Origin of the sequence: Rhodococcus sp. AB351 (assembly GCF_049538275.1) — a bacterium.
Taxonomy (GTDB): domain Bacteria; phylum Actinomycetota; class Actinomycetes; order Mycobacteriales; family Mycobacteriaceae; genus Rhodococcus.
Genome location: NZ_JBMVFW010000008.1, coordinates 1 through 57671, shown reverse-complemented (window position 1 = coordinate 57671; position 57671 = coordinate 1). Strand labels below are relative to the sequence as shown.

Genomic DNA, 57671 nt, shown 5'->3' with positions numbered 1-57671 from the left:
GTTGTTCACCCTGCACGGCACGGTCATGTTGCTGATGTATGCCACCCCGATCGTCTTCGGTTTCGCCAATTACATCCTGCCGTTGCAGATCGGTGCGCCGGATGTGGCGTTCCCGCGACTGAACGCGTTCAGCTACTGGGCGTTCCTGTTCGGTGGGCTCGTCACCGTCGCCGGATTCGTCACCCCGGGCGGGGCGGCCGATGTCGGGTGGACGGCCTATGCGCCGCTCAGCGATGTGGCGCATTCCCCGGGGATGGGGGTGAACATGTGGATCGTGGGTCTGGCGTTGTCGGGTCTGGGCACCATCCTCGCGGCGGTCAACATGGTCACCACGGTGGTGTGCCTGCGCGCGCCGGGCATGACCATGTTCCGGATGCCGATCTTTACTTGGAACATCCTGATCACGAGCCTGCTGGTGTTGTTGGCTTTTCCGATTCTCACGGCTGCGCTGATGGGTCTGCTGGCGGACCGGCAGTTGGGGGCGCACATCTACGATCCGGGCACCGGGGGCGCGATCCTGTGGCAGCACCTGTTCTGGTTCTTCGGTCACCCCGAGGTGTACATCGTGGCGTTGCCGTTCTTCGGGATCATCACCGAGATCCTGCCGGTGTTCTCCCGCAAACCGGTGTTCGGTTATCAGGGGTTGGTCTTCGCGACGATCTCGATCGCGGCGCTGTCCATCGCGGTGTGGGCGCACCACATGTACGCCACCGGCGCGGTGCTGCTGCCGTTCTTCTCGTTCATGACCTTCCTGATCGCCGTCCCGACCGGTGTGAAGTTCTTCAACTGGATCGGCACGATGTGGAAGGGCCAGATCACCTTCGAATCGCCGATGCTCTTCGCCGTCGGCTTCATCGTGACCTTCCTCTTCGGTGGCCTGACCGGCGTCATCCTCGCGAGCCCGCCGCTGGACTTCCACCTGCACGACTCGTACTTCGTCGTCGCCCACTTCCACTACGTGCTCTTCGGTACCATCGTCTTCGCCACCTACGCCGGCATCTACTTCTGGTTCCCGAAGATGACCGGCAGATTGATGGACGAGCAACTCGGCCGCTGGCACTTCTGGCTGACCTTCATCGGTTTCCACACCACCTTCCTGGTGCAGCACTGGCTCGGTAACGAGGGCATGCCCCGTCGCTACGCCGACTACCTGCCCTCGGACGGGTTCACCACCCTGAACACGATCTCGACGATCGGTGCCTTCGTCGTGGGCGCCTCGACCCTGCCGTTCGTGTGGAACGTCTTCAAGAGCTACCGCTACGGCCAGGTCGTCACGGTCGACGACCCGTGGGGCTACGGCAACTCGCTCGAATGGGCGACGACCTGCCCGCCGCCGCGGCACAACTTCTACGAGCTGCCGCGGATCCGTTCGGAGCGTCCTGCCTTCGAGCTGCACTATCCCGACATGGTCGAGAAGATGCGGACCGAATCCCATGTCCTTCCGCTCGGCATCGGACGCGAATCGCATCTCGCCGAGGACACCGCGCACCGCGGCGAACATGCCGACCCCTCGAACGGCACCGACCCGCCGGCTGCATCGTCGGCCACGGAGGGCTCGTCCCGGTGAGCGACTACGAGGCGGTGGTGATCGGCGCCGGTCCGAACGGACTCGTCGCCGCCAATCTGCTCGCCGACGCCGGATGGAGTGTGCTCGTGGTCGAGGCCGCCGCCGAACCCGGCGGGGCCGTGCGCAGCGCCGAGATCACCGCCGAGGGCTTCGGCACCGATCTGTGCAGCGCCTTCTATCCGATGGGGGTGGCCTCCCCGGTGCTCGCCGGTCTGGACCTGCACCGTTACGGGCTGCGCTGGCGTCACGCGCGGGATGTGCTGGCCCACCTCTTTCCCGACGACGAGATCGCGGTGCTCTCCCGCAACGTCGAACGCACCGCCGCGTCGGTGGCCCGGTTCGCGCCCGACGACGCCCGGGCCTGGCGCGACGAGCTCGCGCTGTGGCAGCGCATCGGCGGCCCGCTCCTCGACACATTGCTGAGCCCGTTTCCCCCGATCCGCGGTACCGCCGCCCTGGCGCGGAGCACCACCGGCAGTGAGGCGATCCGGTTGCTGCGCCGGTTCCTGTTACCCGCCCGACGGTTCGGGCAGGAGACCTTCTCCGGTGACGGCGCTCGAATGTTGTTGGCGGGCAATGCTGTCCACAGTGATCTCGGTCCCGACGACGCCGCCGGCGCACTGTTCGGGTGGTTGCTGACCATGCTGGGGCAGACCGTCGGCTTCCCCGCACCCGCGGGCGGGGCGGCACGGATCACCGACGCGCTGGTCCGTCGGCTGACCGACCGCGGCGGCACGATCGAATGCGGTCGGGAGATCACCGGCATCCTCGTGCAGGACGGTCGCGGCGTCGGGGTCCGGGACGCCCACGGCGACCGGATCCGCGCCACCCGGGCAGTGCTCGCCGACGTGCCCGCCCCGACGCTGTACCGGCAGTTGCTCGGGGAGGAGCATCTGCCGGCCCGCCTGCTCCGCGATCTGCGGCACTTCCAGTGGGACGACGGCACCGTGAAGGTCGACTGGGCGCTGTCGGACCCGATCCCCTGGTCGAACCCGGCCGCCTCCGGGGCGGGCACCGTCCATCTCGGCGTCGACATGGGCGGGCTGGCGATCTATCACACCCAGTTGCGCAACGGGACACTGCCGGACCATCCGTTCGTGCTACTGGGCCAGATGACCACCACCGACCCGTCCCGGTCACCGCCGGGCACCGAGGCGGTCTGGGCGTACACCCATGTACCCCGGGATCTCGTATGGACCGCCGACCGGCGCGAACGGTTCGCCGATCGGATCCAGGCCGTCGTCGAACGGCACGCACCGGGGTTCACCGGTCGCATCCTCGGCCGTGCCGTCCAGAGCCCCGCCGAACTCGAACAGCACAATCCCGCTCTCGTCGGCGGGGCCATCAACCAGGGCACCCCCGCCCTGCATCAGCAGCTGATCTTCCGGCCCACCCCCGGCCTGGGCCGCGCCGACACCCCCGTGGACCGGGTGTTCTTGGCCGGCGCCTCGGCGCATCCCGGTGGCGCGGTCCACGGTGCGCCCGGCGCCAACGCCGCGCGGGCCGCGCTGGCCCGCGACGGCACCGGCGGCGGGATGTATCGCACGGTGATACGTTCGCTCCAGCACACCGTGCTGCGGTAGCCCCTTCCGCTGCGGTCGGGGCGGCTAGTCGACCGGGCCGAGCGCGGGAGCGGTCACGAAGCTCAGCGCGTCGTGGCCGGCGAGATGGTTGTCGAGGATGCGCTCGATGGTCTGCCGCCATTCCTCCCACACGGTCCCGGCGTCGTCGCCGGCATCGAGTCTCTGCAGGATGTTGTGCTGCGCAACGTGATAGGCCATGGGCGTGTCGATGTCGAAGGTCGGTAATGCCATGGCCGGCACCCTACGTCCGAACCACCCGTGACCCAAACCCCCGGTTCCGGCCGTGCACACGGGCCCGAACCGAACCCACCCCCGATCCATACCATCGGATAATCGACTATCCGATGGTATGGTCCGGGGATGGCATCGGTTGACGTCGAGTCCGGTTGGCCCGCGGTCACCTACGAACAGCACCCGTGGGTGAGCAGCGATGCCTACGGCTCGCGGCGGGAGAAACGCCTGACCACCGGCCCCTACCGCGCCGCGGTACCCCCGCTCATCGCCCACCGGCCCGTCCCGCTCGACGGCGAACTGCAGGCCCTCACCGAGGAAGCCGCGACGGAACTGACCCGCTTCGATGTCGAGGTCGGACACATCACCGCCCCGTTCGCCTCCATCCTGCTGCGCACCGAGAGCGCGTCGAGTTCGGAGATCGAGAACCTCTCCAGCGGGGCGCGGCAGATCGCGCTCGCCGAACTCGGCGAACACGCCTCCCGCAACGCCCGCCTGATCGTCGGCAACGTGCGGGCGATGCGCGCGGCGCTCGGGCTGTCCGATGCGATCGACGCCGACGCGATCCTGCGGATGCACCACGCGCTGCTCGAGCACGACGATCCGGCGATCGCCGGCCGCTGGCGCACCCAGCAGGTGTGGATCGGCGGGGGCAGCCTGGGTCCGCACACCGCACAGTTCGTGCCCCCGCACCACGCGCGGGTGCCCGAGCTGATCGACGATCTGGTGGTCTTCACCAACCGGGTGGATCTGCCGGTGGTCGCGCAGATCGCCGTCGCGCATGCCCAGTTCGAGACCATCCACCCGTTCCCGGACGGCAACGGCCGGGTGGGCCGCGCGCTGATCCAGGCGATGCTGCGCGGCGGGCAGCTCACCCGCAGTGTCGCCGTGCCGGTCTCGGCGGGCCTGTTGCACAACACCGGGGAGTACTTCGATGCGCTCGGCGCCTACCGCGCCGGGGACATCGGGCCGATCGTGCACTCGATCGTCGATGCGTCGTTCGCGGCGGTCGCCAACGGCCGCACGCTCGTCGCCGATCTCGAGGCGGTGCGTGAGCTGTGGCGGTCCCGGGTGACGGCGCGGCGGGATTCGGCGGTGCACCGGCTGGTGGACGTGCTGTTGCGCCAACCGGTGATCGACAACCGCTCGGCCGCCGCGACCTTGTCGGTGACCGGCGCCAACGCGCAGATCGCCATCGACCGGTTGGTGGACGCGGGGATCCTCACGCAGATCACCGAGGGGCGCCGCAATCGCATCTGGCAGGCCAAGGACGTGGTGCGGGTGCTCGACGAGTTCGCCGCGCGCGCCAAGCGCCGCCGCGGCTGACCTCCCCGGTGTCGCTCCGCCCGGTGTCGATCGGTTCGGTGTCGCTCGGTTCGGGGTCGATCAGCCCGGGATGTCGCGCGGGTCGTGACCGTAGGTGTTGCGTTCGCCGATGCTCCCGTCGAGGTTGTGGACGAGATGTTCGACCTTGCGGCGGCGCGCCTCATCGCGGCCGGCGGCGACGGCCTCCTCGCGGGTGGGATAGCTGCCGAGCAGGTCGTTCGAGCCCTCGATGCGGTTGTGCCAGGATCCGTCCTGGTGGAACGTCTCGACATCGCCGGCGGGCATGGGGTGCTCCTCTCCACGAAGGGTCTGTTGTCCACCGCGTACCCGGTGCCGGTGTCCCCGAATCCGGACGCGGTCTCTGCTGTCCCGTCGGTCCCTGCTGTCACACTGGACTCGCACATCTGTACGAGCGGATCTTCACGGGAGGGGCATCGTGGCGGGCAGCGCGACCGAGCCGGGATTGTCGGACTGGATCGGGTCGTATCTGGAGACCTTACAGACCGCGAAACGGTCCCCGCACACCATCAAGGCCTACCGGCTCGACCTGCACGCGGTGCGCGCCCATCTCGCCGCGACCTGCGCCGTGTCGGAGGAGACGCTCACACTCGGGGACGTGACGGTGCGCGGCTTGCGGTCGGCGTTCGCGGCGTTCGCCGCCGAACGGCAACCGGCGTCGGTGCGCCGCGCGTGGTCGGTGTGGAACAACTTCTGCAACTTCCTCGTCTCCGAAGGGGTGTCGGAAGGCAACCCGATGGCCTCGATCGCGCAGCCGAAGAAACCGCAGCACACCCCGAAGGCGTTCTCCCCCACCGCGATCAATCAACTCGTCGACACCATCACCGTGGAGGCGCAACGTCCCGCGGAGTCGGCGCGGGACTGGCCGCAGCGCGATCTGGCGCTCATCGCGACCCTGCTGCTCACCGGGATCCGCTCGGACGAGTTGATCCGGCTCGATGTGGGCAGCATCCTCGGCGGCCGCGAAGCGCCGGTGCTGCGGGTGCTCGGCAAGGGCGCGATCGAACGGGAGATCCCCCTCGAGGACAGCTGGACGGCGATCGTCGCCGCCTATCTCGAGGAACGCTACGCCCGTTTCCCCGCCGCGCGGCGCCGCACCCGCGACCGCGACGAACTGCCGGTGTGGGAGCGGCACGACCCGGCCGACCCGCTGTTCGTCGGCGCGGACGGCAAACGCATCACCCGCGGCACGCTGCAGTACCGGGTGCGGCGCATCTACCGCCGCGCCGGTATCGAGTCCGAACGCAAACGCGGTGCGCTCGCCCACGCGTTGCGGCACACCTTCGCGACGAGCCTGGCCGACAGCGGCGCGACGATGGTCGAGTTGCAGCAGCTGCTCGGGCACCGGTCGTTGCAGACCGTGCAGGTGTACACCTCGGCAACCAACGATGCGGTGCGGCACGCCGCGCGGCACAACCCCGTCTACGGGTTGCTCGGGTCGGGTCGTGAGCCGCTCGGCGACGGGCCGGGTTAGCTCGTCGGTTGCGCTGTGGGCGGGCGCGGCAACTGCAAGACTGGGGATCGATCCATCCGGCAACGTGAAGGAGCATCCATGAGCGTCGAGCAGACCGAACCCCGCCGTCATCGTGTGGTCGTGATCGGATCCGGTTTCGGTGGGCTGTTCGGGACCCAGGCCCTGGCTCGTGCCGATGTGGACGTCACGGTCGTGGCGCGCACCACCCATCACTTGTTCCAGCCGTTGCTGTACCAGGTGGCCACGGGCATCCTGTCGGTCGGCGACATCGCCCCGGCGACCCGCATGGTGCTGCGCAGACAGAAGAACGCGCAGGTGCTGCTCGGGGACGTCGAGAAGATCGACCTGGAGAACCGGACGGTGACCTCCCGGTTCCTCGAGCGGTACACCACCACCGAATTCGACAGCCTCATCGTCGCGGCGGGCGCCGGCCAGTCCTATTTCGGCAACGACCAGTTCGCCGAGTTCGCGCCGGGCATGAAGACCATCGACGACGCCCTCGAGCTGCGCGGCCGGATCCTCGGGGCGTTCGAGCAGGCCGAACTGTCCCACGATCACGAGGAACGCGCCCGGTTGCTGACCTTCGTGGTGGTCGGCGCGGGCCCGACCGGGGTGGAGCTGGCCGGGCAGATCGCCGAGCTCTCGCGCCGCACCCTCAAGGGCACCTTCCGCAACATCGATCCGACCGAGGCGCGGGTGGTGCTGCTCGACGGTGCCTCCGATGTGCTGCCGGTCTACGGCGGCAAACTCAGCCGCAAGGCCCGCAACACCCTCGAACGGCTCGGGGTGGAGATCCAGCTCGGCGCGATGGTCACCGACGTCGACGCCGACGGTCTAGTCGTCAAGGAGAAGGACGGCTCGCAGCGACGCATCGAATCGCAGTGCAAGGTGTGGTCGGCGGGCGTGGCGGCCAGCCCGCTCGGCAAGCAGCTCGCCGAACAGTCCGGCGCCGGGATCGACCGGGCGGGCCGGGTGGAGGTGCTGCCGGATCTGACACTGCCGGGGCATCCGAACGTGTTCGTCATCGGCGACATGATGTCGCTGAACAAGCTACCCGGGCTGGCGCAGGTGGCGATGCAGGGCGGCAAGTACGCGGCCCGGCAGATCATCGCCTCCCTCGACGGCGCCGACCCGACCCATCGGGAACCGTTCAAGTATTTCGACAAGGGCAGCATGGCGACCATCTCGCGGTTCAGTGCGGTCGCCAAGGTCGGCAAACTCGAGATCAGCGGGTTCCTCGGCTGGGTGGCGTGGTTGTTCATCCACCTGCTGTATCTGGTGGGGTTCTCGTCGAAGCTGTCCACGCTGTTGTCGTGGGCGCAGGCGTTCTTCTCCACCGGCCGCAACGAGATGGCCGCGACCGAGCAGCAGGTGTTCGCGCGGATCGCGCTCGAGCACATGCGCTCGGACGAACCCGGCGGCGACTCGCAGAACGGCGAGAGCGCGACGAAGGGCGGGGACCGTTCGGCGGAGGCTCCGGCCGGGCGGGGCCGCGGGGGGACGCAGGCCGCGGGCTGATCGTCGGCGCTCCGGCCGGGCACGGTGTCCCGGCCGGAGCCGCCCGGCTGCAGGGTCAGTGCCCGATGCGGTCCGCGTTCGTGATGTTCGCCAGGCGCACCTGCCCCTGCGCGACGAGACGGTCCTGCTCGTCGACGATCTCCACCCGCCACACCTGCTGGGTGCGTCCGCGGTGCACCGGGGTGCCGGTCGCGGTGAGGACCCCTTCGCGGGTCGCGCGGAGGAAGTCGGTGTTGTTGTTGACCCCGACGACGTTGCCCTTGTCCCCCAGCCAGTTGGCGCCGGCGACGCTGGCGACGGTCTCGATCACCGCGCAGTACACCCCGCCGTGCACGATGCCGTAGGGCTGGTGCTGCGTGGGGGTGATCGTCCACCGGGCCCGCGCGAGATCGGGTCCGAGTTCGACGAACTCGAGGCCGAGGGCGGTGTTGAAGCCTCGGTCGTTGACGGCGTTGATCGCCTGCACGTCGTGCTGGGCCGGGGCGGAGGTGGACTGGTCGCTCATACGGGCTTCCCTTGTTCGTGCGTGGGTCGACCGGCCGCCGGGACAGGTGGCCGTCGAACGATGGTAGGACATGGCGATTTTCGGACGCCTGACCTCCGAGCGTGGCACGCGGGGCTGGTCACTGCAGGGTCACCAGCAGCGCGTAGGCGACGATCGAGTAGCCGTCGGGGATCGGCCCGAACCGGTGCATGGTCCGCGCGCCCTCGTACTCGACGCCGTACCAGCCCGCGTCCGCGGTCGGGATCCTGATGGTCCGCTGGATCACCGGGTGACGTTCGGCGACCCGGGCGCGCCCGTGCGGTCGGGTGCGGTACAGCGTCCACAGATAGCGGTCCCACACCAGATGCCCGGTGAGCACGACGTCGCCGAGGGTGTCGAGTTGCGGTGGGAGCACGGTGGTGAAGCCGTGACCGAGATGGGCGAGCAGTTCGATCCGATCGTCGACGGTGATCTGCTCGACCCGGGCGGGTATGTGCCGGACGAGTTCGCGGATGCAGTCGCTCGCGCCGGGGGTGGTCCAGGAGGTGGTCGGTTCACACACCTGCCCGGGGACGGGTTGGTCGGGCCACGGTTCGAGGTCTTCGATCATCCACAGGGTGGTCATCTCTCGGTGCTTCCCAGGTCGCGGCGCGGATTCCTCCAGCATCCTCCGGGTTCGCCACCGCAGCGCCTGCGATCGGCCGGTTGCGCTGTGCGTCGACGGCGCAGGCTCCGGACACGCGACGGCGGGCCCCACATGGATGTGAGGCCCGCCGCGGGAAGGGACCGGGAGTCACTGCAGCCCTCAGGACTCCGCTGCGGTCCGGCAGTCGGAACGGATTCGATTATAGGGAAGGCTGTCCTAATCCGGCAAGGCCTCGGACGGGATAGCCGGCGGCGACGAAGGCGTCGAGCAACGCCTGACCGCGGCGCGCGGCGGTGCGGCGGGAGGCGCCGCCCAGCACGGGCAGCTGGGCGGCGCCGGTGACGACGGTGCGCCCGACGATCGCCCAGAAGCGGTTCCGGTCGAGCGGGGCGAGGGAGCGCAGCGCGAGATGGACGGCCTCGAGGGCTGTTGCGGCGCGGTGGGCGGTCCACACCGCCATCGCCCGCTTGCACGGCAGCACCACCACGTCGCGTTGCCCGACGGCACGGTCCTCGGGCAGCACCCGCAGGGTGTCGTCGGCGAGACCGGCCCAGTCGATGCAGCCGTCGCTGTCCTGGTGCAGCCACAGATTGTCCAGACCCGGATCCCAGACGCGGCCCTCGAGGGCGTAGGGAGCGAGGACGCGGCCGACCACGGCGTGGATGAGGGCGCCGGCGACCTGTTCGACGGCGATGCGCGGGTCCTCGGTGTCGAGCAGGGCGCGGTCGTAGAGCGCCTCGATGCGCTGTTGCCGTTCACCGCCGCCGAGGAACCACCAGCGGCGGCGGGGTTCTTCGTCGATACAGGCCACCGCATACACGCGGGGGGCTCCCGCGGCGAGTGCGCGCAGCCGGGCGCGCGTGTCCTCGAACGGGCGGACGGGTGCCGCCGTGGGCGGCAGCAGCAGCGTCGTCATCCGACACCTCCTGATCGACGGTGAATCCTGATTAGGTAAGCCTAACCATTGCATCCGGAGGTGGTGTGCGCAACCCCATCCCCTACTCCCGCCGACACATAGGATTCCGTAACCTAACTCCGAAGGCCTTCGCGTTCCCCACGATCCGCGACGACCCGAACCGCACCACCGCCTTCCCGAGGAGCACCCCGCGCCCGTGACCGTCACCCCCCACGCCCCACCGGACGCCGACCCGACCGCCCCGCCCCGCCCGGGCCGCCGGATCGCCGCCGTCCTGTGCGACCTCGCGCTCCTCGCCATCCCCCTGCTCGTCGGCGCCCTCGTCGTCGACACCCTCGCCGACGCCAACGGCGGCGGCCAGACCGACCGCATCGTCTTCGGCGGCGCCGCCCTGGCCGCCGCCGCCGGACTGCTGTGGTGGAACCACGGCTACCGCGCCGGCCGCACCGGCCAAAGCCTGGGCCTGCAATGGACCGGGCTCGTACTGCGCGACCGCACCACCACCGGACCGGCCGGCACCCGCCGCGCCCTGCTGCGCCGCGGCACCGAGATCGTCACCGAACGCCACGCCCGCCACGACGACTTCACCCCCCGCCCCACCGACAGCAGCGTCGCCGCGCTGCGCCGCCGGCGCCTGCTCGGCCTGGCCGCGCTGCTCGTGCTGCTCGCGCTCGGCGCGCTCGCCAGCATCGCCGTCGGCGCCCGCCCGATGACCTTCGCGGAGGTCTTCCACGCCCTCGTCGTCAACGACGGCTCCGAAACCGACGTGATCGTGCACTCGCTGCGCGTCCCCCGCACCCTGCTCGCGCTGCTGGTCGGCATCGCGCTCGGCGTCGCCGGGGCACTCATCCAGGGGCACACCCGCAACCCGCTCGCCGACGCCGGCCTGCTCGGCATCAACGCCGGCGCCGCCTTCCTCGTGGTGTTGTCGATCTACCTGTTCGGGCTCTCCACCCCGGCGCAGTACCTGTGGTTCGCCTTCGCCGGCTCCGCCCTCGCCAGCATCGTCGTGTTCGGGTTCGCGTCCATCGGCAACGGCGGCTCGAGTCCGCTCAGCCTCGCGTTGGCGGGCGCGGCGGTCGCGTTCTTCCTGCAGGCGATGATCCAGACCATCGTGCTGCTCGACCAGACCAGCCTCGACGGCTACCGCTTCTGGGTGGTCGGCTCCGTCGCCGGCCGCGGCATGGACGTCTTCTGGCAGGTGTTGCCGTTCATCGTCGTCGGACTGCTCGTCGCGCTCGCCTCCACCCCGGCCCTGAATCTGCTCAGCCTCGGCGAGGACGTCGCCCGCTCGCTCGGCACCAACGTCGTCACCACCCGGGTGATCGGCATCGCCGCGATCACCGTGCTCACCGGCGCCGCCACCGCCGCGTGCGGACCGATCGCGTTCGTCGGGCTGATCGTCCCGCACATCGCCCGCGCGGTCACCGGCCCCGACTACCGCTGGCTCGTGCCCTACGCCGGGCTGCTCGGCGGGGCGCTGCTCGTCCTCGCCGACGTCGTCGGCCGCATCGTGGTGCGCCCCGGCGAACTGCAGGTCGGCATCGTCCTCGCCCTCATCGGTGCCCCCTTCTTCATCGCCCTCGTCCGTCGCCGGAAGCTGGTGGCCCTGTGAACGACACCCCCACCCCCTCCCTCGACAAGGACGAACCGACGACGGGCAGGCGCCGCTCACCCGTGCAGGTCTCCACCCGCGTCCCGGGCCGGCCCGCCTTCCGGCTCGGCTCCCTCTCGGTGGTCTGGCGCGCCCGCATGGTCATCGTGTGCGCGCTGATCGTCGTCGCCACCGCGGTGCTGCTGTCGATCTCCCTCGGCCGCGGCGACTACCCGCTCAGCCCCCTGCAGGTCGTCGAGGTGCTCCTCGGCGGCGGCGAACGCCTCGACCGGTTCATCGTCTTCGACCTGCGCCTGCCGCGCGGGATCGCCGCCGTGGTCGTCGGCGCCGCCCTCGCCGTCTCCGGCGCCATCACCCAATCGGTGTCCCGCAACGCCCTGGCCAGCCCCGACATCCTCGGCATCACCGCCGGCGCCTCCGCCGCCGCCGTCGCCCTGATCGTCGTCACCAGCGGCGGCTCCATCGTCGGACTGCTCGCCACCCTCGGGTTGCCGATGTCGGCGCTGCTCGGCGCGCTGCTCACCGCCACCGTCATCTACCTGCTGGCCTGGCGGCGCGGCGCCGACGGCTTCCGGCTCGTGCTCATCGGCATCGGCGTCAACGCCATGCTCATCGCCGTAACCCAGTGGATGCTCGTCTCCGCCGACATCAACGACGTCAGCCGCGCCCAGGTGTGGCTGACCGGCTCCCTCAACGGCGTGTCCTGGAGTCAGGTGGTGCCCGCCGCGATCGCGCTGCTGCTCGTCGGCGGCTGGGCCGCGACCGCCTCCTTCACCGTCGGGGCGTTGCGCCTCGGCGACGACACCGCCCGCTCCCTCGGCGTGAAGCTGCAGACCCAGCAGGCGCTGCTGCTCATCGCGGCGTGCGCGCTCGCCGCCGTCGCCACCGCCGCCGCCGGACCCATCGGCTTCGTCGCCCTCGCCGCCCCGCAGATCGCCCTGCGCCTCGTCGGGTCGGCGGGCAGCCCGATCATCGCCTCCGCCCTGACCGGCGCGCTGTTCGTCGTCGCCGCCGACCTGATCGCCCGCACCATCCTGCCGGTGCCGCTGCCGGTCGGGCTGGTCACCTCCGCGCTCGGCGGTCCCTTCCTGCTGTACCTGCTGGTGCGTTCCAACCGAAAGGTCTCCCGATGACCGACACCCATCTGCCCCCCGCCCCGGCCCCCGGCCCGATCGAGCACGCGGCGCCGCGGCTGGTCGCCGAACACATCAGCCTCGGCTACGGCGAACGGCTCATCGTCGACGACCTGGACCTGTCCATCCCCACCGGCGTGGTCACCACCGTCATCGGCCCCAACGGCTGCGGCAAATCCACCCTGCTGCGCGCACTGAGCCGGCTGCTCAAACCCCGCACCGGCACCGTGCTGCTCGACGGCCACGACATCACCACCATGCGCACCCGCGAGGTCGCCCGGGTGCTCGGCATGTTGCCGCAGGCCCCCGTCGCCCCCGAAGGGCTCACCGTCGCCGACCTGGTCTCCCGCGGCCGGCACCCGCACCAATCGTGGTTCCGGCAGTGGTCCTCCGACGACGAGGACGAGGTCGCCATCGCCCTCGACCGCACCGGCATCGCCGACCTCGCCGACCGGCCCATCGACGAACTGTCCGGCGGGCAACGGCAACGCGCCTGGATCTCCATGGCACTCGCGCAGGGCACCGACATCCTGCTGCTCGACGAACCGACCACCTATCTCGACCTCGCGCACTCGGTGGAGGTCCTCGACCTCGTCGACCGATTGCACAGCGAACTCGGCCGCACCGTGGTGATGGTGCTGCACGACCTGAACCTCGCCGTGCGCTACAGCGACCACCTGGTGGTGATGAAGGACGGCCGCGTCGTCGCCTCCGGGGTGCCCTCGGAGGTGATCTCCGTCGAGTTGCTGCGCGAGGTGTTCGATCTCGACGCGTCGGTCATCGACGATCCGGTGTCCGACCGGCCGCTGATCGTGCCCATCGGCACCCGCCACGTCTACGGCGCCGCCGGAGGTCCCCACCGCCGGTGACGATGGTCCCACCGCAGGTCAGACCCTACGACTAGGGGTAGTACGCACATTCGTCGGAGAAATCCGTAGAATCGACCCATGGCAGCACTCGGCGAACTCGAACGCGCAGTGATGGACCACCTGTGGTCCACCCCCGAACCACAGACCGTCCGGCAGGTCCACGAAGCCCTCTCGGCTCGACGCAACCTCGCGTACACCACCGTCATGACGGTCCTGCAGCGCCTCGCCAAGAAGAACCTCGTCATCCAGCAACGCGACGACCGCGCCCACCGCTACCTGCCGGTGCACGGCCGCGACGAACTCGTCGCCAGCCTCATGGTCGACGCCCTCGACCAGGCCGACGAGACCGCCGGCCGCGCCGCCGCCCTCGTCCACTTCGTCGGCCGCGTCGGCGCCGACGAAGCCGCCGCCCTGCGCGCGGCGCTGGCGAAACTCGAAGCGCAACACGGCGACGACACCACCGGCCACGACACCGAGCGGGCCGGCTGACACACTCGATGTCATGAACGCGACCACGGCGCTGTTCTTCGGAACCACAGCGCTTCTCCTCGCCGGTCCGGTGCCGGGGCTGCTCGCCCGCGCCACCTGGCCGCACCGCAACCCCCGGGCCGCCCTCGTGCTGTGGCAGTCCGTGGCCCTGGCGGCGGTGCTCTCCGCGTTCTCCTGCGGCCTGGCCATCGCCGCCCGCCTCCTCGTACCCGGCGCCGACGGCCGACCCACCACCGGCCCCCTCGAAGAGATCGACGCCCTCGGTCTGCCCCTGTGGCTGACCTACGTCATCGTCTTCGCCCTGACCGTGTTCATCGGGGCCCGCCTGACCTTCTCCATGCTGCGCGTCGCGGTGCGCACCCGCCGCCGCCGCTCCCGCCACCGCATGCTCGTCGACCTGCTCGACCGCCGCGAGAGCGGCGCCGCCGTCCGCCACCACCCGCACGTGCGGATCCTCGACACCGCCGACCCCATCGCCTACTGCCTCCCCGGGCTGCGGCACCGGGTGGTGCTCAGCGAAGGCACCCTCGACAACCTCGGCGACGACGAACTACGCGCGATTCTGCGCCACGAACACTCCCACCTGCGCGCCCGCCACGACCTCATCCTCGAGGCGTTCACCGCCGTCTACGAAGCGTTCCCCCGCGTCGTGCGCTCCGGCTCGGCGCTCGGCTCGGTGAAACTGCTCGTCGAGCTGCTCGCCGACGACTCCGCCGTCCGCAAGACCGGCCCCGCCCCGCTGGCCCGCGCCCTCGTCGCCTGCGCCGGCGCCCACACCCCCACCGGCGCGCTCGCCGTCGGCGGTCCGAGCACCGTGCTGCGCGTGCAACGCCTCACCGGACCGGGCCCCAACCTCGGCATTTCCGCCGCCGCCTACACCGCCGCCGCCGCCATCCTCGTCGTGCCCACCATCGCCGTGGCGGTGCCCTGGCTCACCGAACTGTCCCTGCTGCTCGGCCTCTGAGCCGCGACACGCCGCACCGTTCGGCCCGCCCCGATTTCGATCGGCCCCCGTTTCGGGGGAAGCTGTAGACCATGACCGTCGAACGCACCGAAACACCGCAGGCCCAGATCGGCGTGACCGGACTGGCCGTGATGGGCTCGAACATCGCCCGCAACTTCGCCCGCAACGGCTACACCGTCGCCCTCCACAACCGCAGCATCGCCAAGACCGACGCGTTGCTCGCCGAGCACGGCAGCGACGGCACCTTCGTCCGCACCGAAACCATCGACGACTTCGTCGCCGCCCTCGAGAAGCCGCGCCGCGTCCTGATCATGGTCAAGGCCGGCGCCGCCACCGACGCGGTCATCGACGAGCTCGCCGACGCGATGGAACCCGGCGACATCATCATCGACGGCGGCAACGCCCTCTACACCGACACCATCCGCCGCGAAGCCGCCCTGCGCGCCCGCGGCCTGCACTTCGTCGGCGCCGGCATCTCCGGCGGCGAGGAAGGCGCCCTCAACGGCCCGTCCATCATGCCCGGCGGCCCCGCCGAATCGTACGAGGCGCTCGGCCCGCTGCTCGAGAAGATCGCCGCCCAGGTCGACGGCACCCCCTGCTGCACCCACATCGGCCCCGACGGCGCCGGCCACTTCGTGAAGATGGTGCACAACGGCATCGAATACGCCGACATGCAGCTCATCGGCGAGGCCTACCACCTGCTGCGCGACGCCCTCGGCTACGACGCCGGACAGATCGCCGACGTCTTCGCCGACTGGAACACCGGCACCCTCGAGTCCTATCTCATCGAGATCACCGCCGACGTGCTGCGCCAGACCGACGCCGCCACCGGCAAACCCCTCGTCGACGTCATCGTCGACGCCGCCGAACAGAAGGGCACCGGCCGCTGGACCGTCAAGGCCGCCCTCGACCTCGGCGTGCCGGTCACCGGCATCGCCGAAGCGGTCTTCGCCCGCGCCCTGTCCGGCTCCCGCGACCAGCGCGCCGCCGCCCGCGGCCTCGCCGCCGGCAACCTCGGCGCCGCCCCCACCGACGCCGCGCAGTTCACCGAGGACATCCGCGCCGCCCTGTACGCGTCGAAGATCGTCGCCTACGCGCAGGGCTTCGACCAGATCGCCGCCGGCAGCGCCGAATACGGCTGGAACGTCGACCGCGCCGCGCTCGCGACGATCTGGCGCGGCGGCTGCATCATCCGCGCCCAGTTCCTCAACCGCATCAAGGAGGCCTACGACGCCGACCCGACGCTGCCCAGCCTGATCCTCGCGCCGTACTTCCGCGACGCCATCGAGATCGGCATCGACAGCTGGCGCCGCGTCGTGGTCACCGCCACCCAGCTCGGCATCCCCGTCCCGGCGTTCGCGTCGTCGCTGTCCTACTACGACGGGCTGCGCGCCGACCGGCTGCCCGCCGCCCTCACCCAGGGCCAGCGCGACTTCTTCGGTGCCCACACCTACGAGCGCACCGACCGCCCCGGCAAGTTCCACACCCTGTGGAGCGGAGACCGCTCCGAAGTGCAGGCCTGACCCGATGACGGGCACGGCAGTCGCCGTCCTGTGCGCGCTCGCCGCCGCCGCGCTCATCGCGGTCGGCAGTGTCGCGCAACAGAGCTCGGCCGCTGCCGTGCCCGACACCGACTCGCTCGTCGGCTCGCTGCTGCGCAGCCCCCGCTGGTGGGCCGGGATCCTCGGCGACGGCGGCAGCTACATCCTGCAGGTCGTCGCGCTCACATTCGGGTCGGTGCTGCTCGTCCAGCCCCTGCTCGTCGCGTCGCTGCTGTTCGCGTTGCCGCTCGCCGCCGCCACCACCGGCCGCCGCGTCACCCGCACCACCTGGTTGCTCGCCGGCGCCTTGTGCGCGGCGCTGGCCATCTTCCTGCTCGTGGGCAACCCCACCGAAGGCACCGGCGACGCCGCCGCCGTCCGGTGGGCGCTGCCGCTCGGTCTGGTGCTCGCCGTCACCGCCGCCGCCGTCGTCGTCGCCCTGCTGTCACCGCGGCTGCGGGCGCTGGCGTTCGGCATCGCCGCCGGCATCCTCTACGGCGTGACCAGCGCGTTCACCAAACACGTCACCGACCTCGCCGAACACGGCATCGTCCCGCTGCTCGGCTCGTGGCAGACCTAGACGCTCGTCGCCGCCGGCGCCGCCGCGATCTACCTGCAGCAACGCGCCTTCCAGTCCGGATCGCTCACCGCCTCGCTGCCCGCCCTGACCGTCGGCGAACCGCTCGCCGCGATCGTGCTCGGCATGACCGTGCTCGGCGAACACCTGCGCACCGACGGGCCCGGGCGGATCCTCGTCGGCGCCGCCGTCATCGTGATGCTCGTGACCACCGTGGCGCTCTCCCGCGCCCAGGCCGCCGACACCCCCACCGACACCGCGGCTACGCCCGCCCCAGCACCGCCACCAGAAACTCCGCATCGTCGCTGAACGGCCGCAGATCCCAGGTCGAGAGCCGCACCTGCACCGACAACCCCGCCTGCTGCGCGTCCGCGAAGAACTCCTCGAACGGATACTCACGACCCGCCCCGAAACCGATCACCGCCCGGCCCTGCGGCGCCAGGTGCGCCGCGAAATTGCGCAACACCGCCACCCGCGTCGACGGCGCCACGAAGGTCATCACGTTGCCCGCGCACACGATCACATCGAAATCCGCGTCGACACCGCGGGCCGGCAGATCCAGCTCGGCCAGATCCCCGACCAGCCACCGCGGCCCCGGATGATCCTCCTCCGCCGCCGCGATCAGCACCGGATCGACATCCACCCCGACCACACGGTGCCCGGCCCGATGCAGATAACCGCCGAGCCGGCCCGGTCCGCACCCGGCGTCGAGGATCCGCGCCCCACGCGGCACCATCGCATCGATCAACCGGGCCTCCCCGACGGTGTCCTGCCCCCGGGCGACCATGGTGCGGAACCGTTCGACGTACCACGACGAATGCGCCGGATTCTCCGCCACGATCTCCTCCCACCGGCTCGGCACCCGCTCGCCGCCACCGTGTTCCGGACCCTCGCCGCTGCTCATCCACGCTCCTTCGCTCCACCGGGACACCTGCTCGATCCCCACCGTAGGCGCCGCGCCGTCACCGGCACCGCGACACACGGCAACCACCCTCAGTAGAATCGGTACCCGTCGAAACCACTTCCGGCAGGCGGACACCGTCCGCGACCGGACCCGACGAGAGGACACCGGTGCCCGCGGCACCCACCACCACCCCACCGCCCGACACCTCCTCCCCCTGCACGGAGTGCGACTCCGGGCCGGAAGGATCCTCTATCGGGCCGGGTCACCACCCCGGCCACCACCCCGCCCGGCAGGACCGCCCCTGATGTCCGTCCTGTTCGATATCGCCGCCCTCCTCGGCTTCGTCGCGCTCACCGCCGGCACCGCCCTGTTCGTCGCCGCCGAGTTCTCCCTGACCGCCCTCGAACGCAGCGCCGTCGACGCGCACGCCCACGACGGCGACCGCCGCGCCCGGCAGGTCCAGCACGCGCACCGCACCCTGTCGTTCCAGCTGTCCGGCGCCCAGCTCGGCATCACCATCACCACACTGATCACCGGCTATCTCGCCGAACCGATCCTCGCGCAGTTCTTCACCCCACTGTTCGACGCGCTCGGCCTGAGCACCTCCGTCGCCTCGACCGTCTCGCTGGTCCTCGCGCTGCTCATCGCCACGTCCTTCTCCATGGTCTTCGGCGAACTCGTCCCCAAGAACATCGCCATCGCCCGGCCCATGGGCACCGCCCGCGCCACCGCCGGCCTCCAGCTGGCGTTCTCGCTGCTGTTCCGCTGGGCGATCCTAGGACTCAACGGCGCCGCCAACCACATCGTGCGGCGCCTCGGCATCGAACCGGCCGAGGAACTGCGCTCGGCGCGTTCCCCGCAGGAACTCGGTTCGCTGGTGCGCGCCTCGGCCCGCAGCGGCACCCTCGACGAGCACACCGCCCGCCTTGTCTACCGCTCCCTGCAGTTCGGGGACCGCACCGCCGAGGACCTCATGACCCCACGCAGCACCGTCGAGAGCCTCGACCGCAACGCCACCGTCCTCGATCTGATCGAGCTGTCCGCCCGCACCGGCTACTCGCGCTTCCCGATCGTCGACGGCGACCTCGACGCCCCACTCGGCGTCGTGCATGTCAAGCACGCGTTCACCGTGCCCGGCCCGGCGCGCGGCACCACCGCCGTCGGCGCCCTCGCCCGCCGCGTGCCCACCGTGCCGTCCAGCCTCGACGGCGACACCGTCATGGAACGGGTGCGTTCGGACGGCATGCAGGTCGCGCTCGTCGTCGACGAATACGGCGGTACCGCCGGGCTGATCACGATGGAGGACCTCGTCGAGGAGATCGTCGGCGACGTCCGCGACGAACACGACGAGACCGAACTCGACGCCCACCGCGACGGGGAGGGCTGGTCGTGCACGGGTCTGCTGCGCACCGACGAGCTCGCCCAGCTCACCGGCTACCGCGCCCCCGACGGCGACTACGAGACCCTCGCCGGGCTGATCCTCACCGAACTCGGCCGTATCCCCGAGGTCGACGACGAGATCCAGCTGCCGCTGCGCCGCGACGAACGCGACCTCACCTGGTACGCGCGCATCCTTGAGATGGACGGGCACCGCATCGACCGGGTGCTGCTCGTCCCCGGCGCCGCCCCCGAGAACCCCGACGGCGACAGCGCCGGGGACGACAGTGACGAGACCCCGGCCGACGGCGAGGGTGGTGAGCAGCGATGAGCGACTGGTTCGGGATCGTCCTCGCCGTGCTGCTGCTCGCCGGCAACGCCTTCTTCGTCGGCGCCGAGTTCTCCCTCATCACCGTCCGCCGCGACCGCCTCGAGACGCTGCTCGCCCAGGGCAAGACCCGCGCCCGCACCGTCATCCACGCCGGCGAACACCTCTCGCTCATGCTCGCCGGCTCCCAGCTCGGCATCACGATCTGCTCGATCCTGCTCGGCCGCGTCGCCGAACCGGCCATCGCGCACCTGATCGAGGTGCCGCTGCATGCGGCCGGGGTGCCCGACGCGCTGCTGCACCCCATCGCGTTCACCATCGGGCTCACGATCGTGGTGGTGCTGCACATCCTGCTCGGCGAGATGGTGCCGAAGAACATCGCCATCGCCGGCCCGGAACGCGCCGCGATGCTGCTCGTGCCGATCCACCTGCTGTTCATGCGACCCGCCCGGCCGGTCATCGCGTTCTACAACCTGTGCGCCAACGCCACCCTGCGCGCGGCGCACATCGACCCGAAGGACGAACTCGACACCTCCGTCTCCGCCGTGGAGCTCACCGAGATGATCGGTGAATCCCGCTCCGAGGGACTGCTCGACGCAGAGGAACACAAGCGCCTCACCCGCGCCCTGGCCACCGGCAACCGCACCGTCGCCGACGTGATGATCCCGCTCGCCCGGGTACGCATCGTCCCGCACACCGGCGCGGGCCCGACCCTCGGCGACGTCGAGCACGCGGTCACCACCACCGGCTTCTCCCGGTATCCCACGCGCCGACCCGACGGCACGATCACCGGCTACGTGCACATCAAGGACGTGCTCGATCTGGTGCGGGAACAGTCCACCGGTCCCGAGACCGTCATCCCCGCCGCGGTGATCCGGAAGCTGCCGACCATCGGGATCGGCGACGGTCTCGACGAGGCGCTCGCCGCGCTGCGACGCAGCAACGCGCATCTGGCCGGGGTGACCGACACCACCGGAACACTGCGGGGCATCGTCGCGCTCGAGGACCTCGTGGAAGAGTTCGTCGGGACGGTCCGCGACGCCACCCACCGGGTCGCGGACCCGCTGGGCAACCGCCCCCGCACGACCGCACCCCGATCGACCGAACGAGAACCATGACCCGTTCCCCGTCCGTGACCGACCGCCCGGCGATCCTCACCGAGACCGAGTGGACCGCGCGGCGCGACGTTCACCACGCTGTGGTGGACGAGTTGCTCGCCGGGCATCTCGAGCGACGCGCCGCCGGCCGCGCCCATCCGGTGCACGACTTCCTGTTCACCTACTACAGCCTGCGGCCGAGTCAGCTGCGGCGCTGGCATCCCGGATTCGGCACCGTGCTGCTCGGCGCGGCCGCGGTGCGCGACTACCGCGACCATCCCGGCTACGAGCGGGTCACCGTCGACGGGCAGCCGGGCGTGCGGGTGGCCCGGGAGGTGCTCGACCGGCGCATCGACACCGTCGATTTCGTGGCGGGACTGCTCACCGCGACGGCCTCCCGCCCGCCGCAGCTCGGCTGCTTCGGATTGCACGAATGGGCGATGGTGTACCGGGCGGGGGCCGACGGGGTGCGGCATTCGTCGGTGCCGTTGCGGCTCGGCCACACCGGAACCGACGCGGTGGTGGAATCAATGCAGCTCCGATGCACCCATTACGACGCGTTCCGGTTCTTCACCCCCGACGCCGTCCCGCGCAACGCCACCGAACTGTCCCGCGACCAGCAGGTGCGCAGCGAACAACCCGGCTGCCTGCACGCCGGCATGGATCTGTACAAGTGGTCCTACAAGCTGCTGCCGTTGACAGATTCGAAGCTGACGGTGCGGTGCCTGCGACACGCGTCCGCAGCCCGTGAATTGGACATGCGGGCGAGCCCGTATGATCTCGAGGACTACGGCTACTCGCCCATCAGGATCGAGACTGCCGCCGGACGCGCACAGTACGTCCGCGAGCAGTCGGCGCTCACCCGTCGCGCCGCAGCTCTGAGAGAAGAGCTGGTGAATCGATGTACCGCCCTGCAGGCGCACAGAACCACTGCGCCCGTTACTACCGGCGGGTAACATAATCGACGATTCCGTGCGGCCGGGACGTTTCCGGCCGCACAGCAACCGGAAAGAGTGAGGGTGATGACAGAACGCGTGCAGGTCGGCGGACTTCAGATCGCGCAGGTTCTCTACGACTTCATCAACAACGAGGCCATCCCCGGCAGCGGAGTCGACGCGGACACCTTCTGGGCAGGTGCCGACAAGATCGTCCACGACCTCGCCCCCAAGAACCGGGCACTGCTCGCCAAGCGTGACGACCTCCAGGCCCGGATCGACGGCTGGCACCGCGACCGCGCCGGACAACCCCACGACCCGGTCGCCTACAAGGCCTTCCTCGAAGAGATCGGCTACCTCGTCCCGGCACCCGAGCCGTTCACCATCGGCACCGAGAACGTCGACACCGAGATCGCCGAGACCGCCGGCCCGCAGCTCGTCGTGCCCGTCCTCAACGCCCGCTTCGCGCTCAACGCCTCCAACGCGCGCTGGGGATCGCTCTACGACGCCCTCTACGGCACCGACGTCATCCCCGAAGAAGGCGGCGCCGAGAAGGGCACCGGCTACAACAAGGTCCGCGGCGACAAGGTCATCGCCTGGGCCCGCGACTTCCTCGACAAGGCCGCACCCCTCGCCCACGGCTCGCACACCGACTCCACCGGCTACAGCATCGACGGCACCGAACTGAAGGTCACCCTCGGCGACGGCACCGTCACCGGCCTCGCCCAGCCCGACAAGCTCGTCGGCTACCTCGGCGACAAGGCCACCCCCTCCTCGGTGCTGCTGCGCAACCACGGCCTGCACATCGACATCCAGATCGACCCCGAGTCCCCCATCGGCAGCACCGACGCCGCCGGCGTCAAGGACGTCGTCCTCGAATCCGCCGTCACCACCATCATGGACTTCGAGGACTCCGTCGCCGCCGTCGACGCCGACGACAAGGTCATCGGCTACCGCAACTGGCTCGGCCTCAACCGCGGCGACCTGTCCGAGTCCTTCGACAAGGGCGGCAAGACCCTCACCCGCACGCTCAACCCGAACCGCGTCTACACCGCCCTCGACGGCAGCGACCTCGAACTGCACGGCCGCTCCCTGCTGTTCGTCCGCAACGTCGGACACCTCATGACCAACCCCGCCGTCCTCGACCGCGACGGCAACGAGGTCCCCGAAGGCATCCTCGACGCACTCGTCACCAGCCTCTGCGCCATCCACGGCCTGCACATCGACGAGGACCACGGCCCGCTCGCCAACAGCCGCACCGGCTCGATCTACATCGTCAAGCCCAAGCAGCACGGCCCCGAGGAATCCGCCTTCACCACCGAACTGTTCGGCCGCGTCGAAGAGGTCCTCTCCCTGCCCACCAACACCCTCAAGGTCGGCATCATGGACGAGGAGCGACGCACCACCGTCAACCTCGCCGCCTGCATCAAGGCCGCCTCCGACCGCGTCGTGTTCATCAACACCGGCTTCCTCGACCGCACCGGCGACGAGATCCACACCTCCATGGAGGCCGGCCCCGTCGTCCGCAAGGCCGCCATGAAGCAGCAGCGCTGGATCGCCGCCTACGAGGACTGGAACGTCGACACCGGCCTCGCCTGCGGCCTGCAGGGCAAGGCCCAGATCGGCAAGGGCATGTGGGCCATGACCGACCTCATGCGCGACATGGTCGAGCAGAAGATCGGCCAGCCCAAGGCCGGCGCCAACACCGCCTGGGTGCCCTCACCCACCGGCGCCACCCTGCACGCCACCCACTACCACGAGGTCGACGTCTTCGCCGTCCAGAACGAACTCAAGGGCAAGGCCCGCGCCACCGTCGACGACATCCTCACCATCCCCCTCGCCGAGAACCCGAACTGGTCCGACGAGGAGAAGCGCGAAGAACTCGACAACAACTGCCAGTCCATCCTCGGCTACGTCGTGCGCTGGATCGACGCCGGCGTCGGCTGCTCCAAGGTCCCCGACATCCACGACGTCGCACTCATGGAGGACCGCGCCACCCTGCGCATCTCCAGCCAGCTCCTCGCCAACTGGATCCGCCACGACGTCGTCACCGCCGACGAGGTCATCGCCTCCCTCGAGCGCATGGCACCCGTCGTCGACCGGCAGAACGAAGGCGACCCCGGCTACCGGCCGCTCGCCCCGAACTTCGACGACAACATCGCCTTCCAGGCCGCCAAGGAACTCATCCTCGAAGGCACCACGCAGCCCAGCGGCTACACCGAGCCGATCCTGCACCGCCGTCGCCGCGAGAACAAGGCCAAGTTCGCCTGACCCGCACACCGACACCACAGGGCCCCGATCCACACCGGATCGGGGCCCTGCCCGTCCCCGCCCCGCGCGGCGGAGCCAGGTCACATCCCGCCGCTCACTAGACTCGACCATCGGATCGACGAACGAAACGAGGCGGACACGACGTGGGCGGGCGACATCGCGGCAGCGGACGACGAGGAATCAGCACGAGCGTCATCGTGGTCGCCGTAGGCGTAGTACTCGCCCTGCTCGCCGTCCTCGGCTGGTTCCGCCTGCGCGACAACATCGACAACCAGGCCACCGCCGCCGCCGAAACCTGCGTCGAAGGCGACACCGTCCTGCACATCGCCGCCGACCCCCTCATCGCCCCCGCCCTCACCGAACTCGCCGAACAGTGGACCGACGGCGGCGTCCGCGTCATCCGCGACCACTGCGTCACCGCCGAGATCACCGCCGTCGACAGCCTCGCCGCCGCCGACACCCTCGCCGCCGGCACCTGGGATCCGGCGCTCGGCCCCGAACCCGCCCTGTGGGTGCCCCTCGACACCCGCATGAGCGCCCGCGCCGCCGACGCCGTCGACGGCACCCCCCGACCCCTCGCCACCTCCCCGGTCGTGCTCGCCGTCCCCACCGACCTCGGCCGCGCCCTCACCACCGCCACCGTCCGCTGGCAGGACCTGCCCCGACTCCAGAACGACCCCGCCGCCATGCGCGAGAGCGGACTCGACATCTGGGGCACCCTCGGCCTCGCCCTGCCCACCGGCACCGAGACCCACGCCACCACCCTCGCCCTCGAAGCGGTCACCGCCGCCACCACCGGCATCGGCGCCGGACCGGTCACCCTCGAACAGGCCGCCACCCCCGCCGCCATCACCGCCGTGAGCACCCTCGCGCTCGGCGCCGACACCCTCGGCGCGGTCGGCACCACCGCCGACACCCTCGCGGCGCTCGGCGCCCACCCCGACACCGAGGCACCGATCCACGCCGTGCCGGTCGTCGAACAGCAACTGCACCGTGCCCTCGCCGACGGGCAGGTCCGCGGCCTCACCGGTCACCTGCCGATCGGCGTCGCACCCGTCGTCGACTTCCCCACCGCCGTCGTCGACGCCCCCTGGGTCGACGAGACCCTCGCTCGCGCCGCCGCGGAGTTCACCGACTACGCGCGTCGCCCCGAACAGGCCGGCGTCCTCACCTCCCACGGCTTCCGCACCGCCGACACCGTCCCGGAACCCGCCGGGGAACTGCCGCTGCCCCGCGTCGACACCGTCCTCGCCCCCGCCGACCCCACCGTCGACGACGTCCTCGTCGCACTGCGTCTCGCCCCGGTGTCCCCGCGCAAGGTCACCATGGTCGTCGACACCTCCACCTCCATGGGTGCCCCCGCCGGAGACGGCACCCGCCTCACCGCCACCGCAGGTGCTGTGCGCGAGGCCATGCGCCGCGCCTCCATCAACTCGGTGATGGGCATGTACGTCTTCGCCGACACCCCAGAGGGGCACCGCGTCGCCGTGATCCGTGACGGCCTCACCGAGTCCAAGCGCGCGGCGATGTCCTCGATCCTCGACGACATCGACCTCGTCGACCGCGAACCCGTCTACGCCACCCTCACCGCCGCCTACCGCGACGCCGTCGACAACTACGACCCGGGCCGACCCAACTCCGTGCTCGTCGTCGTCGACAGCGACGACCCCGACGAGGCGGCCGCCCGCGACCTGCGCGCCGCGATCGACGAACTCTCGTCCCCCGCCACCCCCGTGCGGATCGACGTGGTCGTCCTCGGCGACCGCACCGACCCCGTCCTCGAGCAGGCCGCCGAGGCCACCGACGGCAGCCTCACCGTCGTCGACACCACCGACCCGGCCGACCTCACCGACCTCCTCCGAAAGCTGACGTCCTGACCGTGCTTCGACTTCTCGTCGTGGGGGTCTTCCTCGCCCTCCTCACCTACCTGCTGCATCGACGACTCGTCCGGGCACCCGGCCTGCCGCGTCCTGCCGCCCTCGCCGCCGCCCTCGTCCTGGCGGCGATGTTCGTGCTCACGCTCGTTGCCTCCGGGGTGGGCACGGTGCTCGACCCCGCTTGGGCCCGTCCCTTCGGGTTCCTCGGCTGGAGCTGGCTCGCCGTGGTGCTGTACCTGATGCTCGGTCTCCTGCTCATCGGAGCGGGGTTGCTCGTCGCCCGCCTCGCCCGGCGCGGACGCCCCGGGCCGACCACCGACGAGACCCCGCGACGGGGGCTGCGCATCGCGACCGCCGTGCTCGTCGTCGCCGCGGTCGCCGCCGTCGGATACGGCACGGTCGAGGCCGACCGGCCGCGGATCGTCACCGTGCCCGTCGCCCTGCAGGACCTGCCCGCAGGCTTCGACGGCGCCCGCATCGCGCTCGTCACCGACCTGCACGTCGGACCCGCCCGCGGCGCCGACTTCGTGCAACGCGTCGTCGACCTCGTCGCCGAAGAGCAACCCGACCTGATCGTGCTCGGCGGCGACCTCGCCGACGGCACCGTCGAACTCGTCGGCTCCGACCTCGAGCCGCTCCGGCAGCTGCAGGCCCCGCTCGGGGTGTACGGCGTCAGCGGCAACCACGAGTACTACTCCGACGACGCCGAATCATGGCTCGACCGCTGGGAGACCCTCGGTGTACGCGCCCTGCGCAACGAGCACGTCGTCCTCGAACGCGACGGCGACGTCGTCGCGCTCGCCGGCGTCCACGACTACACCGCCACCGAACCCCACCACCCCGACATGCCCGCCGCCCTCGACGGCATCGCGGACGGTACCCCGGTGATCCTCGCAGCCCACCAGCCCCGGCACGTCGACGAGGCCCGCGAACTCGGAGTCGACCTGCAACTGTCCGGGCACACCCACGGCGGGCAGATGTGGCCGCTGCGACCGTTCGTCTCCCTCGCCAACCCCACCGTCACCGGACTCGACCGCTTCGGCGACACGCAGATCTACACGTCCCAGGGCACCGGCGCGTGGGGACCGCCCGTGCGGGTCGGCACCCCACCGGAGATCTCCATCCTCGAGCTTACCGCCGCGAACTGACGTCCCTTCGCTCTGGGACTTGGTGAGTTGTGTTGTTAACGGGGAGGCATTCTGTATTTCTATGGTTTCCGTCCGGTTCGGAGTTACCCAACCGATGAAGATGGCCGACGGACGGGTCCGTCGGCCATCCCCGGCGTCAGCCGCTGTACGCCTCCAAGGGCGGGCACGAGCACACCAGATTCCGGTCGCCGTGTGCGCCGTCGATACGCCGCACCGCCGGCCACACCTTGGCCCGGCTCTTCCCCATCGGGAACACCGCGATCTCCCGCGAGTACGGGTGGTCCCACTCGCCCACCAGGCATTCCGCGGTATGCGGAGCCCCACGCAGCGGGTTGTCGTCCACCGGCCACTCCCCTGCCCCGACCCGGTCGATCTCACCGCGGATCGAGATCATCGCCTCGATGAACGCGTCGAGTTCGGCGATGTCCTCGCTCTCGGTGGGCTCGACCATGAGGGTGCCGGCCACCGGGAAGCTCATCGTCGGCGCGTGGAAACCGTAGTCGGCCAGACGCTTCGCGACGTCGTCGACCGTCACCCCCGTCGCCTTCGTCAGCGGACGCAGATCGAGGATGCACTCATGGGCGACCATGCCGGTCTCCCCCGTGTACAGCACCGGGAAGTACTCGTCGAGACGACGGGCGATGTAGTTGGCCGACGCGATCGCCGTCAGCGACGCGCGACGCAGTCCCTCGGCACCCATCATCTTGATGTACGCCCAGGTGATCGGCAGGATCGACGCCGACCCGTAGGGCGCCGCCGAGACCGGTCCCGCTCCCCCGAGTCCGGGCTCCGCGGGGTGGCCCGGCAGGTACGGGGCCAGATGCGAGCGGACCCCGATCGGGCCGACACCCGGACCGCCACCACCGTGCGGGATGCAGAAGGTCTTGTGCAGGTTCAGGTGGCTCACATCGCCCCCGAACCTGCCCGGCCGCGCCAGACCCACCAGCGCGTTGAGGTTGGCGCCGTCGATGTACACCTGACCGCCGGCGTCGTGCACGGCACCGCAGATGTCGGCGATGTCGTGCTCGTAGACACCGTGGGTGGACGGGTAGGTGATCATGATCGCGGCCAGGCGCGCACCGTGGTCGGCGATCTTGGCGCGCAGGTCGTCGAGATCGACGTCGCCGTTCGGGCGGCACGCGACGACCTCGACACGCATGCCCGCCATCACGGCGGATGCGGCGTTGGTGCCGTGCGCGCTCGACGGGATCAGGCAGATGTCCCGATCGGTGTCGCCGCGGTCGAGGTGGTAGTGACGGATTGCGAGCAGACCCGCGTACTCGCCCTGGCTGCCGGCGTTGGGCTGCAGGCTCACGGCGTCGTACCCCGTCACCGCGGCGAGCCAGCCCTCCAGGTCGGCGATCAGACGGCGGATGCCGGCCGTCTGGTCCGCCGGAGCGAACGGATGCAGACCCGCGAACTCGGGCCAGGTGATGGCCTCCATCTCGGCGGCGGCGTTGAGCTTCATCGTGCACGAGCCCAGCGGGATCATCGTCCGGTCGAGGGCGAGGTCCTTGTCGGACAGGCGCCGCAGATACCGCATCATCGCGGTCTCGGTGCGGTAGCGGGTGAACGCCTCGTGCTGCAGGAACTCGCTGGTGCGGGCCAGGGCCTGCGGCAGCGCCGTTCCCCCGGCGGCCTCACCGGCGGTGACACCGAAGGCGCCCAGGATCGCGTCCACGTGCGCCGCGGTGGTGGCCTCGTCGCACGAGATCGACACGTGATCGTCGTCGACCCGGTACAGGTTGATGCCGGCCTCGAGGGCGGCGGCGAGCACGGCGTCGGCGCGCCCCGGCACGCGCACGAGGACGGTGTCGAAGAACTCGTCGTGGACGACCTCGACGCCACCGGCGCGCAGAGCGTCGGCGAGTCGACGGGCGTGCCCGGCCACGCGGCGGGCGATGCCGGTGAGGCCTTCGGCGCCGTGGTACGAGGCGTACATGGCCGCGAGCACGGCGAGGAGCACCTGGGCGGTACAGATGTTGCTGGTGGCCTTCTCACGGCGGATGTGCTGCTCACGGGTCTGCAACGCGAGGCGGTAGGCCGGGTTGCCGTCCGCGTCCACCGAGACACCGACGAGACGGCCGGGCAGGGTGCGGGTGTGGGCGCTGCCGACGGCGAGGTAGCCGGCGTGCGGCCCACCGAAGCCCATCGGCACACCGAACCGCTGGGTGGTGCCGAAGCACGCGTCGGCGCCCTGCTTCCCGGGCGGGGTGATCAGGGTCATGGCCAGCAGGTCGGCGCCGACGGCGACGAGCGCGCCGCGGTCGTGGGCGGACGCGATGATCGGAGCGGCGTCGATGATGCGTCCCGAGGCGCCGGGCACCTGGAGGACCACACCGAAGAACTCACCCTCGGGCAGTCCGTCGGCAGCGAGGTCGGCGGTGACGATCTCGATGCCGAGCGGTTCGGCGCGGGTCGCCAGCACCGCGGCGGTCTGCGCGAACAGGTCGGCGTCGACGACCAGGCGGGGACTCTTGGACTTGCGGTTCGCGCGGCGCAGCAGGGTCATCGCCTCGGCGGCGGCGGTGGCCTCGTCGAGCATCGACGAGTTCGCGATCTCCATGCCGGTCAGGTCGGCGACCATGGTCTGGAAGTTCAGCAGCGCCTCGAGGCGTCCCTGGCTGATCTCCGGCTGGTAGGGGGTGTAGGCCGTGTACCAGGCGGGATTCTCGATGATGTTGCGCAGCAGCACGGGCGGCGTGAGCGTGTCGTAGTAGCCGTGACCGATCATCGACGTCGCCACGGTGTTCTGCGACGCGAGTGCCTTCAGTTCGGCGAGTACGTCGTGCTCGGAGCGGGGCGCGTCGAGGACGTCGAGGCCGCTCGGCACGTTGTCTGCTCGGTCGTCGAGGATGGCGGCCGGCACCGCGGCGGTGGCGAGGGCGTCGAGCGAATCGACTCCGACGACGTCGAGGATCCGGTTCAGGCCGGCGGTGTCGGGGCCGATGTGGCGATCGGCGAAGTTCGAGGTGACGGCATCTGTCATCGCAGCTCCCGGGCTGGTCGGCGAGGTCCACGTGCGCGCGGTCGCGCGAGGTGGTTCCTCCCCCTCTGTCGTGAGCTCGCGGGGCGAGCGCCTGAGAGATTCGGCCGGCCAGAGCCTTTCCCCGTGGGCGGGCGGGTGCTCCCACCGCTTTCCAGAGACGTCGGAGCTCACGCGGTCCCGGTTGCCTGAGAGATTGACGGGGAGGTGCTGCTCCTTCGGCGCCCGGCTCGGTGTCCGGGTCTCTCCCGCGTGATGGCGACGCGTCTTCGAGTCTAGAACACGTCGCGGGGGTCGAAATACCGCAGGTGCGGAAAGTGCCGCAGGCGGTGGAGTGGAGCGGTCATGTCGTCGGCCGATGCGGCCTCGGTGGTGGGTCAGCCGATGCGGCGGTTGATGCGTTCACGGCGCCGCGACGCCAGTTCGTCCTCGGGGCGTTCCTCGACGCCGCCGCCGTCGGCGCGTTCGGCGGGGAAATCGGCGATGCTGCCGGTGAGCTCGCGCATCGCGCCGCTCACTGCGATCCCGAAGACGCCCTGGCCGCCCTGCAGCAGGTCGACGACCTCTTCGGGCGACGTGCATTCGTAGACGGTGGTGCCGTCGGAGAAGAGGGTGATCTTCGCGAGGTCGCCCACCCCGCGGCTGCGGAGATGGTCGACGGCGACGCGGATGTTCTGCAGCGAGACGCCGGTGTCGAGCAGGCGCTTGACGATCTTGAGGACGAGGATGTCCTTGAACGAGTACAGCCGTTGGCTACCGGAGCCGGCGGCCCCACGGATGGACGGTACGACCAGATTCGTGCGGGCCCAGTAGTCGAGCTGGCGGTAGCTGATACCCGCGATCTGGCAGGCGATGGGCACGCGGTAGCCGACGAGCTCGTCGGGTACCGAGTTGTCCGGAAACAGGCCCGGTTGGATCTCGTCGGTCTCGTTCGTCCGCGGCGCCGGATTCGAGCGATCGCCGGAATCGACGCCGAGTGGCTGTCCCTTCGTCCGATCTCGCACTACTGACTCCCTCTCGCGCGCCCAGTTCTGCCTCGCAACGATCGATTGGCGGATCCCCCCGACCACATCCGATCATCGAGCGCTCCCAGGCTCACCGAGTCATCCCTGGCGGATCAACTCAGCGTACGCTCCGGTGTTGGGCGCTGGGCTGCAACACGCCGACCGGAAGGCAACGTTCGACATTACTACCGTTACGGCCGACGCGCGCGTCAACGCTCGCCGCCGTGCGAACGGACGGCGTTCAGCCGTCCGTCGCCTTGAAATCGTCGGGCGAGACGGAATCGAGGAACTCCTTGAACTTCTCGACCTCGTCCTCCCGTTCGTCGGGCATGACCAGTCCTGCCTCGGTGAGCACCGGTTCCTCGACGTGGACCGGCGCGCCGATGCGCAAGGCCACTGCCACCCCGTCGGAGGGCCGGCAGGACACGCGCATCCCTCCGTCGAAGACCAGATCCGCGTAGAACGTCCCCTCACGCAGGTCGACGATGCGCACCTCGCGCAGGTTGTGACCGAACGCCTCGAGGAGGTTCTTGATCAGGTCGTGGGTCAGCGGTCGTGCCGGTTCGACCCCCTGCTGTTCGAGGGCGATGGCGGTCGCTTCGTTCTGCCCGATCCAGATCGGCAGATACCGATCGCCGTCGACCTCCCGCAGCAGGAGGACAGGCTGGTTCTGCGGTTGTTCGATACGAATCCCTACTATCCGCATCTCGCTCATCGCGATGCCTCCGTCCTGCTGCTCGTCGGTGGTGGGACCACCCGACAGGTACTGCCTGGAATTCTAGTGTCCTCCAGCGCATCCGTCAGGTGCCGTAGGTCACCACCCGACGGAGGGCCGTGGACGCGATCGGCGACGAGTTCGTCGCCTCAGCGGTCGAGTGCCCCCTGCACCGCCGCCTTCACCAGGCAGGTGTGCAATGTCAACGACAGTGCGGCCAGTTCGCGCACCATCTCCTCGGCGCGCTGCCGCGCCCCCGCGTCGCGGCCCTTCGCGATCGGGCCGGCGATCTGCGCGACGAGCGCGGCCTCGCGGTCGGCGGCGAGCTTGAACGCCCGCAGGTGCCGAACCTCGAGACCGAACTCCGCCATCGCCTTCGCCGTGCGGGCGAGCAGCACCGCGTCCTCGTCGAAGAAACCGGCCGGGCCCGGCTTGACCAGACCCGCCCCCACCAGCTCGGTGAGGAAGGACGCGTCGATCCCCGCGCGGGTGCACAGATCGTCGCGGCTCACCCGGATCTCGCGGTCGGTGCGCAGATCCTCCGGCGAGACTTCCCCGCGGGCGACCGCCAGCGGGCGCGGCCGGGTGATCCGGGTCTCGACCGATCCCACCGTGGCGGCGCCGCGGTCGATCGCCTCGAGCTGCTCCTTGATCACCTTGAGCGGAAGGTACTGATCGCGTTGCGCGGTGAGCACGTACCGCAGACGCTCGCAGTCGGCGATCGAGAAGCGTCGGTAGCCCGAGGGGGTGCGTTCCGGGCTGATCAGTCCCTCGGCCTCGAGGAACCGGATCTTCGAGATCGTCACGTCCGGGAATTCCGGACGCAGGCGGTCGAGCACCGACCCGATCGACATTCCGGCCGGCGCCGGCTGGCGGGCCGCGGTCATCAGCTACCTGCGCCCTGGTTACCTCGCGGACCGGTCAGGAACACCAGCCGGAACTTACCGATCTGCACCTCGTCGCCGTTCGCGAGGACGGCGGAGTCGACCGGCTCGCGGTTGACGTAGGTGCCGTTGAGGCTTCCCACGTCGACGACCTGGAATTCGCCCTCGTCCTGGCGGAACTCGGCGTGCCGACGGCTGACGGTCACGTCGTCGAGGAAGATGTCGCTGTCGGGATGCCGGCCCGCCGAGGTGGTGGGCTGGTCGAGCAGGAAGCGCGATCCTGCATTGGGCCCCCGCTTGACGACCAGCAGCGCCGATCCGGCGGGCAGGCCCTCGACACCCGAGACGGGCGCTTCGGTGGTGGCCGAACCTGCGCCTTCCACTTCGTTCAGGAAGTCGGCGCGAAATACCGAAGTGGTCTCTGCAGGAGTCTCCTCGTAGCCCGCGTTGCCGTTCTCGCTCACCGTTTCTCCTTATCCGTTCGACCACCCGGGTGATCCCGGGCGGTCGCTGATTCGTTCGCCCCGTTCAGGTCCGACACGGCACACGCCATATCCGACCGTACCCCGCGCGGGGGTACTGACGCAGACAGTCGCGGTCACGTTACCTGTCGGGTCCGTCAGCCTTCCGTGATCCCGCGGTAACCTTCCGCGTCGAGCGTCTCCGCGAGGGCCTCGTCGAGGTCGCTCTCGCTGCCGACCTCCACGTCGACGAGCCAGCCCTCCTCGTACGGGCTGCTGTTCACCAGTTCGGGATTCGCGTCGAGTTCCGTGTTGACGGCGGTCACCTTCGCGGTCAGCGGCGCGAACACGTCCGACACGCTCTTGGTGGACTCGACCTCTCCGAAGGACTCGCCGGCAGCGATCTCGGCGCCCGCCTCCGGCAGCTGCACGAAGACCACGTCGCCGAGTTGGGACTGTGCGTAGTCGGTGATCCCGATGCGCACGGTCGTCGCGCCCGTCCTGCGCACCCACTCGTGCTCGGGGGTGTACCGCAGATCCTCGGGTGTCGCGAAATCGGTCAAGACTGGTCCTTTCGGAGACGACGTTCGACCGGAACGTCGGATTCAGTTACCGGGCTGAGAGTATTGGCGTGGCTCGATCTCCCGCAAGGCGGACACCTCCACCTGCGGAGACTGTTCCACGGACAATGATCCGCCCGCACGGGCGACCGTGTCGACCACTCCGCCGGGAATGTTCAACGCGGCGGCGAGAGTCGGTCCGTCGCCGATGGCGGTGACGGTGTACGGAGCGTCGAGTCGGCGGTCGTCGACGACGATGTCGCCGCCCGGTCCGGTGACCCACGAATCGACTCCGATGCGCACGGTCTCGCCGTTCGCCCCGGCGATCTGCATCGTGTCGGCACCCGCCGCGCGCAGCTCCTGGATCATGTCGAGCAGCACCTCCGATCCGACACCTTCGCGCGGATCGTCGACGGTGAGAACCACTCCGGGTCCGGTGGCGGGTTCGGTGCCGAGCTGGACCGACAACGTGTACAGGCGCGTACGGGCCTCCTCGAGTGCCGCTTCCGAGCCTTCCTGTTCGAGACTCGAGAGGGTGCGCTCGAGTTCGGTGATCTCCTGGCGGAGAGCGGCTTCGCGGCGGTTGAGGCTGTCGAGCAGCACGAGCAGGTCCGCGGGGCGCGCCGAGTCGAGAGCGTCGCCGGTGTCGGTGGTGCGCACCTGGGTGGCGATGCCGGCGCCGAGCAGGACGACCAGAATCGCCGCGAGAACGAGGAAGACGCGTTGCGAGCGGGTGGCGCGCGCAGTGCCGGTGTCGGGTGCGGGACCGGTGTCGGGTGCGGGACCGGGTTGTTGCGGTTCGGTCACGGTCAGGCTCCGAACAGGCGACGACGTAGGGCGGCAGCGTTTCCGAAGATGCGGATGCCGAGGACGACGATGACGGCGGTCGACAGCTGGGTGCCCACCCCGAGCTGGTCGCCGAGCCACACGATCAGTGCGGCGACGAGGACGTTGAAGACGAACGACACCACGAACACCTTCGCATCGAAGATGTCGTCGAGATAGGCGCGCAGCCCGCCGAAGACCGTGTCGAGCGCGGCGACCACCGCGATGGGCAGGTAGGGCTGCACGATGTCGGGTACCTGTGGGCTGAACACGATTCCGGCGCCGATCCCGATCGCCAGTGCGAGCACCGCGTAGAGCGCGTGACCGTGTTCGAGTCGCTTCACCTGTACCCCGTTTCTCCGCTGCTGCCGAGCTTCCGGACCGTGGCGGCCGGAAGCTCGAGATCGTCCTCCTCGGCGAGGGTGAATCCCACCCCGTAGAGCTGTTGTATCCCCGCGATGCGAAGGTAGGCGTCGCTGACGACGAAGGACGTCTGCAGCCGGGACGGAGATCCCACCGCCGAGACCGTGTACGGGGAGAATACGGGCCGGTTGTCGACGAGCATCGCTCCCCCGGCCTGCCGGATGGTGACGCCGGGGCCCACCCGCACGCCGCCGACCTCGACGGCCTCCGCGCCGGCCGCCCACAACGCGTTGACGACCGACTGCAGGTCGCGGTCGAGGACGAGCGCGGTGGGCCGGTCCTCGAGTCGCGCCGCATCCGACAGGTTCGGTCGCGCGGCGGGTTCGGTGAGGGTGACCGTGATCCCCGGACCGTGCACGGGTGTTGCCGCGGCTGCGGTCTCGGCGTCGCGGAGTTCGTCGAGAATGCTTGCGCCGTCGACTCCGTCGGAGAACAGGGCGGTGCGTCGTTCGTCGGTCGCGGCGCCGAGTTCGTCCCGCCGAGCGGTGAGCGCGTCGATGCGTTCGTCCCCTGCCCGGAGGGAGTCGAGGATCTCGGCGCGGGTGCTGTCGGTGCCTGCCTGCACGTCGGCGTTCTGCGCGTACGCGACGCCGATCACGAGGCCGGCGAGGAGAACTCCGGCGCCGAGCCACGCGCGCGACGCGCGCGGAGAGGTGCTCGGGCGCCCTGCGGCCCGGTCCGCGGCGGACGCGGCGTAGCCGGGGTCGAGATGATCCTCGAGGAGCGACTTCAGGAGCGAGGGCACCGGATTGCGCCGGATGCGTTCCCACGCGCGGCTCATCGGATCACCTCCCGGCCGGCACGATCCGTGCCGTCGCGACGGCCTGCCCGAGGTACAGCAGTCCGGTCCACACGTACAGCACGGTCCCCCAGATCAGGGCGGCCCAGCCGAGTGGGCCGGTGATCGGCTCCGAGGCGGGCACGGCGACGGCCCCGAGCATCAGTGGCAGCGCACACATGAGCAGGAAGGTCGCGCCTTTGCCGAGGTAGAGCACGTCCGGCGGGGGCAGTTCCCGGCGCCGGTAGACGGCCAGGGTCGGGGCCAGGACGAGTTCGCGGCCGACGAGGATCACGGCGATCCACCAGGGCACGATGTCGCGCGCCACGAGGGCGACGAGGGTGGCCACGATGTAGAGGCGGTCGACGGCGGGATCGAGAAGGGCGCCGAGGCGGGAGGTCTGGTCGAGCAGCCGGGCGAGTTTGCCGTCGGCCCAGTCGGTGATGCTGCTCGCGGCCAGCAGGATCAGCGCCCAGACGTCGGCGTGGGCGACGAGGACGAGATAGAGGAAGACGGGCACACCCAGCAGCCGGACGAAACTGAGGACGTTCGGCACGGTGAGGATGCGGTCCGATCCGCGCGCGTCGGCGGTTCCGGTCGCATCGGTCATGGTGGGGCCGCTCCGTGTTCTCGTGGGGTCGTACTCGTGGTGCCCCGCCGGAGTTCCGTTCGGGCGCGGAGTCCAGCCTTGCACAGCCGCGCGACCGGAGGTTCCGGGGTGTCAGCGCCAGGCGAAGACCGGCTGCTCGAGACCGTCGATGCGGGTGGCCCGCCGGCGCAGCACGACCTCACGGAACTGGTAGACCACCGCAGCGGTCGGTGCGTGGACGAGGTGACCGCGGAAGGGCCACTGGATCACCGGCTTGTCGGATTCGGGGATGGTGACGAAGCGCGGGTCGACGTCGAGTTCGTCGGTGGTGACGGCGAAGAGCACGTCGACCTCGTCGGGGCTGGGCTTCAGGTCGGTCACGGCGATGTCCGACCACACGACGAACGGCGACATGACGTAACCGGAGCGGGTGACGTAGTCGTCGAGCCGGCCGAGAACGGCCTCGGGGCCGAGGTCGAGACCGAGCTCTTCGTGCAACTCGCGCAGGGCGGCCTCCTCGGGCTGCTCCCCCTCGTCCAGACGCCCGCCCGGCAACGCGAACTGGCCGGGATGCGCCCGCAGACGCGTCGGTCGCCGCGTGAGGGGCATGACGGGATTGCCGTTCACGTCGTCGAGCACCGCCACGACGACGGCTGCGTGCCGGCGGCCGTCGAGCGGTAGTCGGCGCGAATCGAACGCGTCCAGCGCGTCGCGGACGTTGTCTCGGTCGAGAGGATGAGCAGCGGGCATGGGTCGACAGTAGTTCGTCACAACTGGACCGGCGGGTAGGCGCATGTCGTGGCCGGTGTCGGTGGCGTCGGTCGCGAGGAGGGATATTCTGGATATCTACGGTTTCCGTACCGCTCGGAGTAATTACCCGGGGTGGGAGTTCTCCGGACACGGATCCCCGCCCGCGGTCATAGTGGGAGCCGACGGAAAGGAGCTCGATGAACGACGTGCCCGCCGGCCTCGACCTCGATGCGCTCGATGCCTATCTGCAGACCTCCGCCCCCGACCTGTTCTCCGGTCCCCTCCGCGCCCGCCTGATCAGCGGCGGGCGCTCGAATCTCACCTACGAGGTGACCGACGGCGACCGGCGGCTGGTGCTGCGCCGTCCCCCACTCGGACACGTCCTTGCGACCGCCCACGACATGGCCCGCGAGTACCGCGTCATCTCCGCGCTCGCCGGCACCGCGGTACCGGTCCCCCGCTCGTATCTGCTGTGCGAGGACGATTCGGTGCTCGGCGCGCCCTTCTACCTCATGGATCTGGTCGTGGGGACGCCCTATCGCACCGCGGAGGAACTCGAACCGCTCGGCGCCGAGCGCACGCGCGTGATCTCCGAGCGGATGGTCGACACCCTGGCGGCCCTGCACGCGGTGGACCCGGCGACCGTGGGGCTCGAGGAATTCGGCCGCCCCCAGGGCTTCCTCGAGCGGCAGGTGCGGCGCTGGACCACACAGCTCGAGAACTCGCACAGCCGGGACCTCGACGGCGCCGACGAGCTGCACCGGCTGCTCGTCGACAATTTGCCCGGCGACGGCGAGGTGGGCATCGTGCACGGCGATTACCGGCTCGACAACGTCCTCGTCGACGACGACGACAAGGTGGTCGCGGTGCTGGACTGGGAGATGGCCACGCTCGGCGATCCCCTCACCGATGTGGCGTTGCTGCTGGTGTACCAGCGGCTGGCGCGGGGGAACACGGAGTTCCCCGTCTCGACGGTGTCCCGCGCTCCGGGCTTCCTCGGTGACGACGAACTGCTCGCGCGGTACGAGGCCGCGGGCGGACGTGACCTGTCGGACATGGCGTTCCATCTCGCCCTGGCCTATTACAAGCTCGCGGTGATCCTCGAGGGCATCTACTTCCGGTTCCGCCAGGGCAAGACTGTCGGCGAGGGGTTCGAGGAACTCGGCCGCGGTGTCGAGCCGCTGTTGCACGCCGGTATCGATGCGCTGAAGAGCCGGAATAGTTGATGCCGAGGAGTCGATCCCGCGACCGTTGTCGTAGTCGCTCGGTACGCTCCGCTCATGCCGCATCCGGTGATGTTCGACGAGGCGGATCCTCTGCTCGCCCGTGTGCGCTCGCTCGCGCTGGCCCTGCCCGGCGCGAGCGAGAAGATCTCGCACGGCCGTCCGTTCTTCTCCACACGTACGGCCTTCGCGGTCTTCGGAGGCGGCGAGAAGGGCACCCGCGCACCGTTTCCCCGCTCCCTCATCGTCAAACCCGACGAGGAGGAACGCCGCGCGCTGCTCGAGGAATCCCACACCTATGTGCCGATGTACTTCGGGCCGTCCGGGTGGGTCGGGTACGACCTCGCCCGTCCGGAGGTGGACTGGGACGAGGTCGCCGAACTGCTCGACATGTCCTATCGGCAGACCGCGCCGGCGAAGCTGGTGCGCGAGCTCGACGCCCGTCTCGGCTGACGGGCGCCGACCGGCGCGGGTTCAGCCCTGCTGGTCGCCGATGCTGACCATCCACGACACGCCGAAGCGATCGGTGCACATGCCGAACAGATCGCCCCACGGGGCACGCTCGAGCGGCATGTCGACGCGACCGTCCGCGGTCAGTGCGTCCCACCAACCCCGGAGCACGCTCTCGTCGTCCCCGCTGAGCGAGAGCGAGAAGTTCGTGCCGGGCGTGTAATCCGTTCCCTGCGGGGTGTCCGAGGCCATGAGCACGAAACCGCGGTCGGTGGTGAGCATCGAGTGCATCACCTTCGCGTTCTCGTTCGGATCGTCCCAGTCGTGCATGTCGCCGAATGTGCTCACCGTCAGCTCACCACCGAACACCGACCTGTAGAACTCCATGGCTTCGCGTGCGGAATCGCGGAATGCGAGATAGGGATTGAATCGAGTGGTCATCATGGTCCTTTCGCGGGTGCCGCAGGGCACGGATGGTGCCGCACGGACAATGACCGTCCGCCGACGCATTTCTCATCGTGGACGGTGCGCACCGGATCCGGGACCGTTCGGCGCGATCCGTGTCAGGAGACCGCCACTGCGGCTCGGGCGTACTCGGGTCGGTCGACGAGGTCGGCCGGCACGCGCCCGACCGCACGTCGTGCAACCGCCCACGACGAGACGTCGCCGTCGGAGACCGTTGCCTCGCCCTCGTCACCGTCGGTGAGGTTCTCCGGGGTGCGTACCGCTGCGCAGGCGACGACCGGATGAGACCCCCGCAGAAACGAGAAAACCCCTTCCGACCGGAGTCGGAAGGGGTTTTCGCTGTCGGGCTGACAGGATTTGAACCTGCGACCACTTGACCCCCAGTCAAGTGCGCTACCAAGCTGCGCCACAGCCCGTCCGCGCTCTCTCCGAGCGCTCTCAGAGATTACAACAGGAACGGACCGAAACACTAATCGGCTGGTCAGCGCGTTTTCACGACCGGGCGTCGGGAGCTCACTTGCGGCGGTCGCGCTTCTCCCGCACGCGCACCGAGATCCGCACGGGGCTGCCGTCGAAGTTGAACTCCTCACGCAGGCGACGTTCGAGGAAGCGGCGGTAGCCGGCTTCGAGGAAGCCTGTGGTGAACAGCACGAAGGTCGGCGGCCGGGTGGCCGCCTGGGTGGCGAACAGCACCCGGGGCAGGCGACCGCCGCGCATCGGCGGCGGAGTCGCGGCCACGACCTCCTTGAGCCAGGAGTTCAGGCGTCCGGTCGAGATGCGCTTGTCCCACGACTCGAGGGCGGTCTCCATGGCCGGTACGAGCTTCTGCACGGCGCGACCGGTCTTGGCGGAGATGTTCACCCGCGACGCCCACGGCACCCGCAACAGGTCGCGGTCGATCTCGCGGCCGAGTTCGTAGCGGCGGTCCTCGTCGACGAGATCCCACTTGTTGAAGGCGATCACCAGGGCGCGGCCGGACTCGACGACCATCGTGATGACCCGCTGGTCCTGCTCGGTGATGGGCTGCGAGGCGTCGATGAGCAAGACCGCAACCTCGGCCGCGTCGATCGCACCGCGCGTGCGCAGGGAGGCGTAGAACTCGGCGCCGGACGCGCTGTTGACGCGCTTGCGCAGACCGGCGGTGTCGACGAATCGCCACGGCTTGCCGCCGAGCTCGACGATCGAGTCCACCGGGTCGACGGTGGTGCCGGCGATGTCGTGCACCACCGACCGCTCGTCGCCGGCGAGTTTGTTGAGCAGGCTCGACTTGCCGACGTTCGGCTTGCCCACCAGTGCGACGCGGCGAGGCCCTTCCCCACCGGTGCCCTCGCGGGGTGTGGCCGGCAGCTTGGCGAGCAGCTCGTCGAGCAGGTCGCCGGTGCCGCGGCCGTGGGTGGCCGACACCGAATAGGGCTGGCCGAGTCCGAGGGACCACAGGGCTGCGGCCTCGGATTCGACGCGGTCGTCGTCGACCTTGTTCGCCACGAGCAGCACCGGGGTCTTGGACCGGCGCAGTACCTTCGCGACGGCCTCGTCGACGCTGGTGGCGCCCACGGTGGCGTCGACGACGACGAGGATCGCGTCGGCGGTGCGCATCGCGACCTCCGCCTGACGGGCCACGGACTGCTGCATGCCCTTCGCGTCGGGCTCCCATCCGCCGGTGTCCTGCACCATGAATCGGCGGCCGTTCCACGACGCCTCGTACGAGACCCGGTCGCGGGTGACGCCCGGGACGTCCTCGACGACGGCTTCACGTCGGCCGATGATGCGGTTGACCAGGGTGGACTTGCCCACGTTCGGTCGGCCGACCACAGCGACGGTCGGGACCGGCACGAACTCCTCGAGATCGCCGCCCTCGGCGAACTCGATGTCCCAGTCGCCTTCTTCCGACCAGGTGCCGTCGCCGTCGAACCCGGTGTAGTCGGTGCTCAGGTCGTCGCTCACAGCTTCGCTCCAGTCTGCTCGGCGACCACCGCGAGCAGCGCGGCGATCACCTCGTCGATGTTCATGTCGCTGGTGTCCACGACGACCGCGTCGTCCGCCGCGCGCAGCGGGGACACCGCGCGGGTGGAGTCGAGGTGGTCGCGGCGCTGCACCGCGGCGAGGACCGCCTCGTAGTCGTCGCCGCGGCCCTCGGCGATGTTCTGGTTGTTGCGCCGGTGCGCACGGGCCTCCGCCGAGGCGGTGAGGAAGATCTTCACGTCCGCGTCGGGGAAGACGACCGTGCCGATGTCGCGTCCTTCGATCACGACGCGGTGCTCGGCGCGGCCGAGACGCTGCTGGGCCTCGACGAGCAGGGTGCGCACCTCGGGCACGGCGGAGACCGCGGAGACCGCGGCCGTGACTTCGGCACCGCGGATGATCTCGCGCACGTCGTCTCCGTCGAGGCGGATGTCCTCGACGGTGGGGTCGGTGCCGATCGACCACGGCAGGTCGGCGGTGGCCGCGGCGATCGCCGCCGGATCGGTCAGATCGGTGCCGCGGCGCAGGGCGTGCAGCGTCGCGATGCGGTACATCGCGCCGGTGTCGAGATAGGCGGCACCGAGATGCTGCGCGAGGCGCTTGGAGACGGTGGACTTGCCCGTGCCCGACGGTCCGTCCATCGCGACGACCAGCGCGTCGGCCGGTGCGGCGGTCACAGCTTCACCGCCTGGTACAGGCCACCGACCTCGTTGCGGCCGAGGACACGGAGGGTGCCGGGACGCTGGTCGCCGAGCGCCACGGGACCGATATTGGTGCGCACGAGCCGGATCACGGGGAAACCGACCGCATCGAGCAGGCGCCGCACGATGTGCTTGCGGCCCTCGTGCAGCACGAGCCGCACGAGCGACTGGCCCTCGTGGACCTCGAGCAGCGAGAACTCGTCGACGGAGGCGGGTCCGTCCTCGAGTTCGACGCCGGCCTTGAGTTGCTTGCCGACACCGCGGGCGAGCACACCCTTGACGGTCGCCAGGTAGGTCTTGGGCACCTCGAAGGACGGGTGCATCAGCCGGTGCGCGAGTTCGCCGTCGTTGGTGAGGAGCAGCAGACCCTCGGTGTCGGCGTCGAGACGACCGACGTGGAACAGGCGCTGCCCGGCGGCGACGCGTTCGGAGACGATGTCACCGACGCAGGGACGGCCGAGATCGTCGGACATCGTGGACTGCCACCCGCGGGGCTTGTTCAGCACGAGGTGCACGAGGTCCTTGTTGATGACGACGCGGACGCCGTCGACCCGGATCACGGCGTTCTCCGGGTCCACGCGCAGGCCCTGTTCGACGACGATGTTGCCGTCGACCTCGACGCGACCCGCGGCGATGAGTTCCTCGGCTGCGCGGCGCGAGGCAACGCCGGCCTGGGCGAGCACCTTCTGCAGCCGCACGCCTTCACCGGCGGGCAGCTGGGCGGGGCCGGCTTCGCGATGCTGGTGACGCGCGGGACGAGCGTTGCTCACGGTCGGAACGACGCGCTGCGCCGCGCGCTTGGCGGCAGGCTTACCAGTCGAGGTGCCCTTGCGGTGCGGTTTGCGGCCGGCGGCCGGCTGGGCCGGTTTGCGGCCTCCGGCCGACTGGCCGGGAGTGGCCCGGCGATCGGAGCGGGGTGAGTCGGTGCGCTCCCCCGAACGGGGAGCCCCTGCGCGCCCCGAGCGGGGAGCGTCGGTACGTCCGCTGGAACGCGGTGCTTCGGTGCGTCCTCCGGAGCGCGGTGCTTCGGTGCGTCCTCCGGAACGCGGTGCGTCCGCGCGTCCCGAGCGGGATCCCCCGGTGTTGCGCGTGTTCGCGCTGCGGGGATTGTTTCTTCTACGGTCCGGTGTGCCATCACGGCGAGCGGGTGTATTCACTTGGTTCCTGTCAGTTCTCTGGATCGAACTCCGCGGGCGAGAGAGTCTCGGGACGCGCGTTCTTTCCCATTCTCTCAAATCGTGGGTCCGACTCGAGACTGTCGGCGATGTCGTCGATCACATCGACATCGGGCAGAAGCGGCGCAACGGGCGGCAGATCCTGCAGAGACGCCAGGCCGAGGCGTTCGAGGAACAGCTCCGTGGTGACGTAGAGCGTGCCGCCGGTCTCCGGATCGGTGCCCGCCTCGGCGATCAGATCCCGCGCGAGCAGGGTGCGCATCACCCCGTCGACGTTGACGCCGCGCACGGCACGGACACGGCTGCGGGTCACCGGTTGCCGGTAGGCGATCACGGCGAGCGTCTCGAGCGCGGCGCGGGTGAGCTTCGTGCGCGCGCCGCCCTGCAACAGTTTCTCGACGTAGGGCGCGAAGTCGCGGCGCGTGTAGAAGCGCCAGCCGTCGCCGGCGAACCGCAGGTCGATGCCGGATCCGCGCGCGGTGAGGTCCTGTGCGAGACGCCGCAGCGCGGCCTCGGCGCGGTCGGCGGTGACCCCGATGGCGGTCGCGAGCTGCTCGGTCGGCGCAGGGGTGTCGACGACGAGCAACAGTGCCTCGAGTGCTGCGGTGAGTTCGTCGTCGGCGATCTCGAGAAGTTCCCCGTCCCACGCGCGTTCCGGCGCAGCAGTGTCTTCGTCACGTTCCCGCACGGTGCCGTCCGCGTTCCCCGGCGCAGCATCACTCTCGGGCGCAGCGTCGTCCGCGTGCTCCCGCGCGACGGTGTCGTCGCTCACCCGTAGTCCTCCTCGAAATCGATGGCCTCCCCGTCGGTCTCCCCCGTCCACGCGACCTGCAGGTGTCCGAGCGGGTCGGGTTGTTCGAAGGTGACGGCGCGTTCGCGGTAGAGCTCGAGCAACGCGAGGAACCGCGCGACGACCAGCAGCCCGAGATCGCAGTCGACGACGAGTTCGTCGAATCCGACCCAGACCCCGGCGCCACGGGCACGCAACAGACCGAGGATGTGGGCGGCCTGTTCGGGAACCGACACCTTCGGGGTGTGCAGGTGGTCGAGGCCGACGGTCGGTGGTGGTTTCGGCCGGAACGCCGCGGCGGCGATCTCGGCGAAGCGGTGCGCGTCGACGCCGAGCACGACCTCCGGTACGAGATTCTCGTAGCACTCCTCGAGCGACACCGCGCGCGGATAGCGGCGCAGCGCTGCGGCCTCGAGGGCGGCGAACTGTTCGGCGATCTGCTTGTACGCCCGGTACTGCAGCAGACGCGCGAACAGCAGGTCGCGGGCCTCGAGCAGGGCGAGGTCCTCGGGGTCGTCGACCTCACCGGCGGGCAGCAGCCGGGCGGCCTTGAGGTCGAGCAGGGTCGCGGCGACGACCAGGAACTCGGTGGTCTGATCGAGCCCGAGTTCGGGGCCGAGTTTGCGGGTGTAGGCGATGAAGTCGTCGGTGACCTCGTGCAGTGCCACCTCGGTGACGTCGAGGCGGCGCTGCGAGATGAGGGTGAGCAGCAGATCGAAGGGGCCCTCGAAGTTGCGCAGGCGCACGTGGAAACCCGAGGGGGTCTCCTCGACCTCCGGCTGGGCCGGTTCGGTGGGTTCCTCGAGGACCACCGCCTCGACCTCCGCGTCGGGTGCCGTGCCGGTGTCCGCCGAGTCCTGGACAGGAGCGTGCACGGGACTCAGCGACCGCTCCGGTGGATCACTTCCCGCGCGAGGGCGCGGTACGACTCGGCGCCGGCAGAGGTCGGTGCCCAGCGGGTGATGGGTTCGCCGGCGACACTGGTCTCGGGGAACTTGACGGTGCGGTTGATGACGGCGTCGTAGACGAGATCGCCGAAGACCTCCACGACCCGCGACATCACCTCACGACCGTGCAGCGTGCGCTGGTCGAACATGGTGACGAGGATGCCGGCGACGGCCAGCTTCGGGTTGAGCCGGTCGCGGACCTTGGCGACGGTGTCGTTGAGCAGTGCCAGGCCGCGCAGGCTGAAGAACTCGCACTCCATGGGGATGAGCACCGAGTCGGCGCACGCGAGCGCGTTGACGGTGAGCAGCCCGAGCGAGGGCTGGCAGTCGACGAGGATGTAGTCGTAGCGGTCGAGCATCGGGTACAGGGCGCGGCCCAGTGCCTGTTCGCGGCCGACCTCGGAGACGAGCTGGATCTCGGCCGCCGACAGGTCGATGTTGCTCGGCAGCAGGTCGAGGCCCTCGACGTGGGTGCGCACGAGCACGTCGTCGGTGGACACCCGCGGTTCGACGAGCAGATTGTGGACGGTGAGATCGAGATCGTGGTGGGCGACACCGAGTCCGGCGGACAGTGCGCCCTGCGGATCGAGGTCGACGAGCAGGACGCGGCGCCCGTACTCGGCGAGGGACGCCCCGAGGTTGATGGTCGAGGTGGTCTTGCCGACCCCGCCCTTCTGGTTGCACATCGCGATGATGCGGGCCGGTCCGTGGGTGGACAGCGGCACCGGTTCCGGGACGGGACGGCGTGGCCGGCCGGTCGGTCCGAGATCGGGCTCGGCGGCGGTTGCGGCGCTGGTGGTCGGCTCGGTGGTGGACGATCTGTCGGTGTCCTCGCGGCCGTGTGCGTCGACCGGGACGGTGTTCGACCGGAGGTGCTCCGGCTCCATGTACGTGGCGGGTGGCCGAGGTGTGCCCACGTTCGGTACTCCCCCTGTCTTGCGACCCAGATGTCTTCTCGTCGACCCGTCGGGTGGCCCGGCGGCTCGTCCCCAGAACGCTACCGCTTCGTCGGCAGGATCACCGCACGGACACGCGTCCCCTGCGGAGTCGGTCATCGCGCCCGCGGATGCGCCTGCGCCCACACCTCGCGAAGGGCACCGGCGGTGACCAGGGTGTATATCTGCGTGGTCGTCACAGAAGCATGCCCCAGTAACTCCTGCACCACGCGTACGTCGGCGCCCCCGTCGAGGAGATGGGTCGCGAAGGAGTGCCGCAGCGTGTGGGGCGACACCCCGACGTCGACCCCGGCGCGTTCGGCGGCGGTCTGCAGCACCTTCCACGCGCTCTGCCGCGACAGGCGGCCGCCGCGCGCGTTGAGGAAGACCGCGGCGGTGCGGCCGGTGGTCAGGGCGGGTCGCCCCCGCACGAGATAGGCGTCGAGCGCGCCGAGCGCCGGGCGGCCGACCGGGACGAGTCGCTGCTTGCCGCCCTTGCCGCGCAGCAGCACGGTGCGTGATTCGGTGTCGATGTCGTCGACGTCGAGTCCGACGGCCTCGGAGATGCGGGCGCCGGTGGAGTACAGCAGCTCGAGCAGGGCGCGGTCGCGCAGGCTGCGGGGCCCGTCGGCGTCGGGGGCGGCGGCATCGAGGATCGCGCTGACCTGGTCGACGGTCAGCGCCTTGGGCAGGCGACGCCCGGGCGCCGGGGGTTTGACGGTGCGGGCGACGTCGACCGGGGTCTGTCCTTCGGCGGCGGCGAAGCGGTGCAGGCCCCGCACGGCGATCAGGGCGCGGGCGGCCGAACTCGCCGCCAGCGCCGGGCGGTTGCGTTCCGGATCCCCGCGGCGCAGGCTCGCGGCGAAGTCGCTGATGTGGTGTTCGTGCACGTCGGCGAGGTCGCCGACGTGGATGTCGGTGAGGTGTTCGACGTAGCGCAGCAGGTCGCGGCGGTAGGAGGCGAGGGTGTTCGCCGCGACCCCCCGTTCGACGGTCAGGTGCGCGAGGTAGGCGTCGAGTTGCCCGGTAAGCGTCGGGGACGGCTGCGGAGCGACCTGCGTGGCGGGACGTTCCTCACCGGGCAGCACCGCTCACCCCTCCGCGCGCGTGCGGGCGAAGGTGGTGGGCCGGTCCGGCCACGGCGCATCCGGTGCGCGGGTCGCGGTGCCCGTCGCGCGGGCCGTCGCGAACGCGAGGAGACCGGATACCGCGGTGGCGTTGACGATCTCCCCGCGCAGCACCATCGCCACGGCCTCGTCGACCGGGACGCGGTGGACCTCGAGATCGGCCTCCTCGTGCTCGGGTTCGGCCCGGTCGACGGCGCTCAGACCCCGGGCGGCGAAGACGCGCACGGCTTCGTCGGTGAATCCGGGTGAGAGCGCGATGTCGACGAGAAGTTCCCAGTCGGCGGCGGCCAGGCCGGTCTCCTCGGCGAGTTCGCGGCGGGCGGTGTCGAGGGGGTCCTCGCCGGGTGCGTCGAGCAGCCCGGCGGGCAGTTCCCACAGTCGCCGGCCGAGCGGGTGCCGGTACTGGTGCACGAGCACCACCCGGTCCTGCTCGTCGACGGCCACCACCGCGACCGCGCCGTGGTGTTCGACCACTTCGCGTTCGGCGGTGTGCCCGTCGGGCATCGCCACGTCGTCGACGCGCAGCGACACGATGGCGCCCGTGTAGATCCGCCGGCTGTCCAAGGTGCGGAAGTCGTGTCGCTGCGCCATGTCGACTACTCGGCGTCGCCGGCGGTGGACGTCGACGCGGTCGAGCCGACCGATTCCTCGGAGGTGCTGTTCTCGCCGTGGATGTCGACCGGGAGCCGTTCGGCCGCCTTGTACTGCAGTGCCGCGGCGACGAGGCCGGAGAACAGCGGGTGCGGGCGGGTGGGCCGGCTCTTGAGTTCCGGGTGCGCCTGGGTGGCGACGAAGAACGGATGCTGCTCGGCCGGGTACTCGACGAACTCGACGAGCCGCCCGTCCGGGGAGGTGCCGGAGAACACCAGACCGGACTTGGCGATCTTGTCGCGGTAGGCGTTGTTGACCTCGTAGCGGTGCCGGTGCCGTTCGGAGACCTGCTCGCTGCCGTAGGCCCTGGCCACGACCGAGCCCTTCTTCAGCGCGGCCGGGTAGGCGCCGAGACGCATGGTGCCGCCGAGATCGGCCTCACCGGCGACCGCCTGTTCCTGGTCCGCCATCGTGGAGATGACCGGGGCGGTGGTGTCGGGATCGAACTCGGTGGACGAGGCGTCCTCGATGCCGACCGACCGGGCGGCCTCGATGACGACGCACTGCAGGCCCAGGCACAGGCCGAGCAGCGGGATCCGGCGGGTGCGGGCGAACCGGATGGCGCCGAGCTTGCCCTCGATGCCGCGGATGCCGAAGCCGCCGGGGATCAGGACGGCGTCGACGTCGCCGAGGTGCTTCTCGGCACCGGCCTCGGTCTCGCACTCGTCGGAGGCGACCCAGCGGATCTTGACCTTCGCGCGGTGCGCGAAACCGCCGGCGCGCAGCGCCTCGGTGACCGACAGGTAGGCGTCGGGCAGGTCGATGTACTTGCCGACGAGCGCGACCTCGACGGTCTCGCGGGGGTTGTGGACCCGCTCGAGCAGGTTGCCCCACACCGTCCAGTCGACGTCCCGGAAGGGCAGGCCGAGCTGGCGCACGACGTAGGCGTCGAGTCCCTCGCTGTGCAGCACCTTCGGGATGTCGTAGATGCTCGGCGCGTCGGGGCAGGAGATGCAGCCGGCGACGTCGACGTCGCACATCAGCGAGATCTTCGCCTTGAGCGAGGCCGGCACGTCGCGGTCGCAGCGCAGCACGAGCGCGTCGGGCTGGATACCGATGTTGCGCAGCGCCGCCACCGAGTGCTGGGTCGGCTTGGTCTTCAGCTCACCGGACGGCCCGAGATAGGGCACGAGCGAGACGTGCAGGAAGAAGCAGTTGTCGCGGCCGACCTCGTGGCGCACCTGGCGGGCGGCCTCGAGGAAGGGCTGCGACTCGATGTCGCCGACGGTGCCACCGATCTCGGTGATCACCACGTCCGGGGTCTGGCCCTCGGAGTCGGGCGCGGCCATCGCGAGGATGCGGCGCTTGATCTCGTCGGTGATGTGCGGGATGACCTGCACGGTGTCGCCGAGATATTCGCCGCGGCGTTCCTTGGCGATGACCGTGGAGTACACCTGGCCGGTGGTGACGTTCGCGTCGGCGGTCAGGTCGCGGTCGAGGAAGCGCTCGTAGTGGCCGACGTCGAGGTCGGTCTCGGCGCCGTCCTCGGTGACGAAGACCTCACCGTGCTGGAACGGATTCATCGTGCCGGGGTCGACATTGAGGTACGGGTCGAGCTTCTGCATCGTCACGCGCATGCCGCGTGCGGTGAGCAGAGTGCCCAGGCTCGACGCTGTGAGCCCCTTGCCGAGAGAGGACGCGACGCCCCCGCTGACGAAGATGTGCTTGGTAGGGGTACGCGAGTGGCGTGACTGTGGCAAAGAAGCTCCCGTGACGTCAGGTGCAGGACTTTTGGACTGATGCGATACAGCTGGGGCCTGCCGACCCACGGAACTTCACGGTAACACCTCCGTGGGCAGGCGCGTACCCGACTCGCGATTGCGGACCCCCGGTGCAATCGACGTCACAGGCGGCGACGCTCAGCGGGCCGGGGAGCCGACGGTGACGGCGGTGGCGCTCGGCCCCGTCCCGTACCGGCCGCTGCCCCCGTCGTACTGCTCGCGCAGCGCCAGGACCGTCGTCAGGCGCCCCGATTCGCGGTCGAGGTTGTCGACCGTGGACAGGCCCGCGGCGAGCGCCGCGTCGGCCCGGACGACGGCGATCGGTCCGTTGCCCTCCGCTGCCCCGGTACGGCCGGCGAGCACCGCGCCGGCGCCGCGGCCGTCGACGACCCCCGCGAAGCGCGCGACGAGCGACCCGCGGTTGCCGGCGCGTTCGGCGTTGCCGCTGTGGTCGCCGGTGACGACGAGGGCGCTCTGGGCCGGTTCTACCCGGTCGTCCTCGTAGGTGATGAAACCGCCGCTGCGCAGCGTCGTCAGGGCGAGGGCGCGCTCCTCGGGGGTGCTGCGCGGTTGTCCGGTGCCCGGGTCGACGAGCAGCACCGCGCCGAGCAGATCCCCGGCGAGGCTGCCGGGATCGACGGCGCCGGTCTGCAGTTCCACCCCGGCGGGTACGACGTTGGTGACGGTCGTGCGGAGCTGGTCGGTGCCGGAGGCGTCGACGAACGAGTCGGTCAGCGCGATCCGGGCGGTGACCCGGCCGCCGGCGTCACCGACGGAGCGGACGACGGCGTCGACGTCCTCGGGGGCGGCGTCCGGGGTGGTCACGAGAAGGACGGTGCGGTCGAGCAGTTCGTCGCGCACGATCCGCGGACCGATGGTCGAGTCGAACCCGTCGGCGGCGAGCAGTTGGGCCTCGAGCCGGCTGCCGTGGTCCTCGGCCTCCTGGACCTCGCGGCGCAGCTCGGCCTTGTCGTCGCGCAGGCCGGAGACGACGCTGTCGGCCAGCAACCCGGAGCCGAGCACGATCCCGACCGCCAGGCCGAGGAACACCGCCACCAGGGAGACGACGTGATGGCGCATCGAGATCACGCGCGCAGACCCCGGATCCACTCCACGGCGGACTCCCACCACTGACGGGCGAGTTCGACGACGTCGCCACCGAGATTGGACACGGCGAGCGCGGCGATCACGGCGATGAGGGCCGCGAAGACGAGCAGGGCGATCACACCGCCCGAGACGCGGCTGCGGTAGAGGGTGGCCACCGCCTTCGCATCGACGAGTTTCGGCCCGACCTTCAGACGGGTCATCACCGCCGACGGATTGGTGTCGCGACGGCCGTGGTCGAAGAACTCGTCGAGCGAGACGGTGCTGCCGACGGTCACCACCAGCGCCGCACCGTGATGCTCGACGAGCAACAGCGCCAGGTCGGTGGGGGTGCCGACGGCGGGGAAGGTCATCGCGCCGATGCCGAGATCCTGGATCCGCTCGAGACCCGGGGCGTGGCCGTCCGGGTCGGCGGGCAGCACCACTTCGGCGCCGGACTTGAGGGTGGAGGTGCCGATCTCGTCGGGGTCGCCGACGATGAGGTCGGGGCGATAGCCCGCCTTGGAGAGGGCGTCCGCGCCGGGGCCGACACCCACCAGGATCGGTGAGTACTCCTTGATGAACGGCTTGAGGTCCTTGAGGTCCTGCGCGTGGCCGGGGCCGTCGGAGACGACGACGACGTGCCGGTCGCGCAGGTCCAGGTCGATGTCGGGTATGCCGACGCCGTCGATGAGCAGCGGGCTCTCCGAGCGGATGAACTCGATGGTGTTGCCCGAGAACGCCTCGAGGTGGTCGACGAGCCCGGTCCGCGCCTCGATCATGCGGTCGGAGATCTCGATGTCGGTCTGCTCGTCGCCCTCGATGAGCAGCTTCTCCCCCGCGTACACGCCGCCCTCGTGGACCCGGACCTTCGCGCCGTCCTTGATCTTCTTGAAGACCTCGGTGCCGACGTTGTCGACGAGCACGATGTCGTGCGCGACGATCACCTCGGGACCGAGATTCGGGTACCGGCCCGAGATGGACGGGGACGCGTTGATCACCGCGGTGACGCCCGCTTCGACGAGCGCGTCGGCGGTGACGCGGTCGAGGTCGATGGCGTCGAGGACGACCACGTCGCCGGGACCGATCCGGCGCAGCAGTTTCGCGGTGTTCCTGTCGACCCGGGCAATGCCACTCACTCCGGGCAACGTTTCGTTGTTACGGGACAGCAGCGCCGGCATCTTCATGCAAGAGATGATGCGCCGGTATACGAGTGAGGTTGTGGAGGCGCGCCGGTAGTCGTGTGAACATCACCCGGCGCCCCGGGCAGGTCAGCCGGTGCGCTCGGCGTGGGCGACGGCCAGCAGTTCCTCGGCGTGCGCGCGCCCGGTCTCGGTGTCGTCGAGCCCGGCGAGCATGCGGGCCAGTTCGGTGACCCGCTCCTCCTCGCTGAGGGTGCGCACCCCGCTGCTGATCACCCCGGCCCGGTCGTCGACCTTGTCGACGACGAGATGGGTGTCGGCGAACGCCGCGACCTGCGGCAGGTGGGTGACCACGATGACCTGGTGGGTGCGCGACAGGCGCGCGAGTCGCCGGCCGATCTCGACGGCGGCGCGACCACCGACCCCGGCGTCGACCTCGTCGAAGACCATCGTCGCGCCGCGTTCGGAACCGGCGAGCACCACTTCGAGGGCGAGCATGACACGGGAGAGTTCACCGCCGGACGCGCTACGCGCGAGGGGGCGGGCCGGGGCGTCGCTGTGCGGGGCGAGCCGGAACTCCACCTCGTCGATCCCGGATTCGCCGGCGTGCAGGAGCCGGTCGCCGACCTGCAGCGGCGCGGTGTCGCTCGCGGTGGCCGCGCGGTCGGCGATGTGCACGTCGAGCACGGCGCGTCCCATCGCGAGGCCGGACAGTTCCTTGCTCACGGCCTTCGCGAGTTTGCCGGCGACCTTGTGCCGCGCCGTCGACAGGGCGGTGGCGGCCTCCGCGGTCGCGGCGGCCTCCGCGTCGACCTCGGCGGCGAGCTTGTCGATCGCCTCCGCGGAGACGTCGAGACCGGACAGGCGTTCGCGGGCCTCGCGCGCCCACTCGAGCACGCCGTCGATGTCGGCGGCGTACTTCCGGGTGAGGTTCTTCAGTTCCGCCTGCCGGTTGAGCAGCGTCTCGAGGGCGCTCGGGTCGGACGGCAGGTCGGACAGATAACCGGAGATGTCACCGGTGACGTCGGTGACCACCGCGATCGCTTCCCCGAGGCGGGGACCGAGTTCGCGCAGGGCGGGATCGTCGCAGCCCTCGAGGCGGGCGCGGGCCTCGCCGAGCAGGTCGAGTGCCGCCGAGTACGCGTCGGCGTCGCCGCTGTCGTCGCCGGCGAGGGCGTTGTGCGCGACGGTGGCGGCCTCGCGCAGCGAGTCGAGGTCGGACAGGCGCCGCACCTCGTCGACGATGCGGGTGTCCTCCCCCGGTTCGGGTGCGACGCGGTCGATCTCGTCGAGACCGAAGTGCAGGCGGTCGGCCTCCTGCGCGAGCTCACGCGACCGTTCGGTGCGTTCCTGCAGTTCGGCGCGGGCCTCGAGCCAGCGGCGCCGCCGGGTGCGGTAACGGTCGAGCAGACCGGCGACGGTCTTGCCGCCGAACCGGTCGAGCGCGGCGCGCTGCTCGTCGGGACGCAGCAGCCGCAACTGGTCGTTCTGGCCGTGCACGGTCAGCAGCGGCCCGGTGAACTCGGACAGCACCCCCACCGGCACGCTGCGTCCCCCGAGGTGGGCGCGGGAGCGGCCGTCGCTGCCGACGGTGCGCACGGCGATGATGCTGCCGTCCTCGTCACGCTGGGCACCGGTGGACTCGAGCAGTTCGGCGATCTGCTGTTCGATGTGGCTGGGCGTCGGTTCGATCTCGAAGCGGCCCTCGACCACGGCGCGGTTGGCACCGACCCGCACCCGGGTGGGGTCGGCGCGCACCCCGGAGAGCAGGTGCAGGCTCGTGACGACCATCGTCTTGCCGGCACCGGTCTCGCCGGTGAGCACCGTCAGTCCCCCGTGGAAGCGCGCGTACGCCTCGGAGATCACACCCAGGTTGTCGATCCGGATCTCTGCGAGCATCTCAGAGTTTCCTTCCCCGCCAGCCCTTCACCGGAAGTTCGAACTTGCGCACCATTCGATCCGCGAACGGTGCCGAATCCAGCCGCACCCAGCGGACCGGATCGCATCCTCGCACCACCTCGAGCCGGGCCCCGGCCGGGACATCGATGATGCGGCGACCGTCGCAGAAGACCACTCCGTCGTGGCCGCCGGCGAGGGTCTCGACCGCGATGATCGACTCGGGGCTGGTCACCAGCGGGCGCGCGAACAGTGCGTGTGCGTTGCTCGGGATCACCAGCAGCGCTTCGAGTTCGGGCCACACGATCGGTCCGCCGGCCGAGAAGGCGTAGGCCGTCGAGCCCGTCGGGGTGGCGACGAGGACACCGTCGCAGCCGAACGAGGAGACGGGACGGCCGTCGACCTCGAGCACCACCTCGAGGACCCCGAGCCGCGACTTGTTCTCGAGACTCGCTTCGTTGAGCGCCCACCCGCGGTCGAGGACCTCGTCGTCCATGCGCACCGTCACGTCGAGGGTCATGCGTTGTTCGACGCGGTATTCGCGGCGCACCACCTGCATGAGCGCTTCCTCGAGGTGTTCGGCCTCGGACTCGGCGAGGAACCCGATGCGGCCCAGGTTGATCCCGAGGACGGGCACCGCCGAGTACTGCGCGAGTTCGGCGGCCCGCAGGAAACTGCCGTCGCCGCCGAGGACGATCACCATCTCGCAGCCGGCGGCCGCCTCCGGTCCCGGTTCGACGACGCTGATGAAGCTGCCCGGCAGTGCGAGGACGCCGAGTCCGTTGCTCACCGCCTCGTCGTCGAGGGTGCGCAGACCGATGCCGGCCTCACCGAGGATCTTCGCGACCCGCAGCGCGGTGCCGGCGATCTCGTCGCGCCCCGAATGGGAGACCAGCAGGATCTCCCGGCCCGATCGCGCCGCGTCGACCGCGACGGTCTCTTCGCTCACTGTGGTCCTTCCTGCACCGCACGCTCGATCAGTTCGATCACTGCCGGGTCGAGTTCCTCCGGCCCCGGCTCTGCGGCCCGTAGCCACAGGAAGTACTCGACGTTCCCGGACGGCCCGGGCAGCGGGCTCGCCACCGCTCCGAGGGTGCGCAGGCCCTGCCGCTGCGCTTCGCGCGCGACGTCGAGCACCGCCTCCGTGCGCAGCGCCGGGTCGCGCACCACGCCACCGCTGCCGACCCGGTCCTTGCCCACCTCGAACTGCGGTTTGACCATCGGCAGCAGGTCGCCGCCGGAGGCGACGCAGGCGACGAACGCCGGCAACACCAACTTCAGCGAGATGAACGACAGGTCCGCGACCACCAGGTCGACGCGCCCGCCGATCGTCTCCGCGTCGATGCTACGCACATTTGTTCGATCGATCACGTGGACACGCTCGTCGGACTGCAGGCGCCAGACCAGCTGGCCGTAACCGACGTCGACCGCGACGACCTCCGCGGCACCCTCGTGCAACAGCACGTCGGTGAAACCGCCGGTCGACGCGCCGGCATCGAGGCAGCGACGCCCCGACACCTGCAGCCCCTGCGGCGTGAACGCCTCCAGGGCGCCGAGGAGTTTGTGGGCACCGCGGGACGCCCAGGAGACCTCGTCGCTCACCTCGGTGACGATCAACGGCGTGTTCGGTTCGACGGCGGTCGCCGGTTTGGAGGCCACGGTGCCGGCGATCAGCACCCGACCTGCGGCGATCAGTTCGCTGGCATGCTCACGCGAGCGCGCCAGACCCCGCCGTACCAGTTCCGCGTCGACGCGTGCCCGGCGTGCCACGTCAGATCTTGTCCACGGTCGACAAGGCCTGCACGAGGACCTCGTGGGCTCGTTCGAGCAGGTCGGCGTGCTCGAGCAGCACGGACTGGTCGGTGCTCTCGGCACCGGGGACGGATGCGCCCTCGCGGACACGCGCCAGCAACGCGTCGACCTCCTCGCGGACGTGTGCGGGATCGACGGTGGGGCGTGCGCCGGGAAGGTGTTCGCCCGGACGTGGAATCGGCGTGCTCATCGCCGTCCACGCTAGTCGATGGGTGCGACCGGGCCACACCCTCCGGTGCGGATCAGACCGTCGCCGCCCACGCGTCCACGACGGACCGTGCACGCTCGTCCACCGGATGGACCTGCCCGAATCCGGGGTTGGCCCAGGCGATGTCGAGCAGACCCCGCAGCGCCTCCATCGGATCGGCCGCCGACTGCGCGGCGGCGAGGTGAAGATCACCTCCGTCGACCGTGACGTCCCACGAGTCGTGCGGTGCGACGCGCAGCCGGTCGGCCGGCTGGTCGAGGCTCGCGAGCGAGGCCGCGACGTAGGTCGGGCGCTGCTCGGCCGGAGCCCGCAGCAGATCGTCGACGGTGCTGACCCCGGTCAGCACGAGCAGAGAATCCGCACCGACGGCGTTGGCGCCTTCGATGTCGGTGTCCAACCGGTCACCGATGACGAGGGGACGACGGGCACCGCCGCGACGGATCGCGTCCTCGAGCAGCGGAGCTGCGGGTTTGCCCGCCACGAGCGGGGTCGCGCCGGTGGCGTTGCGCACCGCCGCGACCATCGAGCCGTTGCCGAGGACGAGTCCGCGCTCGGTGGGCAGGGTCGAGTCGACGTTGGTGGCCACCCACAGGGCGCCTGCGCGGACGGCGAGCGTCGCCTCCGCCAGGATCGCCCATCCGGTGTCCGGGGAATGCCCCTGCACCACCGCCACCGGATGCGCGTCCGCGGACCGGACCGGGGTGAGGCCGACACCGGCCACCTCCTCGGCCAGGGCCTCGGTGCCGACGACGAGCACCGGCGCATCGGCCGGGAACCGCTCGGCGAGCAAGCGCGCAGCGGACTGCGAGCTCGTCACCACCGACGAGTCGTCGGCCGGAAAGCCGAGTTCCCGCAGGTGCAGCGCGACCTCCGACGGCCGACGGCTGGCATTGTTCGTGACGTACAGAACGGTGTCGTCACCGGCGGCCAGCGCCTCGCGGGCACCCGGGACGGGTTCGGCGCCCCGATAGACGGTGCCGTCGAGGTCGAGCAGCAGGACGTCGTAGATCCGACGCAGGCTGTCGCTGGAGGCCGTACCGGCAGAGAGGTCGGTGCCGTCGGTCACGGCGCCTCTCCGGTGAGCTCCTCCACCCGCTCCTCGGCGTCGGTGACGCCTTCGATGTCGGCGCCTGCGGAGTGCAGGAACCACTGCAGGCCTTCTTCGGTTCGCCCGGCCGCGACGAGTGCGTCGGCGTAGGCGTAGAAGAGACGGGCCGCCGGCGTACCGGTCCGCTCCGGATCGAGATCCGGCGTCTGCAGGGTCACGACGGCCTGGTCGTACTGACCGAGATCCATGCGGGCACCGGCGAGGACGATGCGCAGCTCCGTGGCCTCGTCACCGGTCAGCTTGCGAGCTTCCTCGCTCCGGCCCAGTTCGAGCGCCTTCTCGGGGCGACCGAGACCGCGTTCGCAGTCGGCCATGACGGCGAGCAGTCCGGTACCACCGGACATGCGGCGTGCTGCGCGGAGCTCGGAGAGCGCCTCCGCCCACTCACCGGCGTGATAGGCGGTGATGCCGGCGGCCTCGCGGACGACCGCGATGCGGCCGGCGCGCTGGCGTGCGGCGCGAGCATGGGTGAGCGCAGCACGGGGGTCGTCGTCGAGCAGACGACCGGCCATCACCAGATGCCGGGCGACGGTGTTCGCGTTCGACTTGTCCAGGCTCAGCAGGTCGCGGCGGATCGTCGGGTCGAGTTCGGAGGCCTCGACGTCGTCGGGGATGTCCGGCTCGTCCGGACGGGCGTCGCGACGCTGCGGTGCGATGCCTTCGCGCCCGCGACCCGGACCGAATCCACCTTCACCGCCACGACGACGGGGTGCTCCCTCGCCACGGCGGTCACCGGACTGAGGGCCGCGGCGGTCGCCGGAGTAGCTTCGCCGGTCGCCGCCGCCGCGTTGGTCGCCACCACGGCGCTGATCACTGCCGCGCTGGTCGCCACCGCGGCGATCGTCGCGGTTGCCGTAGCTGCGCTCACCGCGGGGACGGTCCGAACCCTGACGGGGACGGTCGCCGTACTGCCGACCGCGATCGTCGCCGCGGCTCGAACGGTCGTCGCTGTGGCGGGGACGATCATCGCTGCGGCGGGGGCGGTCGTCGCCTCCGGAGCGTTCGCGGTAGGGACGGTCGCTGCGACCGGAGCGAGCATCGTCGCGGCCGCGATCCCGGCGGTCTCCGCCCTGGAAGGAACGGCGGTCGTCGCCACGCCGGTCGTCGCTGCGCTGGGGTCGTCGATCGTCGCTCCGGGGCGGGCGCCGATCGTCACCGCGCTGCGGACGGTCGTCGCGGCCGGACGAACGTCCGGCGGATCCGTAACCGCCCTGCCGGCGGTCGTCGCTGCGTCCACGCTCGTCGCGGTCGCGGGGTGCGCGCTCGCCGCGGCTGTCGTCGGCGCGTTCCTCGCGCTCGTTCTTGCGGCCCGACCACGGAGTGGATCCTCCACTCCTGAAGGACCGACGTTCACCGTTGCCGTCGGACACAGAAAAATCCTCTCATGAAAACACGAAAGGGGACCCAAACGA

At 70.4% G+C, this 57671-nt stretch carries 53 protein-coding genes, 1 tRNA gene, 2 pseudogenes and 1 riboswitch (1 of these 57 running past the window's edge); of the genes and pseudogenes, 20 read left to right on the top strand and 36 right to left on the bottom strand.

Translation table 11 applies throughout. The features are described 5' to 3' along the window. On the top strand, positions 1-1567 hold the 3' portion of the coding sequence (gene ctaD, locus ACPCXD_RS17130; protein ID WP_423660448.1) for an aa3-type cytochrome oxidase subunit I. It extends 236 nt beyond the left edge of the window; 1567 of the gene's 1803 nt are visible here — the last part of the coding sequence; its start codon lies off the left edge, out of view; it ends in the stop codon at positions 1565-1567. Next, positions 1564-3150, top strand: coding sequence for an FAD-dependent oxidoreductase (locus ACPCXD_RS17125; protein ID WP_160877854.1), 1587 nt, complete (start codon positions 1564-1566; stop codon positions 3148-3150). Before ctaD ends, ACPCXD_RS17125 begins: the two co-directional genes overlap by 4 nt. A 24-nt stretch (positions 3151-3174) precedes the next feature. Here the strand turns inward: ACPCXD_RS17125 and ACPCXD_RS17120 are convergent, their stop codons facing one another. Next, positions 3175-3381, bottom strand: a complete 207-nt coding sequence (locus tag ACPCXD_RS17120) for a hypothetical protein (RefSeq protein WP_423660446.1) — start codon at positions 3379-3381, stop codon at positions 3175-3177. Between the two features lie 129 nt (positions 3382-3510). On the opposite strand from ACPCXD_RS17120, the gene ACPCXD_RS17115 reads away from it, so the two are divergent. Further along, the gene (locus ACPCXD_RS17115) at positions 3511-4707 is read left to right on the top strand and encodes a Fic family protein (protein WP_423660444.1); all 1197 of its coding nucleotides are present in this window, start codon (positions 3511-3513) and stop codon (positions 4705-4707) included. Between the two features lie 60 nt (positions 4708-4767). Here ACPCXD_RS17115 and ACPCXD_RS17110 read toward each other — a convergent pair whose 3' ends face one another. Next, on the bottom strand, positions 4768-4992 hold the full coding sequence (locus ACPCXD_RS17110) for a DUF2188 domain-containing protein (RefSeq protein WP_160877860.1): 225 nt from the start codon (positions 4990-4992) through the stop codon (positions 4768-4770). A gap of 151 nt (positions 4993-5143) precedes the next feature. Between ACPCXD_RS17110 and ACPCXD_RS17105 the strand changes: the two genes are divergently transcribed. Beyond that, complete coding sequence (locus ACPCXD_RS17105; protein ID WP_160877862.1) at positions 5144-6199, top strand: tyrosine-type recombinase/integrase; 1056 nt, start codon at positions 5144-5146, stop codon at positions 6197-6199. A gap of 78 nt (positions 6200-6277) precedes the next feature. Continuing rightward, positions 6278-7717, top strand: a complete 1440-nt coding sequence (locus ACPCXD_RS17100) for an NAD(P)/FAD-dependent oxidoreductase (RefSeq protein ID WP_160877864.1) — start codon at positions 6278-6280, stop codon at positions 7715-7717. A 55-nt stretch (positions 7718-7772) separates the two neighbouring features. Here ACPCXD_RS17100 and ACPCXD_RS17095 read toward each other — a convergent pair whose 3' ends face one another. From ACPCXD_RS17095 to ACPCXD_RS17085, 3 genes are all read right to left on the bottom strand, one after another. After that, on the bottom strand, positions 7773-8222 hold the full coding sequence (locus ACPCXD_RS17095) for a PaaI family thioesterase (protein WP_088899596.1): 450 nt from the start codon (positions 8220-8222) through the stop codon (positions 7773-7775). Positions 8223-8340: 118 nt separating this feature from the next. After that, positions 8341-8826, bottom strand: a complete 486-nt coding sequence (locus ACPCXD_RS17090; RefSeq protein WP_106199568.1) for a hypothetical protein — start codon at positions 8824-8826, stop codon at positions 8341-8343. Positions 8827-9046: 220 nt separating this feature from the next. Further along, positions 9047-9763 (bottom strand): hypothetical protein, encoded by a 717-nt coding sequence (locus ACPCXD_RS17085; protein ID WP_160877872.1) that lies wholly within the window; start codon positions 9761-9763, stop codon positions 9047-9049. A gap of 196 nt (positions 9764-9959) precedes the next feature. On the opposite strand from ACPCXD_RS17085, the gene ACPCXD_RS17080 reads away from it, so the two are divergent. From ACPCXD_RS17080 to ACPCXD_RS17050, 7 genes and pseudogenes are all read left to right on the top strand, one after another. Then, positions 9960-11378: a FecCD family ABC transporter permease gene (locus ACPCXD_RS17080; RefSeq protein ID WP_229564947.1), complete on the top strand. Its 1419-nt coding sequence runs from the start codon at positions 9960-9962 to the stop codon at positions 11376-11378. After that, positions 11375-12511, top strand: coding sequence for an iron chelate uptake ABC transporter family permease subunit (locus ACPCXD_RS17075; protein ID WP_160877848.1), 1137 nt, complete (start codon positions 11375-11377; stop codon positions 12509-12511). Before ACPCXD_RS17080 ends, ACPCXD_RS17075 begins: the two co-directional genes overlap by 4 nt. Next, on the top strand, positions 12508-13380 hold the full coding sequence (locus ACPCXD_RS17070) for an ABC transporter ATP-binding protein (RefSeq protein ID WP_088899763.1): 873 nt from the start codon (positions 12508-12510) through the stop codon (positions 13378-13380). Before ACPCXD_RS17075 ends, ACPCXD_RS17070 begins: the two co-directional genes overlap by 4 nt. Positions 13381-13458: 78 nt before the next feature. Then, on the top strand, positions 13459-13869 hold the full coding sequence (locus ACPCXD_RS17065) for a BlaI/MecI/CopY family transcriptional regulator (RefSeq protein ID WP_088899762.1): 411 nt from the start codon (positions 13459-13461) through the stop codon (positions 13867-13869). Between the two features lie 13 nt (positions 13870-13882). Continuing rightward, complete coding sequence (locus ACPCXD_RS17060) at positions 13883-14833, top strand: M56 family metallopeptidase (RefSeq protein WP_088899761.1); 951 nt, start codon at positions 13883-13885, stop codon at positions 14831-14833. Positions 14834-14904: 71 nt separating this feature from the next. Then, on the top strand, positions 14905-16356 hold the full coding sequence (gene gnd / locus ACPCXD_RS17055) for an NADP-dependent phosphogluconate dehydrogenase (RefSeq protein WP_088899760.1): 1452 nt from the start codon (positions 14905-14907) through the stop codon (positions 16354-16356). Positions 16357-16360: 4 nt separating this feature from the next. After that, a pseudogene (locus ACPCXD_RS17050) lies at positions 16361-17260 on the top strand (DMT family transporter). Here ACPCXD_RS17050 and ACPCXD_RS17045 read toward each other — a convergent pair. Continuing rightward, positions 17214-17855 carry a class I SAM-dependent methyltransferase gene (locus ACPCXD_RS17045; RefSeq protein ID WP_088899758.1) on the bottom strand — a complete coding sequence of 214 codons (642 nt, stop codon included), beginning with the start codon at positions 17853-17855 and terminating at the stop codon, positions 17214-17216. The pseudogene ACPCXD_RS17050 and the gene ACPCXD_RS17045 overlap by 47 nt on opposite strands. A 304-nt stretch (positions 17856-18159) precedes the next feature. Between ACPCXD_RS17045 and ACPCXD_RS17040 the strand changes: the two genes are divergently transcribed. The 6 genes from ACPCXD_RS17040 (at position 18160) to ACPCXD_RS17015 (ending at position 26888) form a co-directional block, all read left to right on the top strand. Further along, a complete protein-coding gene (locus ACPCXD_RS17040) occupies positions 18160-19563 on the top strand; it encodes a hemolysin family protein (RefSeq protein ID WP_088899783.1) in 1404 nt (467 codons plus the stop codon). Then, the gene (locus ACPCXD_RS17035) at positions 19560-20678 is read left to right on the top strand and encodes a hemolysin family protein (RefSeq protein WP_423660438.1); all 1119 of its coding nucleotides are present in this window, start codon (positions 19560-19562) and stop codon (positions 20676-20678) included. The genes ACPCXD_RS17040 and ACPCXD_RS17035 overlap by 4 nt, the downstream gene beginning before the upstream one ends. Further along, entirely contained in the window at positions 20675-21613 is a 939-nt protein-coding gene (locus ACPCXD_RS17030; RefSeq protein ID WP_160877866.1) for a 3-methyladenine DNA glycosylase, read from the top strand. Before ACPCXD_RS17035 ends, ACPCXD_RS17030 begins: the two co-directional genes overlap by 4 nt. Positions 21614-21679: 66 nt before the next feature. Further along, complete coding sequence (locus tag ACPCXD_RS17025) at positions 21680-23863, top strand: malate synthase G (protein WP_160877868.1); 2184 nt, start codon at positions 21680-21682, stop codon at positions 23861-23863. Between the two features lie 143 nt (positions 23864-24006). Continuing rightward, positions 24007-25740 carry a substrate-binding domain-containing protein gene (locus ACPCXD_RS17020; protein WP_229564951.1) on the top strand — a complete coding sequence of 578 codons (1734 nt, stop codon included), beginning with the start codon at positions 24007-24009 and terminating at the stop codon, positions 25738-25740. A 2-nt stretch (positions 25741-25742) separates the two neighbouring features. Continuing rightward, on the top strand, positions 25743-26888 hold the full coding sequence (locus tag ACPCXD_RS17015; protein WP_423660435.1) for a metallophosphoesterase: 1146 nt from the start codon (positions 25743-25745) through the stop codon (positions 26886-26888). Between the two features lie 136 nt (positions 26889-27024). Here the strand turns inward: ACPCXD_RS17015 and gcvP are convergent, their stop codons facing one another. The 11 genes from gcvP to ACPCXD_RS16960 form a co-directional block, all read right to left on the bottom strand. Then, entirely contained in the window at positions 27025-29877 is a 2853-nt protein-coding gene (gene gcvP / locus ACPCXD_RS17010; RefSeq protein ID WP_423660433.1) for an aminomethyl-transferring glycine dehydrogenase, read from the bottom strand. Positions 29878-30039: 162 nt separating this feature from the next. After that, positions 30040-30135: riboswitch (glycine riboswitch) on the bottom strand. 116 nt (positions 30136-30251) lie between these two features. Continuing rightward, complete coding sequence (locus ACPCXD_RS17005) at positions 30252-30878, bottom strand: MerR family transcriptional regulator (protein WP_016694271.1); 627 nt, start codon at positions 30876-30878, stop codon at positions 30252-30254. Between the two features lie 241 nt (positions 30879-31119). Next, positions 31120-31593, bottom strand: coding sequence for a bifunctional nuclease family protein (locus tag ACPCXD_RS17000; RefSeq protein ID WP_059384135.1), 474 nt, complete (start codon positions 31591-31593; stop codon positions 31120-31122). Between the two features lie 149 nt (positions 31594-31742). After that, the gene (gene ftsR / locus ACPCXD_RS16995; RefSeq protein WP_160877682.1) at positions 31743-32480 is read right to left on the bottom strand and encodes a transcriptional regulator FtsR; all 738 of its coding nucleotides are present in this window, start codon (positions 32478-32480) and stop codon (positions 31743-31745) included. Continuing rightward, the gene (garA, locus tag ACPCXD_RS16990; protein WP_006552746.1) at positions 32480-32941 is read right to left on the bottom strand and encodes a glycogen accumulation regulator GarA; all 462 of its coding nucleotides are present in this window, start codon (positions 32939-32941) and stop codon (positions 32480-32482) included. Before garA ends, ftsR begins: the two co-directional genes overlap by 1 nt. 155 nt (positions 32942-33096) lie before the next feature. Continuing rightward, positions 33097-33501, bottom strand: coding sequence for a glycine cleavage system protein GcvH (gene gcvH, locus ACPCXD_RS16985; protein ID WP_160877680.1), 405 nt, complete (start codon positions 33499-33501; stop codon positions 33097-33099). Positions 33502-33543: 42 nt separating this feature from the next. Further along, positions 33544-34305: a DUF881 domain-containing protein gene (locus ACPCXD_RS16980; protein ID WP_160877678.1), complete on the bottom strand. Its 762-nt coding sequence runs from the start codon at positions 34303-34305 to the stop codon at positions 33544-33546. Positions 34306-34307: 2 nt separating this feature from the next. Beyond that, complete coding sequence (locus ACPCXD_RS16975) at positions 34308-34667, bottom strand: DUF1290 domain-containing protein (protein WP_160877676.1); 360 nt, start codon at positions 34665-34667, stop codon at positions 34308-34310. Continuing rightward, on the bottom strand, positions 34664-35527 hold the full coding sequence (locus ACPCXD_RS16970) for a DUF881 domain-containing protein (RefSeq protein ID WP_423660429.1): 864 nt from the start codon (positions 35525-35527) through the stop codon (positions 34664-34666). The genes ACPCXD_RS16975 and ACPCXD_RS16970 overlap by 4 nt, the downstream gene beginning before the upstream one ends. 4 nt (positions 35528-35531) lie before the next feature. Next, positions 35532-36134, bottom strand: a complete 603-nt coding sequence (locus ACPCXD_RS16965) for a CDP-alcohol phosphatidyltransferase family protein (protein WP_160877672.1) — start codon at positions 36132-36134, stop codon at positions 35532-35534. A gap of 111 nt (positions 36135-36245) precedes the next feature. Then, entirely contained in the window at positions 36246-36863 is a 618-nt protein-coding gene (locus tag ACPCXD_RS16960; protein ID WP_423660427.1) for an NUDIX hydrolase, read from the bottom strand. 197 nt (positions 36864-37060) lie between these two features. On the opposite strand from ACPCXD_RS16960, the gene ACPCXD_RS16955 reads away from it, so the two are divergent. Next, entirely contained in the window at positions 37061-38089 is a 1029-nt protein-coding gene (locus ACPCXD_RS16955; protein WP_423660425.1) for a phosphotransferase family protein, read from the top strand. A gap of 54 nt (positions 38090-38143) precedes the next feature. Continuing rightward, positions 38144-38539 (top strand): MmcQ/YjbR family DNA-binding protein, encoded by a 396-nt coding sequence (locus ACPCXD_RS16950; RefSeq protein ID WP_160877668.1) that lies wholly within the window; start codon positions 38144-38146, stop codon positions 38537-38539. 21 nt (positions 38540-38560) lie between these two features. On the opposite strand, the gene ACPCXD_RS16945 is transcribed toward ACPCXD_RS16950, so the two are convergent. The 19 genes and pseudogenes from ACPCXD_RS16945 to ACPCXD_RS16855 form a co-directional block, all read right to left on the bottom strand. Beyond that, positions 38561-38977, bottom strand: coding sequence for a VOC family protein (locus ACPCXD_RS16945; RefSeq protein WP_026061784.1), 417 nt, complete (start codon positions 38975-38977; stop codon positions 38561-38563). 366 nt (positions 38978-39343) lie between these two features. After that, positions 39344-39417 (bottom strand) — tRNA-Pro (locus tag ACPCXD_RS16940). Positions 39418-39514: 97 nt separating this feature from the next. Beyond that, positions 39515-40945, bottom strand: coding sequence for a ribosome biogenesis GTPase Der (gene der, locus ACPCXD_RS16935; RefSeq protein ID WP_016695593.1), 1431 nt, complete (start codon positions 40943-40945; stop codon positions 39515-39517). Then, positions 40942-41604 carry a (d)CMP kinase gene (gene cmk / locus ACPCXD_RS16930; protein ID WP_037192036.1) on the bottom strand — a complete coding sequence of 221 codons (663 nt, stop codon included), beginning with the start codon at positions 41602-41604 and terminating at the stop codon, positions 40942-40944. Before cmk ends, der begins: the two co-directional genes overlap by 4 nt. 32 nt (positions 41605-41636) lie before the next feature. Continuing rightward, on the bottom strand, positions 41637-42821 hold the full coding sequence (locus tag ACPCXD_RS16925) for a pseudouridine synthase (RefSeq protein ID WP_423660423.1): 1185 nt from the start codon (positions 42819-42821) through the stop codon (positions 41637-41639). Positions 42822-42831: 10 nt separating this feature from the next. Next, positions 42832-43527: an SMC-Scp complex subunit ScpB gene (gene scpB / locus ACPCXD_RS16920; protein ID WP_145692068.1), complete on the bottom strand. Its 696-nt coding sequence runs from the start codon at positions 43525-43527 to the stop codon at positions 42832-42834. 80 nt (positions 43528-43607) lie between these two features. After that, positions 43608-44441 (bottom strand): segregation and condensation protein A, encoded by an 834-nt coding sequence (locus ACPCXD_RS16915; RefSeq protein ID WP_186455180.1) that lies wholly within the window; start codon positions 44439-44441, stop codon positions 43608-43610. Positions 44442-44509: 68 nt separating this feature from the next. Beyond that, positions 44510-45493 (bottom strand): ParA family protein, encoded by a 984-nt coding sequence (locus ACPCXD_RS16910; protein ID WP_026061770.1) that lies wholly within the window; start codon positions 45491-45493, stop codon positions 44510-44512. 134 nt (positions 45494-45627) lie between these two features. Then, complete coding sequence (gene xerD / locus ACPCXD_RS16905; protein WP_016695503.1) at positions 45628-46599, bottom strand: site-specific tyrosine recombinase XerD; 972 nt, start codon at positions 46597-46599, stop codon at positions 45628-45630. A gap of 3 nt (positions 46600-46602) precedes the next feature. Beyond that, on the bottom strand, positions 46603-47229 hold the full coding sequence (locus ACPCXD_RS16900; RefSeq protein ID WP_160877666.1) for an NUDIX domain-containing protein: 627 nt from the start codon (positions 47227-47229) through the stop codon (positions 46603-46605). 5 nt (positions 47230-47234) lie between these two features. Continuing rightward, a complete protein-coding gene (gene pyrG, locus ACPCXD_RS16895; protein ID WP_160877664.1) occupies positions 47235-48989 on the bottom strand; it encodes a CTP synthase in 1755 nt (584 codons plus the stop codon). 159 nt (positions 48990-49148) lie between these two features. Further along, entirely contained in the window at positions 49149-50099 is a 951-nt protein-coding gene (locus ACPCXD_RS16890; protein ID WP_423660420.1) for a copper transporter, read from the bottom strand. Beyond that, positions 50096-51280 (bottom strand): putative cytokinetic ring protein SteA, encoded by a 1185-nt coding sequence (gene steA, locus ACPCXD_RS16885; protein ID WP_423660418.1) that lies wholly within the window; start codon positions 51278-51280, stop codon positions 50096-50098. The genes ACPCXD_RS16890 and steA overlap by 4 nt, the downstream gene beginning before the upstream one ends. Before the next feature lie 84 nt (positions 51281-51364). Continuing rightward, the gene (recN, locus tag ACPCXD_RS16880) at positions 51365-53134 is read right to left on the bottom strand and encodes a DNA repair protein RecN (RefSeq protein WP_088899747.1); all 1770 of its coding nucleotides are present in this window, start codon (positions 53132-53134) and stop codon (positions 51365-51367) included. Position 53135: 1 nt separating this feature from the next. Beyond that, the gene (locus ACPCXD_RS16875; protein ID WP_088899748.1) at positions 53136-54080 is read right to left on the bottom strand and encodes an NAD kinase; all 945 of its coding nucleotides are present in this window, start codon (positions 54078-54080) and stop codon (positions 53136-53138) included. Beyond that, positions 54077-54901, bottom strand: a complete 825-nt coding sequence (locus ACPCXD_RS16870; RefSeq protein ID WP_088899749.1) for a TlyA family RNA methyltransferase — start codon at positions 54899-54901, stop codon at positions 54077-54079. The genes ACPCXD_RS16875 and ACPCXD_RS16870 overlap by 4 nt, the downstream gene beginning before the upstream one ends. A 1-nt stretch (position 54902) precedes the next feature. Continuing rightward, complete coding sequence (locus ACPCXD_RS16865) at positions 54903-55133, bottom strand: hypothetical protein (RefSeq protein WP_088899750.1); 231 nt, start codon at positions 55131-55133, stop codon at positions 54903-54905. 52 nt (positions 55134-55185) lie between these two features. Then, positions 55186-56217: an HAD-IIA family hydrolase gene (locus tag ACPCXD_RS16860; RefSeq protein WP_088899751.1), complete on the bottom strand. Its 1032-nt coding sequence runs from the start codon at positions 56215-56217 to the stop codon at positions 55186-55188. Continuing rightward, positions 56214-57194: pseudogene (locus ACPCXD_RS16855) on the bottom strand (tetratricopeptide repeat protein); the annotation flags it as partial. The gene ACPCXD_RS16860 and the pseudogene ACPCXD_RS16855, both read right to left, overlap by 4 nt. Positions 57195-57671: the final 477 nt, after the last annotated feature.

What these genes read in the sequence shown, in the direction of transcription:
- ACPCXD_RS16955 (WP_423660425.1), top strand. Translation starts at nt 37,061, where the DNA reads ATGAACGACGTGCCCGCCGGCCTCGACCTCGATGCGCTCGATGCCTAT.
- gcvP (WP_423660433.1), bottom strand. Translation starts at nt 29,877, where the DNA reads ATGACAGATGCCGTCACCTCGAACTTCGCCGATCGCCACATCGGCCCC.
- cmk (WP_037192036.1), bottom strand. Translation starts at nt 41,604, where the DNA reads ATGGACGGACCGTCGGGCACGGGCAAGTCCACCGTCTCCAAGCGCCTC.
- ACPCXD_RS17035 (WP_423660438.1), top strand. Translation starts at nt 19,560, where the DNA reads ATGAGCGACTGGTTCGGGATCGTCCTCGCCGTGCTGCTGCTCGCCGGC.
- ACPCXD_RS16950 (WP_160877668.1), top strand. Translation starts at nt 38,144, where the DNA reads ATGCCGCATCCGGTGATGTTCGACGAGGCGGATCCTCTGCTCGCCCGT.
- ACPCXD_RS17100 (WP_160877864.1), top strand. Translation starts at nt 6,278, where the DNA reads ATGAGCGTCGAGCAGACCGAACCCCGCCGTCATCGTGTGGTCGTGATC.
- ACPCXD_RS17060 (WP_088899761.1), top strand. Translation starts at nt 13,883, where the DNA reads ATGAACGCGACCACGGCGCTGTTCTTCGGAACCACAGCGCTTCTCCTC.
- ACPCXD_RS17095 (WP_088899596.1), bottom strand. Translation starts at nt 8,222, where the DNA reads ATGAGCGACCAGTCCACCTCCGCCCCGGCCCAGCACGACGTGCAGGCG.
- ACPCXD_RS16865 (WP_088899750.1), bottom strand. Translation starts at nt 55,133, where the DNA reads ATGAGCACGCCGATTCCACGTCCGGGCGAACACCTTCCCGGCGCACGC.
- ACPCXD_RS16970 (WP_423660429.1), bottom strand. Translation starts at nt 35,527, where the DNA reads ATGAGCCGCGCGTGGGAACGCATCCGGCGCAATCCGGTGCCCTCGCTC.
- ACPCXD_RS17030 (WP_160877866.1), top strand. Translation starts at nt 20,675, where the DNA reads ATGACCCGTTCCCCGTCCGTGACCGACCGCCCGGCGATCCTCACCGAG.
- ACPCXD_RS16900 (WP_160877666.1), bottom strand. Translation starts at nt 47,229, where the DNA reads ATGGCGCAGCGACACGACTTCCGCACCTTGGACAGCCGGCGGATCTAC.
- ACPCXD_RS17090 (WP_106199568.1), bottom strand. Translation starts at nt 8,826, where the DNA reads ATGACCACCCTGTGGATGATCGAAGACCTCGAACCGTGGCCCGACCAA.
- ACPCXD_RS17045 (WP_088899758.1), bottom strand. Translation starts at nt 17,855, where the DNA reads ATGAGCAGCGGCGAGGGTCCGGAACACGGTGGCGGCGAGCGGGTGCCG.
- ACPCXD_RS17085 (WP_160877872.1), bottom strand. Translation starts at nt 9,763, where the DNA reads ATGACGACGCTGCTGCTGCCGCCCACGGCGGCACCCGTCCGCCCGTTC.
- ACPCXD_RS17070 (WP_088899763.1), top strand. Translation starts at nt 12,508, where the DNA reads ATGACCGACACCCATCTGCCCCCCGCCCCGGCCCCCGGCCCGATCGAG.
- steA (WP_423660418.1), bottom strand. Translation starts at nt 51,280, where the DNA reads ATGAAGATGCCGGCGCTGCTGTCCCGTAACAACGAAACGTTGCCCGGA.
- ACPCXD_RS17040 (WP_088899783.1), top strand. Translation starts at nt 18,160, where the DNA reads ATGTCCGTCCTGTTCGATATCGCCGCCCTCCTCGGCTTCGTCGCGCTC.
- ftsR (WP_160877682.1), bottom strand. Translation starts at nt 32,480, where the DNA reads ATGACCGCGGCCCGCCAGCCGGCGCCGGCCGGAATGTCGATCGGGTCG.
- gnd (WP_088899760.1), top strand. Translation starts at nt 14,905, where the DNA reads ATGACCGTCGAACGCACCGAAACACCGCAGGCCCAGATCGGCGTGACC.
- ACPCXD_RS16945 (WP_026061784.1), bottom strand. Translation starts at nt 38,977, where the DNA reads ATGACCACTCGATTCAATCCCTATCTCGCATTCCGCGATTCCGCACGC.
- ACPCXD_RS16960 (WP_423660427.1), bottom strand. Translation starts at nt 36,863, where the DNA reads ATGCCCGCTGCTCATCCTCTCGACCGAGACAACGTCCGCGACGCGCTG.
- ACPCXD_RS17065 (WP_088899762.1), top strand. Translation starts at nt 13,459, where the DNA reads ATGGCAGCACTCGGCGAACTCGAACGCGCAGTGATGGACCACCTGTGG.
- ACPCXD_RS17115 (WP_423660444.1), top strand. Translation starts at nt 3,511, where the DNA reads ATGGCATCGGTTGACGTCGAGTCCGGTTGGCCCGCGGTCACCTACGAA.
- ACPCXD_RS16965 (WP_160877672.1), bottom strand. Translation starts at nt 36,134, where the DNA reads ATGACCGATGCGACCGGAACCGCCGACGCGCGCGGATCGGACCGCATC.
- ACPCXD_RS17000 (WP_059384135.1), bottom strand. Translation starts at nt 31,593, where the DNA reads ATGAGCGAGATGCGGATAGTAGGGATTCGTATCGAACAACCGCAGAAC.
- ACPCXD_RS17120 (WP_423660446.1), bottom strand. Translation starts at nt 3,381, where the DNA reads ATGGCATTACCGACCTTCGACATCGACACGCCCATGGCCTATCACGTT.
- recN (WP_088899747.1), bottom strand. Translation starts at nt 53,134, where the DNA reads ATGCTCGCAGAGATCCGGATCGACAACCTGGGTGTGATCTCCGAGGCG.
- ACPCXD_RS17025 (WP_160877868.1), top strand. Translation starts at nt 21,680, where the DNA reads ATGACAGAACGCGTGCAGGTCGGCGGACTTCAGATCGCGCAGGTTCTC.
- ACPCXD_RS17110 (WP_160877860.1), bottom strand. Translation starts at nt 4,992, where the DNA reads ATGCCCGCCGGCGATGTCGAGACGTTCCACCAGGACGGATCCTGGCAC.